This is a genomic window from Stenotrophomonas sp. YJH_SMC_54 (genome assembly GCF_059368435.1).
On record NZ_JCAFRS010000003.1, the window covers coordinates 55,725 to 112,706 of the forward strand.

Annotated in this window: 44 protein-coding genes and 1 pseudogene (2 of these 45 running past the window's edge); 23 read left to right on the forward strand and 22 right to left on the reverse strand. The window is 67.6% G+C overall.

Annotated elements, in window-relative coordinates:
- Nucleotides 1-712, forward strand: partial view of a GGDEF domain-containing protein gene (locus AC5P5S_RS04395; RefSeq protein ID WP_062605655.1) — the 3' portion only. 734 nt of this gene lie to the left of the window's left edge; 712 of the gene's 1,446 nt are visible here — the last part of the coding sequence; the start codon falls outside the window, past its left edge; it ends in the stop codon at nt 710-712.
- A gap of 39 nt (nt 713-751) precedes the next feature.
- On the opposite strand, the gene AC5P5S_RS04400 is transcribed toward AC5P5S_RS04395, so the two are convergent.
- The gene (locus tag AC5P5S_RS04400; RefSeq protein ID WP_062605657.1) at nt 752-1,222 is read right to left on the reverse strand and encodes a hypothetical protein; all 471 of its coding nucleotides are present in this window, start codon (nt 1,220-1,222) and stop codon (nt 752-754) included.
- 5 nt (nt 1,223-1,227) lie between these two features.
- Entirely contained in the window at nt 1,228-1,674 is a 447-nt protein-coding gene (locus tag AC5P5S_RS04405) for a universal stress protein (RefSeq protein WP_062605658.1), read from the reverse strand.
- Nucleotides 1,675-1,815: 141 nt separating this feature from the next.
- Between AC5P5S_RS04405 and AC5P5S_RS04410 the strand changes: the two genes are divergently transcribed.
- From AC5P5S_RS04410 to AC5P5S_RS04425, 4 genes are all read left to right on the forward strand, one after another.
- The gene (locus AC5P5S_RS04410) at nt 1,816-2,733 is read left to right on the forward strand and encodes a LysR family transcriptional regulator (RefSeq protein WP_005411002.1); all 918 of its coding nucleotides are present in this window, start codon (nt 1,816-1,818) and stop codon (nt 2,731-2,733) included.
- 153 nt (nt 2,734-2,886) lie between these two features.
- Nucleotides 2,887-4,416 (forward strand): MFS transporter, encoded by a 1,530-nt coding sequence (locus AC5P5S_RS04415; RefSeq protein WP_012481237.1) that lies wholly within the window; start codon nt 2,887-2,889, stop codon nt 4,414-4,416.
- Between the two features lie 21 nt (nt 4,417-4,437).
- On the forward strand, nt 4,438-5,520 hold the full coding sequence (locus tag AC5P5S_RS04420; protein ID WP_062605660.1) for an HlyD family secretion protein: 1,083 nt from the start codon (nt 4,438-4,440) through the stop codon (nt 5,518-5,520).
- The gene (locus tag AC5P5S_RS04425; RefSeq protein WP_087802449.1) at nt 5,517-6,929 is read left to right on the forward strand and encodes an efflux transporter outer membrane subunit; all 1,413 of its coding nucleotides are present in this window, start codon (nt 5,517-5,519) and stop codon (nt 6,927-6,929) included. Before AC5P5S_RS04420 ends, AC5P5S_RS04425 begins: the two co-directional genes overlap by 4 nt.
- Before the next feature lie 156 nt (nt 6,930-7,085).
- Here the strand turns inward: AC5P5S_RS04425 and AC5P5S_RS04430 are convergent, their stop codons facing one another.
- From AC5P5S_RS04430 to AC5P5S_RS04450, 5 genes are all read right to left on the reverse strand, one after another.
- On the reverse strand, nt 7,086-7,424 hold the full coding sequence (locus AC5P5S_RS04430; RefSeq protein WP_006469105.1) for a hypothetical protein: 339 nt from the start codon (nt 7,422-7,424) through the stop codon (nt 7,086-7,088).
- Nucleotides 7,425-7,501: 77 nt separating this feature from the next.
- Nucleotides 7,502-8,443: a DegV family protein gene (locus AC5P5S_RS04435; RefSeq protein ID WP_012481234.1), complete on the reverse strand. Its 942-nt coding sequence runs from the start codon at nt 8,441-8,443 to the stop codon at nt 7,502-7,504.
- Nucleotides 8,444-8,537: 94 nt separating this feature from the next.
- Nucleotides 8,538-9,170 (reverse strand): 2-hydroxychromene-2-carboxylate isomerase, encoded by a 633-nt coding sequence (locus AC5P5S_RS04440; protein ID WP_005414448.1) that lies wholly within the window; start codon nt 9,168-9,170, stop codon nt 8,538-8,540.
- A gap of 20 nt (nt 9,171-9,190) precedes the next feature.
- Nucleotides 9,191-10,474, reverse strand: coding sequence for an amidohydrolase family protein (locus tag AC5P5S_RS04445; RefSeq protein WP_081113731.1), 1,284 nt, complete (start codon nt 10,472-10,474; stop codon nt 9,191-9,193).
- A complete protein-coding gene (locus AC5P5S_RS04450) occupies nt 10,474-11,883 on the reverse strand; it encodes an amidohydrolase (RefSeq protein ID WP_005410994.1) in 1,410 nt (469 codons plus the stop codon). Before AC5P5S_RS04450 ends, AC5P5S_RS04445 begins: the two co-directional genes overlap by 1 nt.
- 243 nt (nt 11,884-12,126) lie before the next feature.
- Here AC5P5S_RS04450 and AC5P5S_RS04455 point away from each other — a divergent pair, with 243 nt between their 5' ends.
- The 3 genes from AC5P5S_RS04455 to AC5P5S_RS04465 all read left to right on the forward strand — a co-directional run bounded on the left by AC5P5S_RS04455 (nt 12,127) and on the right by AC5P5S_RS04465 (nt 17,209).
- The gene (locus AC5P5S_RS04455) at nt 12,127-15,720 is read left to right on the forward strand and encodes an autotransporter domain-containing protein (RefSeq protein ID WP_062605664.1); all 3,594 of its coding nucleotides are present in this window, start codon (nt 12,127-12,129) and stop codon (nt 15,718-15,720) included.
- 129 nt (nt 15,721-15,849) lie between these two features.
- Nucleotides 15,850-16,626, forward strand: coding sequence for an AMP nucleosidase (locus tag AC5P5S_RS04460; protein ID WP_005414446.1), 777 nt, complete (start codon nt 15,850-15,852; stop codon nt 16,624-16,626).
- Nucleotides 16,627-16,669: 43 nt separating this feature from the next.
- A complete protein-coding gene (locus AC5P5S_RS04465) occupies nt 16,670-17,209 on the forward strand; it encodes a DUF924 family protein (RefSeq protein ID WP_024956045.1) in 540 nt (179 codons plus the stop codon).
- A gap of 119 nt (nt 17,210-17,328) precedes the next feature.
- Here AC5P5S_RS04465 and grxD read toward each other — a convergent pair whose 3' ends face one another.
- Nucleotides 17,329-18,255 carry a Grx4 family monothiol glutaredoxin gene (grxD, locus tag AC5P5S_RS04470; protein ID WP_024956044.1) on the reverse strand — a complete coding sequence of 309 codons (927 nt, stop codon included), beginning with the start codon at nt 18,253-18,255 and terminating at the stop codon, nt 17,329-17,331.
- 59 nt (nt 18,256-18,314) lie between these two features.
- Here grxD and AC5P5S_RS04475 point away from each other — a divergent pair, with 59 nt between their 5' ends.
- A complete protein-coding gene (locus AC5P5S_RS04475; protein WP_062605666.1) occupies nt 18,315-19,094 on the forward strand; it encodes a polysaccharide deacetylase family protein in 780 nt (259 codons plus the stop codon).
- A gap of 75 nt (nt 19,095-19,169) precedes the next feature.
- Here the strand turns inward: AC5P5S_RS04475 and AC5P5S_RS04480 are convergent, their stop codons facing one another.
- The 3 genes from AC5P5S_RS04480 to AC5P5S_RS04490 are packed head-to-tail and all read right to left on the reverse strand — an operon-like array spanning nt 19,170 to nt 21,786.
- Nucleotides 19,170-19,886 (reverse strand): class I SAM-dependent methyltransferase, encoded by a 717-nt coding sequence (locus AC5P5S_RS04480; RefSeq protein WP_024956042.1) that lies wholly within the window; start codon nt 19,884-19,886, stop codon nt 19,170-19,172.
- A 4-nt stretch (nt 19,887-19,890) separates the two neighbouring features.
- A complete protein-coding gene (locus AC5P5S_RS04485) occupies nt 19,891-20,508 on the reverse strand; it encodes an SGNH/GDSL hydrolase family protein (protein WP_024956041.1) in 618 nt (205 codons plus the stop codon).
- 3 nt (nt 20,509-20,511) lie between these two features.
- The gene (locus AC5P5S_RS04490) at nt 20,512-21,786 is read right to left on the reverse strand and encodes a pyridoxal phosphate-dependent aminotransferase (protein ID WP_005414441.1); all 1,275 of its coding nucleotides are present in this window, start codon (nt 21,784-21,786) and stop codon (nt 20,512-20,514) included.
- Between the two features lie 114 nt (nt 21,787-21,900).
- Between AC5P5S_RS04490 and rsgA the strand changes: the two genes are divergently transcribed.
- Both rsgA and AC5P5S_RS04500 read left to right on the forward strand, forming a co-directional pair.
- The gene (rsgA, locus tag AC5P5S_RS04495; protein WP_032965961.1) at nt 21,901-23,010 is read left to right on the forward strand and encodes a ribosome small subunit-dependent GTPase A; all 1,110 of its coding nucleotides are present in this window, start codon (nt 21,901-21,903) and stop codon (nt 23,008-23,010) included.
- 210 nt (nt 23,011-23,220) lie between these two features.
- Nucleotides 23,221-24,474, forward strand: coding sequence for a flavohemoglobin expression-modulating QEGLA motif protein (locus tag AC5P5S_RS04500; protein ID WP_062605667.1), 1,254 nt, complete (start codon nt 23,221-23,223; stop codon nt 24,472-24,474).
- 438 nt (nt 24,475-24,912) lie between these two features.
- On the opposite strand, the gene AC5P5S_RS04505 is transcribed toward AC5P5S_RS04500, so the two are convergent.
- From AC5P5S_RS04505 to AC5P5S_RS04525, 5 genes are all read right to left on the reverse strand, one after another.
- A complete protein-coding gene (locus AC5P5S_RS04505; RefSeq protein ID WP_062605669.1) occupies nt 24,913-27,210 on the reverse strand; it encodes a TonB-dependent receptor in 2,298 nt (765 codons plus the stop codon).
- 160 nt (nt 27,211-27,370) lie between these two features.
- A complete protein-coding gene (locus tag AC5P5S_RS04510; protein ID WP_062605671.1) occupies nt 27,371-27,895 on the reverse strand; it encodes a hypothetical protein in 525 nt (174 codons plus the stop codon).
- Between the two features lie 209 nt (nt 27,896-28,104).
- Nucleotides 28,105-28,845, reverse strand: a complete 741-nt coding sequence (phbB, locus tag AC5P5S_RS04515; protein ID WP_005414435.1) for an acetoacetyl-CoA reductase — start codon at nt 28,843-28,845, stop codon at nt 28,105-28,107.
- A gap of 24 nt (nt 28,846-28,869) precedes the next feature.
- Nucleotides 28,870-30,198 (reverse strand): CitMHS family transporter, encoded by a 1,329-nt coding sequence (locus AC5P5S_RS04520; protein ID WP_012481220.1) that lies wholly within the window; start codon nt 30,196-30,198, stop codon nt 28,870-28,872.
- Between the two features lie 74 nt (nt 30,199-30,272).
- Nucleotides 30,273-31,412, reverse strand: a complete 1,140-nt coding sequence (locus tag AC5P5S_RS04525) for an OprO/OprP family phosphate-selective porin (RefSeq protein ID WP_049448331.1) — start codon at nt 31,410-31,412, stop codon at nt 30,273-30,275.
- A gap of 242 nt (nt 31,413-31,654) precedes the next feature.
- Here AC5P5S_RS04525 and AC5P5S_RS04530 point away from each other — a divergent pair, with 242 nt between their 5' ends.
- From AC5P5S_RS04530 to AC5P5S_RS04545, 4 genes are read left to right on the forward strand one after another with little or no spacing between them, the layout of a single operon-like run.
- Nucleotides 31,655-32,344 carry a response regulator transcription factor gene (locus tag AC5P5S_RS04530; RefSeq protein WP_062605673.1) on the forward strand — a complete coding sequence of 230 codons (690 nt, stop codon included), beginning with the start codon at nt 31,655-31,657 and terminating at the stop codon, nt 32,342-32,344.
- Nucleotides 32,337-33,728 carry a sensor histidine kinase gene (locus AC5P5S_RS04535; RefSeq protein WP_062605674.1) on the forward strand — a complete coding sequence of 464 codons (1,392 nt, stop codon included), beginning with the start codon at nt 32,337-32,339 and terminating at the stop codon, nt 33,726-33,728. Before AC5P5S_RS04530 ends, AC5P5S_RS04535 begins: the two co-directional genes overlap by 8 nt.
- A complete protein-coding gene (locus tag AC5P5S_RS04540; protein WP_043034044.1) occupies nt 33,725-34,780 on the forward strand; it encodes an ABC transporter substrate-binding protein in 1,056 nt (351 codons plus the stop codon). The genes AC5P5S_RS04535 and AC5P5S_RS04540 overlap by 4 nt, the downstream gene beginning before the upstream one ends.
- A gap of 28 nt (nt 34,781-34,808) precedes the next feature.
- Complete coding sequence (locus tag AC5P5S_RS04545; RefSeq protein WP_005414428.1) at nt 34,809-35,459, forward strand: response regulator; 651 nt, start codon at nt 34,809-34,811, stop codon at nt 35,457-35,459.
- A 558-nt stretch (nt 35,460-36,017) separates the two neighbouring features.
- Here AC5P5S_RS04545 and AC5P5S_RS04550 read toward each other — a convergent pair.
- Both AC5P5S_RS04550 and AC5P5S_RS04555 read right to left on the reverse strand, forming a co-directional pair.
- The gene (locus AC5P5S_RS04550) at nt 36,018-38,660 is read right to left on the reverse strand and encodes a hybrid sensor histidine kinase/response regulator (protein ID WP_062605676.1); all 2,643 of its coding nucleotides are present in this window, start codon (nt 38,658-38,660) and stop codon (nt 36,018-36,020) included.
- Nucleotides 38,661-38,726: 66 nt separating this feature from the next.
- On the reverse strand, nt 38,727-39,896 hold the full coding sequence (locus tag AC5P5S_RS04555; RefSeq protein WP_005414426.1) for an OprO/OprP family phosphate-selective porin: 1,170 nt from the start codon (nt 39,894-39,896) through the stop codon (nt 38,727-38,729).
- A 332-nt stretch (nt 39,897-40,228) separates the two neighbouring features.
- Between AC5P5S_RS04555 and AC5P5S_RS04560 the strand changes: the two genes are divergently transcribed.
- The gene (locus AC5P5S_RS04560; protein ID WP_005410972.1) at nt 40,229-41,572 is read left to right on the forward strand and encodes a dicarboxylate/amino acid:cation symporter; all 1,344 of its coding nucleotides are present in this window, start codon (nt 40,229-40,231) and stop codon (nt 41,570-41,572) included.
- Between the two features lie 231 nt (nt 41,573-41,803).
- Entirely contained in the window at nt 41,804-44,095 is a 2,292-nt protein-coding gene (locus tag AC5P5S_RS04565; protein ID WP_005410971.1) for an NADP-dependent malic enzyme, read from the forward strand.
- A 598-nt stretch (nt 44,096-44,693) separates the two neighbouring features.
- Here the strand turns inward: AC5P5S_RS04565 and AC5P5S_RS04570 are convergent.
- Together AC5P5S_RS04570 and AC5P5S_RS04575 are read right to left on the reverse strand one after the other, a co-directional pair.
- The gene (locus AC5P5S_RS04570) at nt 44,694-45,437 is read right to left on the reverse strand and encodes a basic secretory protein-like protein (RefSeq protein WP_032966989.1); all 744 of its coding nucleotides are present in this window, start codon (nt 45,435-45,437) and stop codon (nt 44,694-44,696) included.
- Nucleotides 45,434-48,778: a GH92 family glycosyl hydrolase gene (locus tag AC5P5S_RS04575; protein WP_062605678.1), complete on the reverse strand. Its 3,345-nt coding sequence runs from the start codon at nt 48,776-48,778 to the stop codon at nt 45,434-45,436. The genes AC5P5S_RS04570 and AC5P5S_RS04575 overlap by 4 nt, the downstream gene beginning before the upstream one ends.
- Nucleotides 48,779-49,199: 421 nt before the next feature.
- On the opposite strand from AC5P5S_RS04575, the gene AC5P5S_RS04580 reads away from it, so the two are divergent.
- From AC5P5S_RS04580 to AC5P5S_RS04595, 4 genes and pseudogenes are all read left to right on the forward strand, one after another.
- Nucleotides 49,200-49,397 (forward strand): zinc-finger domain-containing protein, encoded by a 198-nt coding sequence (locus tag AC5P5S_RS04580; protein WP_005410967.1) that lies wholly within the window; start codon nt 49,200-49,202, stop codon nt 49,395-49,397.
- A 15-nt stretch (nt 49,398-49,412) separates the two neighbouring features.
- Entirely contained in the window at nt 49,413-50,528 is a 1,116-nt protein-coding gene (locus tag AC5P5S_RS04585) for a glycosyltransferase (protein WP_049460229.1), read from the forward strand.
- Complete coding sequence (locus AC5P5S_RS04590) at nt 50,509-51,840, forward strand: O-antigen ligase family protein (protein WP_049460230.1); 1,332 nt, start codon at nt 50,509-50,511, stop codon at nt 51,838-51,840. Before AC5P5S_RS04585 ends, AC5P5S_RS04590 begins: the two co-directional genes overlap by 20 nt.
- A 149-nt stretch (nt 51,841-51,989) precedes the next feature.
- Nucleotides 51,990-52,354, forward strand: a pseudogene (locus AC5P5S_RS04595) (transposase).
- A gap of 42 nt (nt 52,355-52,396) precedes the next feature.
- On the opposite strand, the gene AC5P5S_RS04600 reads toward AC5P5S_RS04595, so the two are convergent.
- Entirely contained in the window at nt 52,397-53,314 is a 918-nt protein-coding gene (locus tag AC5P5S_RS04600; protein WP_005410964.1) for an LpxL/LpxP family Kdo(2)-lipid IV(A) lauroyl/palmitoleoyl acyltransferase, read from the reverse strand.
- A 60-nt stretch (nt 53,315-53,374) separates the two neighbouring features.
- Here AC5P5S_RS04600 and waaA point away from each other — a divergent pair, with 60 nt between their 5' ends.
- Together waaA and AC5P5S_RS04610 are read left to right on the forward strand one after the other, a co-directional pair.
- On the forward strand, nt 53,375-54,673 hold the full coding sequence (gene waaA / locus AC5P5S_RS04605; protein ID WP_005414416.1) for a lipid IV(A) 3-deoxy-D-manno-octulosonic acid transferase: 1,299 nt from the start codon (nt 53,375-53,377) through the stop codon (nt 54,671-54,673).
- Nucleotides 54,674-54,889: 216 nt separating this feature from the next.
- Nucleotides 54,890-56,107: a hypothetical protein gene (locus tag AC5P5S_RS04610; RefSeq protein ID WP_012481208.1), complete on the forward strand. Its 1,218-nt coding sequence runs from the start codon at nt 54,890-54,892 to the stop codon at nt 56,105-56,107.
- Between the two features lie 87 nt (nt 56,108-56,194).
- Here the strand turns inward: AC5P5S_RS04610 and AC5P5S_RS04615 are convergent, their stop codons facing one another.
- Nucleotides 56,195-56,982: the 3' portion of a TolC family outer membrane protein gene (locus AC5P5S_RS04615; RefSeq protein WP_033835642.1), read on the reverse strand. The gene runs 571 nt beyond the window's last position; 788 of the gene's 1,359 nt are visible here — the last part of the coding sequence; its start codon lies off the right edge, out of view; the stop codon is at nt 56,195-56,197.

Genomic DNA, 56,982 nt, shown 5'->3' on the forward strand with positions numbered 1-56,982 from the left:
GGTGCAGGCCGCCGGTCCGATCATCCTGCCATTGCTGCTGCTGGTGGTCGGCACGCTGGTGGTCGATCATGCGCGGCCGTTGGCCGTTGCCGGCTTCGTCGTAGCCACCCTTGGCTTCGGCCTGCGCAGCGTCCTGCTGCAGACCGATCTTCTGGAACGCCAGGCAGCACTGGATCAACTGGCGCGGCAGGATGGCCTGACCGGCGTGGCCAACCGCCGCGAGTTCGACGCACGGCTGACGTCCGAGTGGAATCGCGCACGGCGCAGCGGCACCGAGCTGGGCCTGCTGCTGGTGGATATCGACCACTTCAAGGCCTTCAACGACCAGCACGGCCATCCGGCCGGTGATCGTTGCCTGCAGGCGGTGGCCGGGGTGCTGAAGGCCATAGCCGGTCGCGGTGGTGACAGCGTTGCGCGTTATGGCGGTGAAGAGTTCGCCGTCATCGTGCCCGGAAGCCCGTTGTCGGGCGTGCTGGCGCTGGCCGAGCGGCTGCGCGAAGCGGTCGAAGCGCTGCCATTGCCGGAAGGCCCGGTCAGCATCAGCGTCGGCGTGGGTTACCTGCATCCGCCGGCTCTGGCCAGTGCCGATCAGTTGCTGGCAGACGCCGATGCCGGCCTGTATGCCGCCAAGCGGGCTGGCCGCAACCAGGTGATCCTGCATGCGCACGTGCTGGATGACGAGGGCAGCACGCACGGAACGATGGACTGCTGAGCAGCTCTCTGCATGCGATCACACGGGGGGCGCGACGGCTTATCGCTGCCGCAGCCAGCCGGTCGGATCGAGCAGCCTCAGCCCGACCGGTGACAGCGAGCGCTGCCGCAACGGCAGGTTTGCCGCCTGCACGGCCATCGCACAGCGCGCCAGCTGCTGGCGCAACGGTGCCAGCGTGTCGTCTTCGCGGGGCCGGGCATGCCGCCATTGTGCGATGCGCAGCAGGCAGACCAGCAGGTCCAGCTCGCTGGCGGCAATGAAGGGAGAGCCGGCCGGCAGCAGATCGATCGGAGCGGCGGGGGTGGCCAGCAGGGGCAGCAGGCCGATGAAGGCGTCGCATCCCTTCTGGCCAAGCCCGAGTCCGCTCAGCTGGGCAAGGCCATTGGCCTGCAGATCGGGGTCGCGCAACTGCCGTATCGCGCCCAGCAGCGCCTGTTCGCCGCGGCCGAACTGTCGACCGAAGGCGCGGTAGTTGACCCGCGCGGGAAACAACGGGGAACGGGAGGCCATGGTGGCTAGGGCTGTGGGTCGCGGGTTTCCACCAGCACCGGACAGGGCGCGTGGTCGATGGTCCATTGCCCGATCGAGGGTTCGAACAGGCGTTCCAGCCGGGACAGGTGGCGGTGGCCGATGACGATCAGGTCGCACTTCAGGCGCCGGGCCTGCTCGCTGATCACTTCGCCCGGGTCGCCGGAGGGCATCTGCGCGATGGCGTCGACGCCGCGTTCGCGCAGCTCGGCCAGGGCTTCGGCCAGCACCGCTTCGGCCCGCGAGCGTTGGCGGGCGGCTTCCGGGTACTCGATGCGGTCGGCTTCGCTGGCATCGGCCGCCAGCGCGAATTCGGGGTCGAGCACGCACAGCAGGTGCAGGCGGCTGTGGGGGCCGGCGATGGCGGCGGCCAGGTCCAGCACGCGCGCGTGCTGGGGGCCACCATCCAGGGCGACCAGCAGGGTATTGAACATGGATGTCTCCTTGGCAGGCCGGGGATGGTCGCCGATGTCACCGCGCGCACCCATGCCGTGCGCGTCAGTCAATGAATGCGTCGAACGCAATCCACCGTGGTTGCAAGTGCCGTAAAGTCATCTGATTTACTGGAGACTGTCATGCCCCTGCCGGACCTGAACCTGTTGCTGGCACTGGACGTGCTGATTGACGAATGCAGCGTGGCCGCCGCCGCGCGCCGGATGAACCTGAGCGCGCCGGCGATGAGCCGTACCCTGGGCCGGATCCGCACCGCGCTGGGCGACCCGGTGCTGGTGCGTGCCGGCCGCGGTCTGGCGCCCACGCCCCGCGCCCTGCAGCTGCGCGAGCAGGTCCGCGATGTGATCGAGCAGGCCCACCGCGTCTTCAACGCCGGTCGTGAAGTGGACATGCGCGTGCTCGAACGAACCTTCAGCGTGCGTGCCAATGATGTGTTCGTCGGGGGGTTCGGCGGACGCCTGCGCGAGCTGTTCCGCCAGCAGGCGCCGCGCGCAGTGCTGCGCTTCGTGCCCGAAGGCGATACCGACGACGATGCGATGGCGCAGGGCCGGATCGACCTGTACATCAGCACGGCCGGCAAGCATGCGCCCGATACCAAGGTGCAGAACCTGTTCAGTACCTCGTTCATGGGCGCCGCGCGCGAAGATCATCCGTTGTTCGATGAGGAGATCAGCGCCGAGCGTTTTGCCGCCTGCGACCACATCGCGGTGTCGCGCCGCGGCCTGCCGCGAGGTCCGATCGATGATGATCTGGCCGCGCTGGGCCTGCAGCGGCGGGTGGCGCTGATCAGCCCGACCTTCCACGGCGCGATCTTCGCGGCGGCCGAATCGGACCTGATCCTGCCGCAGATGCCGAGCGTGATGCTGGAGCGGATCGTCAGCATGCGCCTGCCGCTGCGCCTGTTCCCGCTGCCGATCCCGGTGCGGACCGCCGCCATCGTGCAGGCCTGGCATCCACGCCTGGACAACGACGCCGCCCACCAGTGGCTGCGGCGCTCGATCAAGACCATGTGCGAAAGCGCAGGGGAGGCCCCGCGCTGACATCTGCATGCGTGCGCCTGGCGCACGCCTGGGATGCGGGTTGCGCCATTTTTCGCAGGGTACCGGCTCCCTAGACTGCGCTCCCCGGAGTTTCACTGAGCGCATTCCAATGACCCCCAACATGCCGTGCACTGCACGGATAGGTGCCCGGCGATGAGTACGCCGGCCGCCGCTGTCCCGGCCGCCGCAGCGCCCCGTCCTGCCGCCGCCCCCGGGCTCGATCGCCGCATTCTGGTCGGCCTGTGTGGCGTGCTGCTGGCGGTGCTGGTGTCGGGCTTCAACGAGAACATCACCAAGGTCGCCCTGGCCGACATCCGTGGGGCGATGGGTTTCAGCGTCGACGACGGCAGCTGGATCGTCGCCCTCTACAGCGCGATGTCGGTCAGCGCGATGGCCTTCGCACCGTGGTGTGCCGCCACCTTCTCGCTGCGCCGCTTCGCATTGGCGATGATCGGTGGCTTCATGGTGCTGGGCGTGCTGTGCCCGCTTGCCCCGAACCTGCAGGTGTTCCTGCTGCTGCGCGCGCTGCAGGGTCTGTGCGGTGGCGCGCTGCCGCCGCTGCTGATGAGCGTGGCGCTGCGCTTCCTGCCCCCGGGCATCAAGCTGTACGGCCTGGCCGGCTACGCACTGACGGCGACGTTCGGCCCGAGCATGGGCACGCCGCTGGCCGCGTTCTGGGTCGAGCAGGTGGGCTGGCACTGGGCGTTCTGGCAGATCGTGCCGTACTGCCTGGCCGCCATGGCGATGGTCGGCTGGGGCCTGCCTCAGGACCCGCTGCGGCTGGAACGCTTCGCCCAGTTCGATGGCGTCGGCCTGCTGCTGGGCCTGCCGGCGCTGGTGCTGCTGGTGCTGGGCCTGGTGCAGGGCCCGCGGCTGAACTGGTTCGACTCGCCGATGATCACGCTGATGATCGGTGGCGGTGCCGGCCTGATGGTGCTGTTCATGATCAATGAATGGTTCCACCCCTTGCCGTTCTTCAAGCTGCAGCTGCTGGCCAACCGCAATCTCAGCTACTCGCTGGTGACGCTGGGCGGCGTGCTGTTCGTGCTGCTGGCAGTGATCTCGATCCCGTCCGGGTTCCTGGCCAGCGTGCAGGGCTACCGGCCGCTGCAGACCGCACCGATGCTGCTGTGGGTGGCGCTGCCGCAGGTGATCGCGCTGCCGCTGGTGGCGGCGCTGCTGAACATCCGCGCGGTGGACTGCCGCTGGGTGCAGGCCACGGGCCTGGCGATGCTGGCGCTGGCCTGCTGGCTGGGCTCGCACCTGGACGTGGCCTGGATCCGCGACAACTTCCTGTGGGTGCAGCTGCTGCAGGTGTTCGCGCAACCGATGGCGGTGCTGCCGCTGCTGATGCTGGCCACCGGCGGCCTGGCGCCGCAGGACGGCCCGTTCGCCTCGGCCTGGTTCAACACGGTCAAGGGCTTCGCTGCCGTGCTCGCCGGTGGCGTGCTGGATGCCGTCGCCCAGGGCCGCCGTCATTTCCATTCCACCGTGCTGGTCGACCGCCTTGGCGAGCAACCGTGGCTGGCCGATGGCCCGCAGCTGGGCGCGCGCCTGCATGCACAGGTGCAGGCGCTGACTTCGGCCGACCTGTACTGGGTGGTCGCACTGGTGGCGCTGGCCTTCATTCCCCTCATTGCCTGGATGCCCACCCGCATCCATCCGCCACGTGCCGTGGCCTGAACCTTTCGCAGGAACCCCCTCATGACGATCAATCGAACCACCCTCAACACCGGCCTGGGCCTGGGCGTGCTGGCCCTGGCCGTCGGCGCGTGGCTGCTGCTGCGCGATGGCGGCCACCAGACCACCAACAATGCGTACGTGGTGGCCGACTACACCCTGGTAGCGCCGAAGATTCCCGGCTTCGTCAGTGCCGTGGAAGTCGAGGACAACCAGTCGGTGAAGGCCGGTGATGTGCTGGCCCGCATCGACGACCGCGACTACCAGGTCGCCCTGCAGGCGGCCCGTGCCGACCTCGCCAATGCCCGTGCACAGCTGGCCAATGCGCAGGCCGCACTGGCCCAGCAGGACTCGTTGATCGCGCAGGCCAGGGCCAGTGTCGATGTCAGCCGTTCCGAACTGACCCTGGCCAGTGCCGACCAGCAGCGTTACCGCGAACTGGCCCGTGACGGCGCCGGTACCGTGCAGAACGCGCAGCAGGCGCAGTCGAAGCAGGCCGTGGCCAGTGCGCATCTGCAGCAGGGCCAGGCCGCGCTGTCGACCGCACGCCAGCGCACCGACATCCTGACGGCCGGTGTGCAGGCCGCGCAGGCTGCCGTGCAACGCGCGGAAGCGGCGCAGGCACGCGCCGAACTGGATCTGTCGCACACCGTGCTGCGCGCACCGATCGATGGCATGGTCGGTCGCCGCGCGGTGCGCGTAGGTGCCTACCTGACGCCAGGTACGCCGGTGGCTGCGGTGGTGCCGCTGAAGCGCGCCTTCGTGGTCGCCAACTTCCAGGAAACGCAGATGACCCGCATGCAGGCCGGCCAGCAGGTCGAACTGAAGGTGGACGTATTCCCGGGCAAGCCGCTGCGCGGGCACATCGACAGCATCGCGCCGGCCACCGGCGTCACCTTCGCCGCCGTCGCACCGGAGAACGCCACCGGCAACTTCACCAAGGTGGTGCAGCGCATTCCGGTGAAGATCGTGCTGGAACCGGGCCAGCCGCTGCTGGACCAGCTGCGTGCCGGCATGTCGGTGGAAGCCCGCGTTGACCTGGGCAGCCGCGCACGCGCGCAGAGCGTGCAGCACAGTCCGGGCCATGCGGCCGGGGAGGGCGCATGAGCGCAGTCATCGTGTTCCGCACCTTCGTTGCGGCCAGCCTGTGCACAGCCCTGGCTGCCTGCACGATGGGGCCGGACTTCGTACGCCCGCAGGCGGAACTGCCCAGCCACTGGCAGGGTGAGGCCGTCGCCGGTAATGCCATCGACCAGGACGCGGCCTGGTGGGCCGGTTTCGACGATCCGCTGCTGGGGCAGCTGGCCAACCAGGTGCTGGCGGCCAACCTGGACCTGCAGCTGGCCGCCAACCGCGTGCAGCAGAGCCGTGCCGCACGCGGCATCACCGCCGCCGATCGCCTGCCCAGCGTCAGCGCGAGCGCCAGTGGCGTGCGTGCACGCAACAGCGAGGTGGGCCTGAATGATCCGTCCGGCAACGGCGGCCGTGATGACTACGAGCTGTTCCAGGCCGGCATCGGCCTGAGCTGGGAGCTGGACCTGTGGGGCCGCGTGCGGCGGCAGGTGGAAGCGGCCGACGCGCGCGTGCAGATGGCCGAGGAGGATGCACATGCAGTGCGCATCGCGCTGCTGGCGGAAACCGCGCGTGATTACCTGCAGCTGCGCGCGACGCGGCAGCTGCTGGCGATCACCGAGGACAACCTCAGCATCGCCCACGACATCAAACGCCTGACCGAAGCACGCCAACGCCAGGGTGTGGCCAGCACGCTGCAGGTGTCCAGCGCGGCCGCGCAGGTGGCATCGCTGCAGGCACGCATCGCGCCGTTGCGGCATCGCGAATCGCAGCTGCGCAATGCGCTGGCGTTCCTGCTGGCGCAGCCGCCGCAGGCGCTGGACGCGCAGCTGCAGGATGCACGCCGTGACTGGCCGGCGTTGCCGGCCGTAGCGGTGGGGCTGCCCAGTGAACTGGCCGAGCGTCGCCCTGACATCCGTCGTGCCGAAGCGGCACTGCATGCGGCAACGGCAGGCATCGGCGTGGCCAAGGCCAGTTTCCTGCCGCGCATCACCTTGAATGGCGACGCCGGCTTCCAGGCCAAGCAGCTCGATGATCTGGATGGCTGGAACGCGCACCGTTTCAGCATCGGTCCGTCGATCAGCCTGCCGATCTTCCAGGGCGGACGGCTGAAGGCCAATCTCGCGCTGAGCAGGCTGCAGCAGCAACAGTCGGCCCTGCAGTTCCGCCGTACCGTGCTGCAGGCATGGCACGAAGTGGATGACGCCATGGATGGCTACAGTGCCGAGCAGCAGCGCACGGTGCAGCTGCACGTGGCAGTGGATGAGAGCGAGACGGCACTGGGGGCGGCGCGCCGGCAGTACCAGGCCGGCGTGGTCGACATGCTGGACGTGCTGACCACCCAGCGCATCGCACTGGACAACCAGGCCGCGCTGGCCAACAGCCAGGCCACCGCCGCGATCGCGCGTGTGGAGCTGTACCGCGCGCTGGGCGGCGGCTGGTAACGATATGGAAACGCCGGGCCATGCCCGGCGCCTCTACCAGCGCACGGCTTTGGCTGGCGGCTGGTAGGGAATCGTCGGGGTAGTGCCGGCCGCTGGCCGGCACCTTCGTGGCTGTTGCGGTTGCCGGCCAGCGGCCGGCACTACCAGATCCAGGCCTCAACGCACGTCGCGCAGTTCCCAGTGGTGGCCGGCCAGCAGGCGCAGGCGCTGCTTGAACACGTCACTATCGATGCGGGTGGTGGCGACCAGGTTGATGCGCAGGTCCTTCTGCTCGCCGGTCACGGTGGCGTCCGGATCGGTCACGCCCCACTGCGGTTCCACCGCGTCCGGGTCGGGCTGCTTGGCCTTCCAGCGCTCGAACAGCGTGCCGCTGCGCAGGGCATCCTGCAGCTCTTCGGCGAAACCGGCGGCGCCCTGCGAATGGAAGGACAGGTCAGGGTCGTTGCCGCGGGCCTTGGACGGGTCGGGCAGGCTGATGTGGTACTGCGCAGGCATGGAGTTCTCCTTGAAGTGCGGCAAGACTGGCACAACCGCAGTGGAATCGATGTGCAGATTCCGGCCGTGGCCAGCGCTCATTCGAACCGATGCGGCCCATCGGCGAAGCCTACGGTGACCGCGCCCTTGCCGACGTTGACCATGCCGGTCAGGCTCATCACCGATTCGTACACGGTCACGCCATGGGTGGCGCAGACCTCTTTCAGCTGTGCGTAGCCGGGCAGGGAACGCAGCTCGTCCAGTTCTCCGCCGTAGCTGACGCACACCGTCGGCGTCATCAGTCCGGCACGTACGCGCTGGCCGACCACCGCGAACAGCTTCTGCACGGCATTGTCGAATCCCTTGATCTTGGCCACCGGCCCGGTCTCGCCGCGGTAGCCATGCAGCACCGGCTTGATGTCCAGCGCGCTGCCCAGTGCGGCGCTGAGCAGGCCGACACTGCGGTCACCCTTGTGCCTTGCGCGCGCACGCATGTAGTACAGGTCACGGGTGACCATGTAGCCGTGCACGTTGCCGGCCAGTTCCTCCAGCCGCTCGCGGATCTGCTGCACGCTGGCGTTGCTCTCGCGCAGGCGCACGGCTTCCACCGCCGTAACCGCCTGCGCGGCGAACAGGTTCTGGGTATCGAGCACGCGCAGCGCGAACGGTGAGTTGTAGCCTGCCGCCTGGCGCACCGGCTTGTAGTCGTTGAGGATGGCGAAGCTGGCCTGCAGCGCGTTGTCATGGATCGGGCTGCGGGTCTTGGTGATGGTCATGCAGAACACGTGGTCGTAATCGATCACCAGCTGCTGCAGGAACAGGTCGCGGATCTGGTTGACACTGAAGGGAATGGTTTCCGCCTCGGCGCCGTGTTCGGCCACGTGCGCGTGCAGGAAGCTCAGGGTGGCCTGCTCATCGCGGTGATCGGCCAGCACGGCTTCGCCGATGCGGACGGTGATCGGCAGCAGCACGATGTTGTGCTCGGCAATGAAGTCCTGCGGCAGGTCGCAGGCCGAGTCGACGACGATTCCGATGCGCATCCGCGGCTCCCCCTCCAGGGCGGTTGTAGGTTCGGAAACGTGAAATCTATCTCAAAACCAGAGCCCGCGCCCGAGGGAAAGGCGCCACCCCTGTTCAGCGATCGCGCTGTACCGCCACCGGCAGGCTGTCCAGGCGTTGCCATTCGGGCTGCTGCAGCAGGGCAGGATCGGCCAGCACGGCCGCCATCAGCGGATGGGCGTCGTTGCCCCAGAACAGTTCCTGGTCGATGGCCAGGGTCGGGACCCCGAACACCCCGGCGCCGATTGCGGCCTCGGTGTTGCGCCGCAACTGTTCCTTGACCGCCGGGGCGGCGATGGCGCTGGCGACATCCTCGATGCCCAGCTGCGCACCCGGTTCGCGCAGGGCTTCGGCGCTGTCACCGGCATGGCCGTCGCGCCAGATCCAGTCGAACAGCACGTCCACCGCCTGTGCGCTGGCTCCGGCGGCCAGGCACAGGCGCAGCGCCGACAACGGATTGAACGGATGGCCGGGCGGGAAGCGCATCGGCGTGCCCTCGGCCTGCGCGGTCCATTGCAGCTGGCGGTACATGAAACGGCGCTTGGCCGGGATCTCGGCCGGCCCGAGATTGCCCAGGTGATGCAGCACCGCGCCGAAGGCGATCGGCACGGTCTGGATCTGCGCGAACTGCGGCAACTGTTTCAGCTTCTGCCAGTGCAGGTAGGAGTAGGGCGAGACGAAGTCGAAGTACCAGCGCAGGGTGGCCATGGTGGTGTCCTTCAATGCGGTCAGGGCTGCGCATTGCGCTGCAGGTAGCGATCACGCAGGTCGGTCTGGCGCGAGCGCATCGGCATCGCACGCCCGCCCAGCCAGACCTGTTCGGCATAGTGCGCCACGTCCAGCGGGTCGCCTTCCCACAGCACCAGGTCGGCGCGCTTGCCGGGCTCGATGCTGCCGATCTGGTCGGCCACGCCGAACGCCTGTGCGGGTACCCGGGTCAGCCCGGCCAGACCGTCAGCCCAGGGCAGGCCGTTGGCCACTGCATTGCCAGCCAGCTGGCGCATCTTGCGCGCATTGTGGGTGGCGTCGCCGCGCTGCACGAACGACACCGGCACGCCTGCACGCTGCAGGCGCGCGGCGTTTTCCAGGGTGGCACCGATCTGGTCGAAGCTGGCTGGCAGGTTGGCCAGCACGTCGACGAATACCGGCACGTGCGCAGCGGCCAGCTCCGGCGCGACCTGCCAGGCTTCGCTGGCACCGGCAATGGCGATCTTCACCTTCTCGCGTGTGGCCCAGCGCAGCAGCTGGCGGATGTCCGAGGCACGATCCACCTCCACCACGATGCGGCCCTGGCCGGCCAGGTAGCGACTGAGTGTGCGGCGCCCGGCCGGGGTCAGCAGCGCGTGCGGCGAGTCTGCAGCCACCTGGCCGCGTGCTTCGTCGACCATCTGTTGCAGCAGCATCCATTGCGCGGCGCGCGAATGCCCGGTCAGTTCGGAGGCGGCCGCGCCGATGCGCAGGAACAGGGCACGCGGGCCGATCGGGTCGGTGCTGCCGTCCAGCCGCATTACGCCGCCCTGGCCGGCCACGAAACCACCACCAGTGGCTGCCCCCAATGCAGTGAAGCCGATGCCTTCCAGGCGCGTGACCGGAATCAGCACCGAGGCCGGGTTGTAGGCGAGGGTGACGTCGAATTCCGGGCGCAGCGGCTGCTCGCCGAGCTTCAACGAACTGTCCACCGTGCTCGATTCACCCGAGACCTCTTCGATGCCGGTTTCGGTGATGCCACCGAACAGGGCCGGGGTCAGCGGTCTGCCACTGGCTTCGACCACGGTCGCCCCGGCCGGCGCGGACAGGCCGGGGCCGACCGCGCGGATGATGCCACCCTGGACCAGCACATCGGCGTTGTGCAGGCTGCCGCGTGCGCTGGCCGTGTGCACCGTTGCGTTGCGCACCAGCAGGTCCTGTGCCTGTGCGGATGCGGAGATGCAGGCCAGCACCATGACAGTAGCGCCGAACCATGCTCGGCTGCCCTTCGCGGCAGACTGCGTCAACTGCTTGAGCACCATCATCAACGCACCTCCTGGCCGAGCTGGAAATCAGAACGCGGCGTCGCTGCCGGTGCACTGCGGTCGTACAACCTGCGGCCATCAATGAAGACCTGCTCGGCCAGCGCATACGAACTGAAGGGGTTGCCGTTCCAGACCACCACGTCGGCCATCTTGCCGGCCTCCAGGGTGCCGGTCTGGCCTTCAATGCCCAGCGCCTTGGCGGCGTTGGCGGTCATCCAGGTGATGGCGTGTTCGGGCGTGATCTCCGGCATGCGCGCGCGGCGCGCGGACGCCATCACCTTGGCTGCTTCCTGGTTCAGGCGCTGGATGCCCTCGGGTGAATCGGAGTGGACGATGGCGCAGCTGTTCTTCGGCCGGTCGACCAGCGCGATGTTCTCCGGAATGCCGTCGAAGGCTTCCATCTTGAAGCCCCACCAGTCGGCCCACAGCGCACCGCAGACGCCGTCGGCGGCCAGCCTGTCGGCCAGCTTGTAGGCCTCCACGCCGTGGTGGAAGGCGGCTACCTTGAAGCCGAATTCCTTGGCCAGATCGAGCATGGTAGCCATCTCGTCGGCGCGGTAGCAGTGGATGTGCACGCGGATGTCGCCTTCGATCGCGCCGGCCAGCGTGTCCAGCTTGAGATCGCGCTTGCCGCCGGCATCACCGGCGCTGTCGCCCTTGTCGCTGCCGAACCAGCTCTTGCGCTTTGCCGGCTTGGGCTTGTTCTTGGCGATGTAGTCGGCGGCATCGATGAAGGCGGCACGATAGCCGGCCACGTTGCCCATGCGCGTGGCCGGGGTCACGCCCTTGCCCTCGCCATAGACCCGCTTGGGGTTCTCGCCGCAGGCCATCTTCAGGCCCCACGGTGCGCCGGGGAACTTCATCGCCTGGTAGGTGATGGCCGGGACGTTCTTCAGGGTCACGCCGCGACCGCCGACCAGGTTGGCCGAGCCGGGCAGCACCTGCATGCTGGTCACGCCGCCGGCCAGCGCCGTGGCGAAGCCCGGGTCCTGCGGCCACACCGAGTGCTCGGCCCAGACATTGGCGGTGACCGGTGCGGTCATCTCGTTGCCGTCGCTGTGCGCACCGACACCGGGGCTGGGGTACACGCCCAGGTGCGAATGCACGTCGATCAGGCCGGGGGTGACCCACTTGCCCTGTGCATCAATGCGGGTGACGCCCGCATCGGCCTGCAGCTGGCGGCCGACGGCAACGATGCGGCCGTCGCGCAGCAGCACGTCGGCGTTGTCCAGGCGCTGGCCGGTACCGGTCAGCACCGTGGCGTTCTGGATCAGCACCGGCGCATCGGGATGCGCCTGGTAGGTGCTGGGGTAGGGATCGGCGACGAAGCGCGAGGCGCCCACCGCCGGAGCCGTGCTCAATGAAAGCAGCGCCAGGGCCACCCCGGCGCGCAACAACGTCGATGCCATGCAGTTCCCCTCGCCTGAAACATGAATCCACCGACGCTAGCCGGGGTCGATGCGGCTTGCCAAGTGACCTTGGACAGGGGAGTAGGGGTAGGAATTTTCTGATGGAGGATTTGTGAAGGAAATATTAACGTTGGATGAAGCGATGGGCTGATTACGTCTTGCGCTGACCTGTAGCACCAGCTCCCACACGTGCTCCAAGGGGGAGTCGGGCCCGCACTCTTCATGGAATCAAGGACGCAACCGATGACTGCTGCAAAGCTCTGCCGTTCGACCGTTTCGCGCCGTTCTTTCCTCCCCTCGCCGCTGGCTTCGGCGATTGTCGGTTCGTTGCTGATGGCCACCGCGCTGCCGGTACTGGCCCAGGACAGTGACGACGCCCTGACCCGTTACCAGTTGCAGCGCAGCCTGCAGTCGGCGTTCGCCGCGCCGGGCAGGGTGTCGGCCTCTGCTCCTGCAATGATCGCCCCCTCGGTAGCGATCCCGGTGGCGGCGCTGGCTCCCAGCGTCGGTTCTTCCGTCGAGCCGGTCATGGGCAAGCCCGGTGATGCTGCGAGCTGGCGTACCAGTGAATTCAACCTCGACTGGGGCCTGGCCGCGATCAATGCCGACGTGGCCTATGCGCGCGGGCTGACCGGCGCCGGCATCCGCCTGGGCGTGTTCGACAGCGGCACGGGCCTGGACCATCCGGAATTCGCCGGCAAGGACAACCGCAGCATCCGCATCGCAGACCTGATGGCCGACGGCACGCGTTGCACCAACACCAGCGCAGTGCGCGGGCCGGCGGCCTGCTTCGCCAGTGATGGTGATGACGTCCAGATCAGCTATGTCGGCTACAACGCCAATGTCCCCGACAACATCCGCAGGATCATCGAGTCGGGTCCCTATGTGCAGCCGGGGATGCAGTTCGAGATCCATGGCACGCACGTTGCCGGCACCATCGCGGCGAACCGGGACGGCAACGGGATGCAGGGCGTGTCCTTCGGCTCGGACCTGACCGTTGGCCGGTTGTTCTCCGACAGCATCAGGGAGTGGCAGCGGACCGCGACGGGCTATTCGGTGGTGACGCTGGGCGCGATCGGTCCGAAAGTCAGCGCCTTCCAGGATCTGTATGCTCAGATGAACGCGCAGGGCGTGCGTGCCATCAACCACAGCTGGGGCCTGGTCACGGAACCGTCGACAGCGACGGACATGGACGCGATCTACAACGACCCGGACGACCGCCAGTACCTGAACACCTTTGCCGACGGATCGCGTGCGCGCGGGATGATCCAGGTGTGGGCGGCCGGCAATACCAGTTCGGTCATTCCGACGCCTGCGCAGAGCCCCATCGCCGGCCTCTACGCCACGCTGCCGCGCGCGTTCGCCGACATCGAGCCGTACTGGTTGAGCGTGGTCAACGTCGGTACCAATCTGACCCTGAGCAATCGCTCCAACAAGTGCGGCCTGAGTGCCAACTGGTGTCTTGCCGCGCCGGGTTCGGACATCGTATCGACCGCCTATGGTGATGATTCCAGCCTGTCCGGCAGCATCGGCATCGACGCCAACGGCAACGTCAGCCTGGACATCCAGCAGCGCGTGCCTACCTATGGCTATGCACTGCTGAGTGGAACGTCGATGGCCGCCCCCCACGTCACCGGCGCGCTGGGCCTGCTGTTTGAACGCTTCCCTTATCTGGACAGCGCTCAGGTGCGCGATGTGCTGCTGACCACGACCACCGATCTGGGCGCGCCCGGCATCGACGACATCTACGGTTGGGGCCTGTTGAACCTGGCCAAGGCCATCGAGGGATACGGTTCGCTGCGCGTGGACACCAACGTGGTGATGAACCAGCGTGCAGGTGGCCTGAAAGTGTGGGAAGGCGATGCCTGGGACAACTGGACCAACGACATCGGCGGCCCCGGCAAGCTGACCAAGAGCGGCATCGGCTGGCTGCGCTTGAGCGGTAACAACAGCTTCAACGGTGCGTTGGTGCGCGAGGGCATGCTGGAACTGGATGGCGTCAATACGCTCACCGGAGCGGTGGACGTGGCCGGCGGTAGCTTCCTGCTCAATGGCACGTTGAAGAACACCGCGCTGAACAGCCTGGGGGGCACCAGCCAAATCAATGCCCGCGGTGTGCTGGATGGCTCGGACCTGACCGTCAACGGCGGCGTGGTGACCTTCGACGGTGCGCAGCGCGGCGCCCACACCTTGGTGGCCGAGCAGGGAACGTTCGAGTTGAACGGAAGGCTGGACAGCAGCACGTTGACCAGCCTGGGCAACAGCCGCGTGAACGCGGGCGGCGTACTTGCGGGTTCCGACCTGACCGTCAACGGCGGCGTGCTGTCGTTCAACGGCACACAGACCGGTGGTCACACCCTCGTTGGCCCGAAGGGCACGCTGAAGGGCATCGGCCAGCTGGGCGATACCACCGTGGCCGGTATCGTTGCACCGGGCAATTCGATCGGTACGCTGACCATCAACGGCAACTACGTGCAGACCGCCACCGGTGTGTACCAGGCCGAGCTGGCTCCGGGCGGGCGCAGCGACCAGTTGCGTGTCACCGGTACCGCGACCCTGGGAGGCACCCTGATCGCGCTACCGGAAGCGGGCACCTATTACCTTGGGGAGCAGTTCAACTTCATCCGTGCCGACGGCGGAATCAGTGGCCAGTTCGCCACCACTGACTTCAGTGCGTTCTCGCCGTTCCTGAAGTTCGGCCTGGCCTACGGCACGGGTGGCGCGCGCATTGAAGTGACCCGTGGCAATCCGCTTGCCAGTGCCGCCAGTACCGACAACCAGCGTGCGGTCGCCACTGTGGCCGACGGCCTGGCGGTCAACCAGGGCCTGCCACGACCGCTGACCCTGCTGTTCCCTCAGCAGGTGGGCGCTGCACTGGATGGCCTCAGCGGCGAGCTGCATGCGGCCACCGCAATGGCCCTGGTCGAGGGCAGCCGCTACGTGCGTGATGCCGCGCTGTCGCGTCGCGTCGGTGCGCGTGCCCCGGGCGCAGACGGCGAAGCCGCCACGGGGGTCTGGGTACAGGCCATCGGTGGCAGCACTACGCTGGACGGCAATGGCAACACCGCACGCACCGAAGCCAACAGCAGCGGCCTGCTGGTAGGCGTGGACCGCGAGATCAACGGTTGGCAGGTGGGCGTGCTGGCCGGTACCGGACGTACCGATGCCAAGCAGCAGGAAGGACGCCGTGCGCGTGCCAAGGTCGACAACACGCACCTGGGGGCCTATGCCAGTCACGACTGGGGCGCCTTCGGCCTGCGTGGTGGCCTGGCCTGGAGCGAGCATGAGGTGAAGAGCACCCGCGAGCTGGGCTTCTCCGGCTACACCGATACGCTGGCGGCCCGCTATGACGGCCGTACCCGGCAGGCGTTCATCGAGGCGAGCTATCGCTTCGGCGACCGCGAGGCGGGGCTGGAACCCTACCTGCAGCTCGCACGTGTGGAAGTGGACATGAAGCGCATCAACGAACGTGGTGGCGCTGCCGCACTGCAGGGCGAGGTGGACGATCTCCGTACCACGGTCGCCACGGCCGGTCTGCGATTCGACAAGGGCCTGAAGGCTTCGTTCCAACAGGACAGCTGGCTGCACCTGCGCGGTGGCGTCGGGTACCGCCAGGCCAGCGGTGATCGCGACCCGGCGGCCCGCTTCGCCTTCGCCACGGGTAGCGACAGCTTCGTGGTCAGCGGCGCCCCGATTGCTGACAGGACGGTGGTTGCCGAACTGGGCCTGTCGGCATGGTTGACCGCGCGCCAGCAGCTGGAGCTGGGCTATAGCGGCCAGTATGGCGACGAAAGCCGCGATCACAGTGCGAACCTGCGCTGGTCGGTACGTTTCTGACCTTTGCTTCCCGGACACCGGGAAGACCCAGGAGGGTGGCCGCAGGGCCGCCCTTCTTCGTTGCCGGCCCAGGTGTGGGATGGCCTGTGCACGCCTACAATGGCGGCCCCACGCCGTACCGGACCGCCCATGAAGAGCAAGCAGGAAATCGTCGACAACTGGCTGCCGCGTTACACCGGCGTGCCACTGGACCAGTTCGGCCAGCACATCCTGCTGACCAACTTCGGTGGCTACCTGCACACCTTTTCCGAGCTGACCGGTGCGCCCGTCATCGGCCTGGACCGGCCGATGGCCAGTGCCACGATCGACGGCATCACCATGATCAACTTCGGCATGGGCAGCCCCAATGCCGCGATCATCATGGACCTGCTGTCGGCGGTGATGCCCAAGGCGGTGCTGTTCCTGGGCAAGTGCGGCGGCCTCAAGCGCAAGAACCAGCTGGGCGACCTGGTGCTGCCGATCGCTGCGATCCGGGGCGAGGGTACCTCGGGTGACTACCTGCCACCGGAAGTGCCGGCGTTGCCGGCGTTCGCGCTGCAGCGTGCGGTCTCGACCATGATCCGCGACCTCGGCCACGACTACTGGACCGGAACCGTCTACACCACCAACCGCCGGGTCTGGGAACACGACGAGGCCTTCAAGGAGCGGCTGCGGGCGATGCGCTGCATGGCCATCGACATGGAAACAGCCACGGTGTTCGCCGCCGGCTTCGCCAACCACATCCCCAGTGGCGCGCTGCTGCTGGTCTCGGACCAGCCGATGATCCCCGATGGGGTCAAGACCGAGGCCTCCGATGCCAAGGTCAGCTCCCAGTTCGTGGAAAACCATATCCAGATCGGTATCGAGGCGCTTAAGCTTATCCGGCGCAACGGCAAGTCGGTCCGCCACCTGCGCTTCGACGAATGATGATGATGGCCTGGCGCGGCGCGCCGGCCCTGGGGAGTAGGTGATGGACGTTGCCGCGCAAGTGGTGGAATTCTGGAAAGAAGCGGGCCCTGCGAAGTGGTTCGCCCGCGACGATGCGTTCGACGCGCAGTTCCGCCAGTTGTTCCTGGATGAGCATTTCGCCGCCGCTTCGCGCGCGCGCGAGCATTGGCTGGGCAGTGCCGAAGGGGCATTGGCGCTGATGCTGCTGCTGGACCAGTTCCCGCGCAACTGCTTCCGTGGGACCGCCCATTCCTACGCCACCGATGGCCTGGCCCGGCACTACGCCATGCGCGCCATCGAGGAAGGCCTGGACCTGCAGCTGGTACCGAAGCTGCGCGCCTTCATCTACCTGCCGTTCGAGCACTCCGAGGATCCGATGGACCAGGACCGTTCGGTGGCGATGTTCGACGTGCTGGGTGACAAGGAGTACCTGCAGTACGCCGAACTGCACCGCGACATCATCCGCCGCTTCGGGCGCTTCCCGCATCGCAATGCCGTGCTCGGTCGCTTGCCCACGGCGGAAGAGCTGGATTACCTGGCCGAAGGCGGCTTCGCCGGGTAGGTCCACGCCATGCGTGGATGCAGAAAACGCCGGCGAATGCCGGCGTTTTCTGTGCTGGGGCCAGAGCCCTTTCCTGCGGAAAGGGATCCGACCCCAAGTCGACCCCATGCCGGGGCCGATCAGTACTTCGGCACGCCGTTGTCCACGTCTTCGGACCAGGCATTGATGCCGCCGGTGACGTTGAACACCTTGGTGAAGCCCAGTGCACGGAACTGCTCGGCAGCCTGTGCGCTGCGGCCGCCGTGGTGGCACATGAAGGCCAGCGCGGTGTCCTTCGGCAGGGCTTCCAGCTCCGCACGGCCGTTGCCGTCGAAGCTCCTGAACGGCACGCCGACGGCTGCGATGGCGCGCTCGTCGGCCGGGCGCACGTCCACCAGGGTGATGTTGCCGGCGCGCACCAGGTCGTCGGCATCACGCACGCTGATTTCCTGTACCGGCTTCGGCGCGTTCGGGTTGTCGATCGCCAGGCCCTTGCCGCGGATGTCGTCCACCCAGTCGATGGTGATGCCGTTGGCGCGACGGGCGCTGGACAGGTCGAACTGCACGCGCAGCCCATTGGACTCGGCAGCGATCGCGCCTTCGTCATGCGGGGCCAGCTGGAAGTTCGGCTGGAAGCCGGCGTCGATGGTCAGCTGCAGGGCAGCGCCCGGGGCGTCGGCCAGCGCGCCCTTGAGCATTTCCACAGCGGCCGGGGTGACGGTGATGCTCGGCGGGGTGCGGTCCGGTGCGGCCAGGCCCAGCACGCTGCTCAGTTCGCCGCTGGCGGCCATCTGCAGCACGATGTCGCTGCCGCCGACCAGTTCGCCGTCGATGTACAGCTGCGGGATGGTCGGCCAGTCGCCGTAGGCCTTGATGCCTTCACGGATTTCCTGGTCGGCCAGCACGTTGACGTGGGCGAACTCGACACCGAGGTCCTGCAGCGCGCCCACGGCCTTGGCCGAGAAGCCACACTGCGGCATCGACGGCTGGCCCTTCATGAACAGCACGACGCGGTTGGCGTTGAGGATGGATTCGATGCGCGAACGCAGGGCGGGATCGAGGGACATGGACGTCGGGGTTCCGGGAATTCGAATCATCAATTCTACCCCCCATGGCATCATGGGGGATGAGCAACGCAGGAACATTGCATCGCATCCCGACCCGGCCCTGGCGCTGGCTGCCCTGGCTGGTGGCGTCGCAGTTGGCCGTGATCCTGGTATGGGTACTGGCAGGCTGGCACTGGGCCCTGCCGCTGATGGTGGCCAGTCACGCGCTGTTCATGGTGCCGATATTCCTGCCCAACAGCCGTTTCTACGCGCCGGTATTGAGCCGGGTGCCGGACGCTGGCAACAGTGTCTGGCTGACGATCGATGACGGACCCGGCCCGGAAACCCGTGCCGTGCTCGACCTCCTGGACCGCCACCAGGCGCGTGCGACCTTCTTCCTGGTGGGGGACCGTGCACTGGCGCAGCCGGAACTGGTGGCCGAGATCCTGCGCCGTGGCCACGATCTCGGCAATCACAGTCTCAGCCACCCGCAGGCCCGCTTCTGGCGCCTGGGCCCAGCGGCGATGCGGGCCGAGATCGAAGGCTGCCAGCATGCGCTGCAGGCGCTGAGCGGGCATCCGGTGCGCTGGTATCGCTCGGTGGTGGGCATGACCAACCCGTTCGTGGCGCCGGTGTTGAAGGCGCTGGGCCTGGTGCGCGTGGGCTGGAGTGCCCGCGGTTACGACGGCGTCAGCTGCACGCCGGAGGGCGTGCTGGCGCGGTTGCTGCCGGACCTGCGCCCAGGGGCCATCGTGCTGCTGCACGAGGGCGCCGCCCACGGCCACAATCTGGCGATCATCGAGCGCGTGCTGCAGGCGCTGGACGAGCGCGGCCTGAAGGCGCGGCTGCCGGTCAGCTGACACGGATGCAGTAGCGCCGGGCGATGCCCGGTGGGTTCCACGGGCGCCGCTGCGCTCGCCGGGCATGGCCCGGCGCTACCGGTTCCGCCGCGCTACCAGCAGCCAGCTGTTGAACGGCGTACGCCCATGCAGTGGCCGGGGGGCGGCCACCTGCAATCCCGCTTCGGTCAGTGTCGCCTGCAGGACCTGCGGGTCAGGATAGTGGCGCGGCCGCGTGCCCATCCAGCCGACCAGCCAGGCCAGCCGATCCGCCACCCGCGTGGTGCGGTCGCGGCCATCGCCGGTGGCCAGCGGCGTGCGCAGCAGCAGGCAGCCGCCGGGGGCCACCCGTGCACTGGCCGCGCGCAGCAGTGCCTGCTGTGGGTCCGCGTCCAGGTACTGCAGCACGTCCAGCAGCAGGACGTGCCCGGCCTGCGCCGGCAGTGGCGCCTGCACGTCCACGCAGTCGAAGCGCACGTCATGCAGCTCGACGGCGGCACGTTGCGCGCGGGCGATCTTGCCCGCATCCACGTCCACGCCCAGGTAGCGCTGGGTGCCGCCGCGCTGGCGCAGTACATGGGCGAACAGGCCCAGCCCGCAGCCGAGGTCCAGCACCGGCTGCCCGTCGTCAGGCAGATGCTGCAGCACGCCGTCGTACAGCGGATCGCTGCCGAGCTTGCCGCGGGTGTAGTAGTAGTCGCGGCGGCTGCCCCAGGCCTGCGCCGGGCGGAACGCTTCGGCGATCAAGCGGGCCTGCGGGGCCGTCAGGGGAGCACAGGGCAGGGGCGGGCCGTTCCGTGGCGTGCCGTCCATCGCCTCAGTCCGTGCCGCCAAGCAGATGCGCGGCAACCGGCAGCGCGCGCGCGCTCCACAGGGCGTACATCCGCGCTGAAGGATGCAGGCCGTCCTCGGCGATCATCGTCGGGTCTTCGCCCTGCGCGCGGCTGATGTCGGTGATGTCGACGAAGGCTGCGCCGTGCCGGGTACTGATCACCTCGGCGGCGGCATTGAATTCGTCGGTCTCGATCTCGATCGCGGCCAGGTCGCGGCCACTGCCGACACCGAACGGGGTGGCGCCCCAATCGGGGAAGGACAGCACCAGCACGCGGCCGGCATCACCGCCGGCGAAGCCGATCGCCCGCTGCAGCAGGGCCTGGAACTGGCTGCGGTACTCGTCCAGCGGACGCCCGCGGTACTGGTTGTTGACGCCGATCAGCAGGCTGACGAAATCGAACGGGCCCTGCGGTGCAGCCGCGTCGATACCCGCATCGAGCTCGTCGGTCGTCCAGCCGGTGGTCGCAATGGTCTGCGGGTCGGCCAGCGCCACGTCCTGCGCGCGCAGCGCGGCGGCCAGCTGGTGTGGCCAACGGCCTTCGACTGCAACCGCTTCACCGATGGTGTACGAATCGCCCAGCGCCAGGTAGGACAGCGCCACGGCTCAGGCCACCGAGCGGCGAGGCTTCAGCGGCACGACCTTGGTCGCATCCTCGGCGCGGCGCGCCAGCACACGGTCGATGCGCGCGAACACATCGCGCATCACCGAGGCCTCCGGCATCAGGGTCACGCGGAAATGATGGCGGTAGGGCACGTTGAAGCTCGAGCCCGGCACCACCAGCACGCCTTCGTTGTTCATCAGGTCCAGCGCGAAGTTGTGGTCGTCGAAGCCCTTCGCAGCGGCGCCGACCACGGCCGGGAACGCGTACAGCGCGCCGGCCGGTGCGACCAGCGACAGATGTTCGCTGGCTTCGCAGGCCTCGATGACCGCGCGGCGGGTTTCATACAGGCGGCCGCCCGGCGTGCACAGCTCGGAAATGGTGTCCGGACCGTTCACCGCGGCCTCGATGGCGTACTGGCCCGGCACGTTGGCGCACAGGCGCAGCGCGCCCAACAGGTCCAGTGCCGCGCGGAAGTCACCCAGGCGGGCATCGTCGCCGCTGAGGTGGGCCCAGCCCACGCGCCAGCCGCAGGCGCGGTGCACCTTGCTCAGGCCGCTGAAGGTCAGGCACGGATGATCACCGGCCAGCGGCGCGACCGGCTGGAACACCGCGTCGTCGTACAGGATCTGGTCGTAGATCTCGTCGACCAGCAGCAACAGGTTGTGGCGGCGTGCGATCTCGACCACGCGCTCCAGCAGTTCGCGCGGGTAGCTGGCGCCGCTGGGGTTGTTCGGATTGATCAGCACGATGGCGCGGGTGCGCGAGGACACCAGCGTCTCGATCTCGCTCGGGTCCGGCTGGAAGCCGTTCTCCGGTGCGCAGCGGTAGTACACCGGACGGCCATCGTTGAGGATGGTCGAGGCCGACCACAGCGGGTAGTCGGGCGAGGGCACCAGCACTTCATCGCCCGGGTTGAGCAGCGCACGCAGCGACAGGTCGATCAGCTCGCTGACGCCGTTGCCGAGGAAGACGCGGTCCGGGTGCGCATCGGGCGCGCCACGGCGGGCGTAGTAGCTGGCGATGGCTTCACGTGCCACCGGCAGGCCCTGCTGGTGCGTGTACGGGTCGGTGCGGCCCATGTCGTCAGCGATCGCACGCTGCAGGTGCTCCGGCGCACGGAAGCCGAAAGCGCCCGGATTGCCGATGTTGAGCTTGATCAGCTTGCGGCCCTGCGCCTCCAGCTCCCGGGCTCGCCGCGCCAGTTCTCCGCGGATTTCGTAGCGCACTTCGGAAAGGCGCTCGCGGATGGCCAGGGGCTTGGGCGAGTTGGTGGACATGGGAGCTGGGCCGTCAAAAGGCATGGGGCTTCCATCCTACCGGAATTGCTGCAATGCATGGCAAGGGCGCCGGGCCCGTCATTGCTGGGCTGGCAGGGCGTCGGCACAGGTAGAATGGCGGCGATGACCCAGACCCCCGATTTCATCGCCCTGCAGACCATTGGCTGGCCCTGGCCGGGCCCGGCGCAGCAGGCCGACTGGCAGGCCGCGATGGCCGCACATCCGCAGGCCCGCCCGGCACGGGTGATCGAACAGCACCGCACCCACTACGTGGTGGCCGATGGCCCGGACGCGTCGATCAAGGCCGAGTCGCTGCCGGAATGGCAGCGTCCGCGCTTCCCCAGCCATGAACGGCCGGCGGTGGGTGACTGGGTGCTGCTCGATGGCATCCGCATCGTCGCCCTGCTGCCACGCCGCACCGCGATCAAGCGAGGCGCCGCCGGCGAGCACTACCACCAGCAGGTGATCGCGGCCAACATCGATACGGTGTTCATCGTCTGCGGCCTGGATGCCGACTTCAATCCGAGGCGCATCGAACGCTACCTGCTGCTGGTCGGCGGTGGTGGTGCCGAACCGGTGGTGGTGCTGACCAAGGCCGACCAGACCGAGTACAGCGAAGACGCGCTGGCGGTGCTGGAAGAGCTGGAGATGCAGGGTATCGCGCTGCATGCGATCAATGGCCTGGATGCCGACAGCGTGGCGGTGCTGCAACCGTGGCTGGGCCCGGGCCGCACGGTGGTGCTGGTGGGCTCGTCCGGTGCCGGCAAATCCACGCTGACCAACACCCTGCTCGGCGAGCAGCGGATGAAGACCAACGCGGTGCGCGCCAACGATTCACGTGGACGCCACACCACCACGCACCGCGCGCTGATGCCGCTGCCGACCGGCGCCTGCCTGATCGACACCCCCGGCATGCGCGAGCTGAAGCCGACCGGTGAAGAGACGCTGTCCGAAGGCGGCTTCGCCGATATCGAAGCGCTGGCCGCACAGTGCCGTTTCAACGACTGCAAGCACCAGCAGGAACCGGGCTGTGCCGTACGCGCAGCGATCGACGCAGGTGAGATCGAAGAGAGCCGGCTGCTCAACTACTTCAAGCTGAAGGAAGAAGTGGCCGCCGCCGCCGCCAAGCTGGCGGTCCGCCAGGCCGAGACCGCGCAGGAGCGTGGCGGCAAGAAGGGCAAGGGCCAGCAGTTCCGCCCGGCCGGCAAGCCGCGTAGGCGCTGATCGGTACCGCGGGGTCGGATCCCATTGCACCGCAATGGGCTCTGATCTGCGCAATGCATCCCGCCTCTGCCCGCGCCTGGCAGGTGCAGGAAACCTGCTTCTGGTAGGTGCCAACCTTGGTTGGCACGGACGTGTCCGAAGCCCGCCTTCGGCGGATGCCAACCAAAATTGGCACCTACCAACGCGCGGGCAGGGCGCTATAGTCCGCGCATGGAACCGACTGCGACGCTGGACCGTGACGTGGCCCACCATGCAGCGCTCGATGCGCGCCTGGTCGAGGCCGTGGGAGGCATCCGCCTGCTGGGCCTGACCAGCTGGCCGGCAACGGTGCAGGCACCGTTCCTGGACAGCGTGGCACGTGGCCAGCCGGTGCTGCCGAAGGTGGATTACCCACGGCTGGACTTCAGCGAAGAACGTCGCGCGCTGGCCGCGATCGCCACCGACTGCGACGACAGCCACCCACTGGGCCACTACGTGCGGCAGTCGGCGCAGAGCTGGGATCTGGCCGCGCAACTGCTGGAAGGGCTGGGCACCGCCGCCGTCGATACCTGTTCGGTGCAGCTGTTTGGCGCACCCGAGCAGCCGCTGCCGGGCAATGGCCCGAGCACGCGCGAAGCGGCGCGCCACTTCATCCAGATTGCCGCCGAACTGGACCACGAACTGCTGGCGCCGGAAGAGCAGGTGCCAGTGTCGGCCATCGCCCTGCAGCTGCAGCTGCAGAACGACCTGGATGCCTTCTTCGAATCGCGCATCATCCAGGTACAGCTCGACCCGGAACTGGTGTCCAAAGCAGCTGCCGGCCCGACCCGCATCCGCCTGCGCACCAGTGCGCGCTTCAGTGCCTACGACCGCGCGCAGCTGTTCCACCACGAAGCGCTGGTGCATTCGCTGACTGCATTGAACGGCCGCGAACAGCCGGTGCTGCCGAGCCTGGCATTGTCTTCGCCGCGGGTGACCGCGACACAGGAAGGCCTGGCCACGTTCGCCGAGCAGATCACTGGCAGCATCGACATCGAGCGCCTGAAGCGCATCAGCCTGCGTACCGAAGCGATTGCGATGGCACGCGAAGGCGCCGATTTCATCGAAGTGTTCCGCTATTTCTGCGACGCCGGACAGAATGCGGAGGAGAGCTTCGCCTCGGCACAGCGCGTGTTCCGCGGCGTGCCGCCGAATGGCGGCCTGGCCTTCACCAAGGACACGGTGTACCTGCGCGGCCTGGTGTCGGTGCACACCTTCTTCCGCCACATGCTGGCCGAGGACCGCCTGCAGGTCTGTCGCTGGTTGTTCGCCGGCAAGATGAGCCTGACCGATGCGATCGCGTTCGCGCCGTTGTTCGAGGCGGGGGTGCTGAAGCCTCCGCGCTGGCTGCCGCACTGGGTGAGCCGGGCGAATGGCCTGGCCGGGATGCTGGCGTTCTCGCTGTTTGCCAACCGGATACGGATGGACCAGCTGGCGCCGGAATGAAAGGCGTTGGCGGGATGATGCACTGGCGCCTCGATGGATATCGCTGGGCGGCGGTGGGGCACCCTGGCCAGGACACGCCGTAAACCCATCCATGGGGGCTCGATCGGCGCATCCATGCGCCTCACGGTCCTGGCCAGGGTGCCCCACCGCCGCCAGACAGTTTCCCGCGCGGGCGGCAGCACATCACCGCGCCGAAGGGATTGCGCTTAAAAAGCAAAGAGCCGGGCAATGCCCGGCTCTTTGCTTCTGCTCTTCTTTGCCTTCCGCACCGTGGCGCGGGAAGCCGTCGAGCAGGGTCGGATGGGCCGGCGCAGGACCGTTGGCGCCATGGATGGCGCCATCGAGCCCCCATGGATGGGTTTACGGCGTGTCCTGCGCCGGCCCATCCGGCTCTGCCCCGCGATGATAATCAAGACGCTGCGGAGCAACGCTTTCGACTTAGAACTCCGCCGCCACCGTCATGAACAACTGACGCGGTGCGCTCGCATGGATCGCATAACGCGTGCCCTTCGGATCAGTCGGTGCGAACGAACTCAGCTGGCCGGCATAGCGCTTGTTGGTCAGGTTGGTCGCGTTCAACGACACCCGCACGTTGCGCAGGCCCAGGCCGGGGCCGAAGTCGTAGCCCGCGCCGGCGTCGAAGGTGGTCACGCCCGGCACCGACTGGTCGTTGGTGTAGGTGTAGTAGCGCTTGCCGGTGTACTTGGCACGCAGGCTGGCGAAGAAGCCATCGCGGTTCCAGCTGATCTCACTGGAGGCCATGCGCTGCGGCGTATCCACCGTGATCTTGCCGGCCACCGGAACGATGGCGCCGCCCGAGGTGTAGTCATCCTCGTAGGTGGTCTTGTTCCAGGACAGCGCGTTGTACCACTGCAGGCCGTCGATCGGCTTGAGGATAAAGGTCAGTTCCGCGCCGTAGCTCTTCACCGAACCGACGTTGATGAAGCGCGTCACGCACTCCGGACGCGTGCCGACTTCGATGCTCGAGCACGGGTTCAGCGACAGCAGGCGGTTGTCGAACTTCACGTTGTAACCCGCGATCGATGCCTGGTACTTCTCGCCGAAGGTACGGAAGCCGGCTTCCAGGCTCTTGGACTTCTCCGGCTCCAGGCCGGCGCTGGCCGCGAACGATTCCGGCGACACCTGCAGCGGGCCGCCGCTGCCACCGCCGACGAAGGCGGCGATGTTCTCGGCGTAGGAGGCGAACAGCTCGTTGTTGGCGTTGAGCTTGAAGCCCAGGCCCACCTGCGGCAGCACCGACTCCTTAGCGGTCAGCGTGCCCGAGGCGATGCTGGTTTCCACGCCCGGCTGGGCGTTGGCACGCATGCGGGTGTTCGGGCTCTTAATGCCCACGTCCACGGTCAGGCGCTGGTCCAGGAAGCGCATGCGGTCCTGCACGTAGAACTGGCGCGTGCGGATGTCGAAGTCCTGGTTGAACAGCAGGCGGTCCGGGTTCTTCAGGTACAGGTCGTCCAGGAACGGGCCACTGATGTAGTAGAAGTTGCGCGAGACGTTGTGGTCGTTCTGCTCGTACCACAGGCCGGCTTCCAGTTCGTGGATGCCCACCGTCCACGACAATGCGGCGGTCAGGCCATCGCGGTTGATCGTGTAGTTGGTGCTGCGGATCGAGATCGGCAGCATCCTGTCGGTGCCCGGGTAGGATGGCTGGCCCGGTGCCCACCAGTGGCCCTGACCACGGTTGTCGTGGTGATAGGCCAGCAGCTTCAGGCGGCCCTGCTCGCCCAGGCGAAGGTCGGCATCGACCGAATAGAGATTGTCGTCGCGCAATGCGCGGCTCTGGTAGTAGGCATCGTCGATGCTGTTGACGCCGCCGCTGAACTTGCAGCGCGCCTTGTTGTAGGTGCCCGGCGCGCAGTACGCAGCGGCCACGGCGCGATCCCAGTCCGGCGCGTAGATGTTCCAATCCCAGCCCAGGCCACGCGCCAGCATGTCCTTGGACAGGTAGGCGTAGTTGGCCTGGCTGGCGCGCGAGGTGGCCACGAACGCCCCGAAACGGTGGTCGCCGACATTCCACACTGCCTTGGCGTTGAACTGGCGGGTGGTCTGGTTCTGGTAGGGCGCGGCCCACATGTCCTGGTCCTGGTGCACGCCGGACACATAGGCCGAGAAGCCGTTGATGTCACCGGTATCCACGCGCAGGTAGCCACGGCGCTGGCTGTTGTCGCCGACGGTGACGCTGGCGCGGCCACCGAATTCGGTGGACGGGTCCATCGAGAAGTACTGGATGGTGCCGCCCAGGTTGCTGGTCGAGGCCACGCCCAGCGAACCGATGCCCTGCGACAGCTCGGCACCGGCCAGGTTCTCGGCGATGATCGCGCGGGCGATGCTCAGGCCGTTGTAGTTGCCGTAGCTGTTGTCGCCCAGCGGGATACCGTCCAGCGTGTAGCCGAGGCGGCTCTTGTCGAAGCCACGCAGGCTGATGGTCTGCGATTCCTCGTTGGCACCGAAGGCGTCGTTGGACTGCACCGACACGCCCGGCAGGCGGTCGAGGATCTTCTGGCCGCTGGTGCCCGGCGGCAGCACCTGCTTGTCGACGGTGGTGATGCGCTGCACCTGGCGGGTCTCGCCCTGGCCGATCACGGAGACGGTATCCAGCGTCTGCGCGCTCAGCGCGGCATCGGTGCTGGCGCCGGTATCGGCGGCGGTGGCGGCATGGGCGCTGGTGGCGGCGGAGAGCGCGATCGCCACGGCGATCGTCAGGTGTCGGGTCTGCATGGTGGTCCGTTGCATTGGGGGTGGTCACCGGCACGCGTGCGCGGTGCATGGCCACTATGCGAACGGAACATGAAACCTTCTTTACGGAAAACCAACGAACGGTGCAGGGCAGTGGTGCGTGTCCTGCAACATGTTCGTCATGGTGGTAGGCCGGTGGGAATCAGAAGCGCTCCCCAGGCCAGCTCAATTTGAGCTGGTCCATGCAGTCGCGGTCATGTTCGGAGAATGAGAACCCGATCTGGATGCCGTTCACTACTGTGCCGAACACCGTCGACTCGTCCAGGCTATGCCCTGACGGCACGGAAAGGACATTGAAGTCGGGGTAGCGACGACCCATCTGCTTTCGCGAGATGCAGGCGCCGCTCAGCCGCAGCGTAATGCCTTTGATGATTCGCCCGGACGCGTCGGTGTAGATCTGGCCAGAGGGCCCCTTGATCCTCCCAGCGACCACGAATGGCGCCAGATCGATGGTGGCGCTGTCGCCCCGGCCCATTCTTGCTTCCGAACGCGAGCCGGCCGGAGCCAGGGGTGATAGCTGCGCGACAAGGTCAGAGCGTGACAGCTGCAAGGACCAGCGCTCCACGAGCCGCCAGGTTGCACCCGCCTCTTCCGCAGTGGCAGCGGGTGGCGTGGCCGCCAGTGGTGAGCTGGCGACCACAAGAAGCGCAATCAGCAATGCACGCATGCCTACCTCCTTGATCCGCGATTCCGGCCGTTCGTCCATCGGGCTCAGCGAGCGTTGGCAGGTATAGCACCGGTTCTGCCGATGTATCGGGCAATGCGTCCCGAATATGCAGAAGCAAAAAAAGGGGCCGCATCCCCCTCGCAAGCGAAGGTTCACCGGCCCCGCGCACTCCGTGGGGGAGGAGGTCCACGCCTTGCGTGGAGACGGGCTCAACCCATGTACAGACCACCGTTGACCGCGTAGTCGGCACCGGTCACATACGAGGCTTCATCCGACGCCAGCCACGCGCACAGGCCGGCCACTTCCTCGGGGCGGCCCAGGCGGCGCACTGGTACCGAGGCAGCCAGCCGGTCCAGCACATCCGGCGGGAAGCTGCTGATCGCCTGGCTGGCGATGTAGCCCGGCGACAGCGTGTTGACGGTGACCCCGCGCGACGCAACTTCGGCAGCCAGCGCACGGCTGAAGCCATGCATCGCGGCCTTGGCGGTGGCGTAGTTCACCTGGCCGATCTGTCCCTTGTGGGCACTGACCGAACCGATGTTGATGATGCGGCCCCAGCCCCGCGTGGCCATGCCGTCCACCACCTGCTTGGTCAGGTTGAACAGCGCGTTGAGGTTGGACGCGATCACCGCGTTCCAGTCCTCCACCGTCATCTGCCGGAACAGCAGGTCGCGGCTGCCGCCGGAATTGTTGACCAGTACATCCACCTCGCCGACTTCGGCGCGGACCTTGGCGAACGCCGCGCTGGTCGAGGCCCAGTCCGTCGCGTTGCCTTCGGAGGCGATGAAGTCGAATCCCTGTTCGCGCTGCTCGCGCAGCCAGTTGGCCTTGCGCGGCGAGTTCGGCGCGCAGCCGGCAACCACGGTGTGGCCGCTGCGGGCCAGGCTCTGGCAGATGGCAGTGCCGACACTGCCCATTCCACTGGTGACGTAAGCGATTCGAAGCGTCATTGCAGAAGGCTCCTTGGCAAAGGGTCAGGCGGCGAGGGGATACAGGCCGAACAGCAGGCTGCCGACCATCAGCAGCATCGAGATGGCGATGGCCCACTTCAGGGTGAACTTCTGGTGGTCGGCGAATTCGACCTTGGCCAGGCCCACCAGCAGGTAGGTGGACGGCACCAGGGGGCTGAGCAGGTGCACCGGCTGGCCGGCCAGCGAGGCGCGTGCCATTTCCACCGGGGTGATGCCGTAGTTGCCAGCGGCCTCGGACAGGATCGGCAGCACGCCGAAGTAGAACGCGTCGTTGGACATGAAGAAGGTGAACGGCATCGACGCCACCGCCGTGATCACCGCCAGGTACGGGCCCCACGATTCCGGAATCACCGCCAGGAAGCTGTGTGACATCGCTTCGACCATGCCGGTGTTGTTGAGGATGCCGGTGAAGATGCCCGCGGCGAAGATCAGCGACACCACCGACAGCACATTGCCGGCATGGTTGACCACGCGGCGGCGCTGCTCGGCCAGGTTCGGGTAGTTGATCACCAGGGCGATGGCGAAGCCGACCATGAACAGCACCGGCATCGGCAGCACGCCGATGATCAGCGCGGTCATCAGTGCCACGGTCAGCGCCAGGTTCACCCACAGCAGCTTCGGGCGCTTGATGTCTTCGGCGTCTTCCACGGTCGGCAGCGGGTTGCTGTCATCGGACACGCTGTTGTCCATCCAGCTGCCGCCCTTGGGCAGGGTGACCACGCCGAGGCGACGGCGTTCCTTCAGGCCCAGGTACCAGGCCAGCAGCAGCACGCCGGCACAGGCGATCACCATCGACGGGATCAGCGGCACGAACACGTCGGCCGGGTCCACGTGCAGCGCGGTGGCCGCGCGTGCGGTCGGGCCGCCCCACGGGGTCAGGTTCATCACGCCGCCGGCGAGGATGGTCACGCACGTCATGTTCAGCGCGTTCATGCCCAACCGCTGGTACAGCGGCAGCATCGCCGAGACGGTGATCATGTAGGTGGTCGAGCCATCGCCATCGAGCGAGATCAGCATCGCCAGCACCGCGGTGCCAAGCACGATCTTCATCGGGTCGCCCTTGACGAAGCGCAGGATCACCCGCACCAGCGGATCGAACAGGCCGGCGTCGATCATCACCCCGAAGTAGAGGATGGCGAACATCAGCATCACGCCGGTCGGCGCGATCTTCTTGATGCCCTCCAGCATCATCTCGTCGATGCCGGCACCGAAGCCACCGATCAGCGCGAACAGGATGGGAATGGTGATCAGGGCGACGAGCGGCGACAGGCGTTTGCTCATGATCAAGTACATGAACGTAATGACCATGCCAAAGCCGAGGATGCTCAGCATCATCTGCGGACTCCTTGCGAAAACAGGACGTGGGGAGTGGAAGGGGCCCGGGCGGAATGCCCGGAATGTCGGGCCTAGAAGTCGTACTGCAGGCGGCCGGTGACCGCGCGCGTGCGGTCCACCGTCACCCCGGCCAGGCGATCACGGTTGCGGCTTTCGATCACGTTGAGCATGAAGCGCAGGTTGTCGCGCAGGTACCAGTTGCCACCCAGTGTCCAGGCTTCGGTACTGCCGCGACGCAGGTCCGGCGCACCGTCGAGATGCTGCGCGCCCCACATCTGGTCGTAGCGCAGCGCCACTTCGAAGGCACCGGCCTTGTGCCGGATGTCCTTCACCCGCGCGAATCGACCGGTCTTGCGGTCGTAGGCACGGCTTTCGCCGGTGACGAACCAGCTGAGCATGCCGTAGGCCGCCATTACATCGCCGCGCTGCGCGCCGTCGTCGAAGGTGGCGCCACTGAACTCGCCCTGCCACGACAGCGGGCCGCGCACCTGCGCGTATTCCAGCGACCACTTGTTGACGTCGGTATCGCGGCCGGCGGAGAAGTCGACCAGGGTCAGGCGGCTCTCGTCCGACAGATGGCCGGCCGGGCGCGGGCGGATGCGCAGGCCGGGCACGCCGTTGGCGCCGGGGTTGTCGTAGGCCTCGCGGGCCAGCGACAGGCCCAGGTGCAGCACGTCGCCATCGCTGGGCGAGGGTGCCCAGGTGACGCGGCCACCGGCGGCGCGACCCTTCACCTGCCAGGCGTCGATGCTCTCCAGGCTGTAGAGGCTGGCCGCCCAGGTGAAGTCACCGGGGTTGGCCTGCCAGGACGCACCCAGGCGGTACAGCGGCGCCAACGTGGTGCCGGCGTTGCCACGTTCCAGGAAGCTGCCGTAGTTGGAGCTGGTGCGGTCATCCAGCGAGAAGTACTGCTTGAACTGGCCCACGGTCAGCTTGCCGGCCTTGCCGAAGCTGCGTGCCAGGTACACGTCCTTGGCCTCGACGCGGTCGCCGGAGAAATCGGCTTCCAGCTTGTAGTCGACCACGAAGAACTTGCCGGACACGTCAACCCACGCACGGCGGATTTCGGTGTCGTCCTTGTTCGGGGTGCCCCGGTTGTCGTTGTCGAAGGTGGCGAAGTCCAGGTGCAGGCGACCACCCAGGGTGGCGGTGACCGGACGGTCGTCTTCGGCGGCGAAGGCCGGCGCCGACAGGGCAGCCAGCGCCATCATGGCGGCAGGGCGCCGCCAGGCAAACGTGAATTCCACAAACCCTCCCAGGTGCGCGCCAGGCGCGCGGCAATCGTGGGCACCGGACGGTGCGCGGCCGCAGTCTGGGTCGGGCAAGCTGTCATCGTCCTGTCAACGGATTGTGCGGTGCAGCGTAAAGCGGCCCGCTGCTGCCTCCGGGCGGGGGCCGGCGAGCGCGACAGCGGCATGCGGTAGCATTCGTTTCCCCTCCCACCCCCGTGCCCATGCGCCTGCTGCTGGTCGAAGACAACCCGGATCTGGCCGATGCGATCATCCGCCGCATGCGCCGCAGTGGGCATGCGGCGGACTGGCAGGCCGATGGCCTGGCGGCGGCCAGCGTGCTGCGCTACCAGAGCTTCGACCTGGTGGTGCTGGATATCGGCCTGCCCAAGCTCGATGGCCTGCGCGTGCTGGCCGGCATGCGCGAGCGCGGCGACAGCACGCCGGTGCTGATGCTGACCGCGCGCGATGGCATCGAAGACCGCGTGCAGGCGCTGGATGTCGGCGCCGATGACTACCTGGGCAAACCGTTCGATTTCCGCGAGTTCGAAGCACGCTGCCGCGTGCTGCTGCGGCGTGCGCGTGGGCAGGCCAGCGAAGTGGTGCAGATCGGCGGCTTCCAGTTCGATAACGCCGCGCACCGGGTCAGCCTCAACGGTGAACCGATCGAGCTGCCCAACCGCGAATACCGGCTGCTGGAGATCCTGGTCGGCCGCCTCGGCCAGGTGGTCGGCAAGGACGAAATCGGCAACGGCCTGTTCGGCTTCGACGACGAAGCCGGTCCGAATGCCATCGAATTGTATGTGGGTCGCCTGAGAAAGAAGCTGGCAGGCGCACCGCTGCGTATCACCACGGTGCGCGGCGTTGGCTACCTGCTGGAAGCCAGTGACGGCAGCGCCGACGCCGATGGCTGACGCGCGTACCGCGAATGCCGCACCGGGCTCGCTGCGGCGCACGTTGCTGCTCTATCTCGGCGCGTTGCTGGCGGTGTTCGCGGTGGCCCTGCTGTTTGCCGCGCGCGGCTATGGCCAGCGCGCCGCCAACCGTTCCTACGATCACCTGCTGGTGTCCTCGGCGTTGTCCATTGCCGATTCGGTGGCCCTGGTCGATGGCCAATGGCAGGTCGATCTTCCCTATGCCGCGCTGGACCTGCTGGCGATGGCTCCGGAAGACCGTGTGTTCTATCGGGTCGCCGACAGTCGCGGCAACCTGATCACCGGCTACGGCGACCTGCCGGCGCCACCGCGCCGGCCCGGCCCGCAACCGCAGCTGTTTGATGCGGCGTACAGCGGCGAGACCGTGCGCTTCGTGGTCGTCGGCCGCAGTTTCGCCGCCGCGTCGGCGCAGGGCGAGGTGCAGGTGCAGGTCGGCCAGACCCGGCGTGCACGTGAAGCGGTTGCGCAGGACATGGTCAACCGTGCATTGCTGGCGATCGGTGTGCTGTCCGGGCTGCTGCTGGCGCTGGTGGCCTTTGGCGTGCATCGCGCGTTCCGGCCATTGGTGCGGGTGGAACGCGAGCTGTCGCGCCGCAAGCCGTCCGATCTGAAACCGCTGGATGCGCGCGTGCCGCGCGAGATGGACCAGATGGTGGCGGCGTTGAACCGCTTCATGGAACGACTGTCCAGCAGCAACGAGACCTTGCGCGCGTTCATGGCCGAGGCCGCGCACCAGATGCGTACGCCGTTGGCTGCCCTGCGCGCGCAGGCACAGCTGGCGCTGGATGACGACGACCCCGAGGACATGCGGCGCAGCCTGCAGGCGATCGAACGCAATGCCACCCACATGAGCCGGTTGCTGAACCAGCTGCTCAGCGATGCCAGCGTGATCCATCGCTCGCATCTGCAGCGCTTTGCAGCGGTGGACCTGGCCGAGGCCGTGCACCAGGCCCTGCATGAGGCGCTGCCGCAGGCAGGGCCGGCACCGCGCGTACAACTGGCGATGACCGCCGAACCCGTGCAGGTGCACGGTGATGCGCTGCTGCTGCGCGAGGCGATCAAGAACCTGGTCGACAACGCCCTCAAGTACGGCGGTGACGGCCCGTTGCAGATCGCGTTGACCGTGGAAGGCGGGCAGGCCGTGCTGACCATCGCCGACCACGGTGCCGGCATTGCCGCCGCCGATGCCGAACGCGTGTTCGAGCGCTTCGCCCGTGGCGAAGGCGCGCCGTCCGGCGGCGCCGGGCTTGGCCTGGCCATCGTCAAGCGCGTGGTCGACAGCCATGGCGGTCGCATCGACCTCAGCAACCGTCCGCAGGGCGGGCTGGTCGCCACCATCCGCCTGCCCCGGAGCAGTCCATGATCCGCCTGTTCGCTGCTGCCGTTGCCTTGCTGCTGGCCCTGCCGGTGCTTGCAGCACCGGGCGACGTGCGCCGCTTCCCGGCCCAGGCAAAGGCCACTGCGCAGCTGCGCATCCACGGCACTACCGACATCGAAGTGTTCGCGGTAGTGATTGCCGACTACCAGCGGCTGCACCCCGGCACTGAGGTGGTGTACGAGGACATCATCACCCAGGACCTGTACGCGCGGTACCTGCACGACCGCGGCGGACCGGCATCGCCGGACCTGCTGATCTCCAGCGGCATGGACCTGCAGACCAAGCTGGTCAACGACGGCCACGCGCTGCCGCATCGTTCGGCGCAGACCGCTGCGCTACCGGCCTGGGCGCAGTGGCGCAACGAGGCCTTCGGCATCAGCTACGAGCCGGTGGTGATGGTCTACAACACCCGCGCACTGCCGGCTGCGAAGGTGCCGCACACGCGTCGGCAACTGCTGGACCGGTTGCGCGCGGAGGGGGCACCACTGCGCGGCAGGGTCGGTACCTATGACATCGAGCGCAGCAGCGTCGGCTACCTGTTGTCTACCCAGGATGCACAGCGTGGCAGCATCGCCGGCGCGTTGCTGGGCGCGCTGGGCGACAACGACGTGGTGCGCGAGGAGCGCACCGGCGTGCTGCTGGACCAGGTGGCCAACGGCCAATTGTCGCTGGTCTACAACGTGCTCGGCTCCTACGCGCAGGCGCGCATCGACGCGGGTGCGCCGCTGGCGATCGTGGAGCCCGAGGACTACACGCTGGTGGTGCTGCGTACCGCGGTGATTCCACGTACCGGCCCACACCCGGAAGAAGCCCGGCGCTTCCTCGACTACCTGTTGTCACCGCGTGGCCAGCAGGTGCTGTCGCGCGAGGCACGGCTGATGCCGATCGTGACCGGCAACGCACGTGGCGACGATGCGCCCGGCCGCAGCCGCCGTCCGATCCAGCTCGGCCCAGGCCTGCTGGTGTACCTGGACGCGCTCAAGCGCCGCCAGTTCCTGGATGCCTGGCGCAGCAGCGTGGAGCCGGCAGGGCGCTGAGGCTCCGGCCTGCCCGTACAATGGCGGCATGAGCGAATACACCATCCTGATCGCCGATGACCACCCGCTGCTGCGTTCGGCGGTGGTGCAGTCATTGCGGCAGAGCCTGCCGCTGGCGCAGGTGCGCGAGGTCGCCAGCGCCGAGGCATTGGCCGAAGCGCTGGATGCCCACCCGGATGTGGACCTGGTGCTGCTGGACCTGACCATGCCCGGCGCGCACGGTTTTTCCGCGCTGCTGCACGTGCGCGGCTCGCATCCGGACATTCCGGTGGTGATCCTCTCGTCCAACGACCATCCGCGGGTGATCCGTCGTGCTCAGCAGTTTGGCGCCGCTGGCTTCATCCCGAAGTCCGCCCCGGCCGAGACCATCGGCGAGGCGGTGCAGGCGGTGCTCGATGGTGGCCTGTGGTTCCCGGCGATGGCCGCCGAACGCTCCGAGGCCGACGCACTGCTGGCCAGCCGCCTGGCCCAGCTGACCCCGCAGCAGTTCCGGGTACTGCTGTGCCTGGCCGATGGCCTGCTCAACAAGCAGATCGCCTACACGCTGGGGTTGGCCGAGAACACGGTGAAGGTACATGTCACTGCGATCCTGAAGAAGCTCGAATGCCACAGCCGCACACAGGCGGCGGTACTGGTGAAGGCGCTGGAGCCTGAGGGCGACGCCGGCATCGGGTTGTAGTTTCCAGCCAACGGCGCAGCCCCTCGTGGGTGGGTTTGGGTTGGTCGCTGAAAGCAGAAGCTGCGAGCGGGCCGGTCGAGTTGGGTGCGCGGGGGACGCCGTGAATCCGTCCCTGGAGGCTTGGCAGCCGCATCCATGCGGCTGACACCCCCGCGCACCCAACCCGACCGGCCTCTGACAGATTTCGGTGGCCTGTCACCCACGGAAGAGAAAAGAAGATCAAAAGCAAAGGCAGCCTGGCAGGCCATTTTTCGTAGAGCCGAGCCCACGCTCGGCTGCTTTCCGGCCCGTCCGTGAGGCCGAGCATGGGCTTGGCTCTACACGAGCAAGCGCAGCGCGCGACCCGCTTTTGATCTTTTTTCTTCTCCGAGGGTGGACGCGCACGGAACGTGTCCGTGGCCGGGCAGATGGGCTGCACAGGGGCGTGAGCCGCATGGATGCGGCGACCGAGCTTACAGGGACGTACTTGCAGCGGCCCCTGTGCAGCCCATCTGCCCGGCCCCACCGATGAACTGCTTTGTGCGACCACCCACGAGGGGCTGCGCCGTTGGCTGGAAACTACCCGCGATGGCGGATCAACAACTGGCTCATCAACGCCCGCAGCGCCGGCGGCTTCACCGGCTTGGCCATCATTCCCCAGCCGCGCTCGGCGGCCATCTCACGCAATCCCGCATCGCGCTCGGCGGTGACCAGCACCACCGGCGGACGGGCCTGCCACAACTCGGCCAGCGTCTCGTACAGCACCGGCCCGTGGTGATCGCCCATGCGCACATCCAGCAGCACCAGCTCCGGCACCGCGCCTGTTGCCGCCAGCTGCAGCGCCGCCTGCGGGCCGTCGGCCAGCGCCACCTCGCAGCCCCAGCGCTCCAGCAGCGCGCGGCTGGCGGCGCAGACGTGCGGATCGTCGTCGATCACCCACACCCGGCGACCGCGCAGCGGATTGTCCGCGGCCGGTTCCTGCACCAGCACCGGCACAGGAGCAGTAGCGGGAATCGCGCTGGCTTCGCCGAACGGCACGCCCACCGCGAACACGCTGCCCTGGCCCAGCTGCGAGCGCAGGCGGATCGGGTGGCCGAGCAGCCGACCGATGCGGTCGACGATCGCCAGGCCAAGGCCGGCGCCGCGCTGCTGGCCGTCGTGCAGGCGGCGGAACTCCTCGAAGATCTCGCCCTGCAGCGCATCGGGAATGCCGGGGCCCTGGTCGTGAACTTCGATCCACAGCAGGCCTTCGCGGCGACGGCAGCCGAGCAGCACGCGGCCACGTTCGCTGTAGCGCAGTGCGTTGGACAGGAAGTTCTGCAGGATGCGGCGCAGCAGCGCTTCATCGCTGACCACCACCGCAGCGGTATCGACCCAGTCGACCACCAGCCCACGTGACTGCGCGGCGATGCCGAACTCGCGTGCCAGCGTCTGCAGCAAAGGCCCGAGCCGGAACGCCTGTACGCGCGTGGGCAGGCTGCCCGATTCCAGGCGCGCGATATCCAGCAGGCTGTTGAGGATCGCATCCTGCGCGGCCAATGCAGCATCGATGTGGTCGCTGGTCTGTTGCTGCGCCGGGTCACTCAGCTTGCCGCGCAGCACCGAGACGAACATGCGCGCCGCGTTGAGGGGCTGCAGCAGGTCGTGCACGGCCGAGGCAACGAAACGGGTCTTGTAGCGGTTGGCCTGCTCGGCTTCGCGGCGTGCTTCTTCCAGATCATGGGTGCGCTCGGCGATGCGGTGCTCCAGCGCATCGGCCAGCGAGCGCAGTTCGCGCGCGGCGTTCTTGTAGCTGGTGATGTCGGCATAGCTGGTGACGAAGCCGCCGTCAGGCAGCGGATTGCCACGGATCTCCAGCACCGTGCCGTCGTCCTTCTCGCTCTCGCGCATGTGCGGGCGGCCGCTGCGCAGGTGGTTCAGGCGGCGCTCGATTGCTTCATCGACCGGGCCCGGACCAAGCAGGCCACGGCGTGCGTTGAAGCGGAACAGTTCCTCGATCGGCCGGCCGACGCGAACCAGGTCCTGTGGGAAACGGAACAGTTCCAGGTAGCGCGAGTTCCACGCGACCAGGCGCAGTTCGCGGTCGATCACCACCACGCCCTGCGGCAGGTGTTCGAGGCTGCGGCTGAGTCCGCTGTCGGCGTCGGTGGCCGCCTGCAGCAGGCCATCCTGTGCGGTGCGCAGTTCCTGTGCGTGCTGCTTGAGCAGGGTTTCCAGTTCGCGGCGGCTGCGCAGGCGATGCTTGGCCAGGCGTCGGCGCTGCTGCACGAACAGCACCAGGAAGCCCAGCGCCAGCCACGCGGCACCGCCGGTGAGGGCGGCTGCGCGACCGGCGGCGGTGGCGGCGCTGGCGTCGTGCAGCAGATGCAGGTTCCAGCCTTCGGCGGGCAGCGGCAGGCTTTGCCACAGCATCGGCTGCGGCAGTGCGGGATCGAGCAGGCGCACCATGCGGCCACCATCGGCAAGCACGTCTTCAGTACGCGCGCGCAATGGCTGCAACGCGCGGTCGGCGTATTGGCGGGCGTCCAGCATTTCGCGGCGCTCATCGGCGCCCAGCGGGCGCAGCAGTCGGTAGCGCCAGCTGTCACGGTTGGCCAGGAACACCACGTCATGGTCGTCGCTGGCCAGCACCACGTCCGGGCTGCTCAACCATTCCTGTTCCAGCGCCGACAGCTCGACCTTGATCACCACCACGCCGAGCCGCTTGCCGTCTTCCTCGATGGCCTGCGACAGGTAGTAGCCGGGTACGCCGGTGGTCATGCCGATGCCGTAGAAGCGGCCGCGGCCCTGCGCCAGTGCCTGCCGGTAGTAGGGGCGGTAGCTGTAGTTCTCGCCGACGTTGCTGGTCGGCTGGTCCCAGTTGCTGGCCGCCACTGCCACGCCGTCGTGGCCGACCAGGGTCAGGGTCGAGGCACGGGTGACTTCATTGGCGCGTTGCAGCTTGAGGTTCAGCCGCTGCTGTTCGGTGGGCGAGGGCGGCACACGCAGGGCGTGCAGCAGATCCGGATCCAGCGCCAGTACCTGCGGCAACGTGCCGAAGCGGTCGATGCGCTGCTGCAGGCCCTGGCCGTACAGCTGCAGCTGGCGTTGCACCTGGCTGCTTTCCTCGCCGAGGGCGCGCCGCCAGGCGTAGTGGCCGGCGGCGACCGCACAAAGCACGGTGCCTCCGACCATCACCAGGATGGTCAGCAACAGCATCCGGTGGCGGCTGAGCCAGTACATGGCGGCAGTCTACGCAGGGCCGGCGGGCGTGACGTGCACGCCCGCCGGGATCTGACGTGGAAGGGGTCAGAAGTGCATCTGCGCGCGCAGCTCGAAGATCTCCGGCGTGCTGTGCACACCACGACGGCTGGCGTCGACCTTCACGTAGTTGGCCTGGAACTTGAAGTGGCTGGTCAGGTACCAGTTCGCGCCCAGGGTCAGGTCGTGCTGGCGGCCACCAAGGATGCTGCCATCGTCCAGGTCCATGCGGCTGTAACGGGCCACCAGTTCCACCGCGCCGTAGTCGTGCGCCGGCTTGATGTTGGCCACGGCACCTGCGTTGTACGGGCGCGACTCGCCGGTCAGCACCCAGCTGGCCATCGCGTACTGGCCGCTGCCGGTGTAGTCGGGCTTGCCGTCATGGCGGGTGACCGTAGCGCGCAGGGCTTCGGCCTGCAGCGAGAACGGGCCGCGGATCCAGATGCCTTCCAGGCCGGTGCGGCGGATCTGGTCGGCGGTGACCAGGGCGCCGGAATCGACGTAGCGGATGTCGGTCAGGCCGGCTTCCGGGCGTGCGCGAAGGCGCGCGCTGGCCTCGTGGTGCACGTCACGGCCATCGCTGTAACCGCGCGGATTTTCCTGCGAGTAGGCCAGCCCCAGGTGGATCACGTCACCCGGCGCCTTCACCGGGGTCCACACCGCACGTACTGCCTGGGTGGTGCCGGGGTTGTCACCCTGCAGGTCCTTGCCGCCATAGGCGCCGGCCTGCAGCAGGTACTGCGGACGCTCCAGCACCCATTCCACGCCGGTGCGGCGGCCTTCGTAGAAGGCCTGCACGGGCAGCGCGGTTTCCAGGAAGCTGCCGGCGCGCGAAGAGGTGTTCGCATCCAGGCCGACCGGGGTCTTCATATAGCCGAAGCGGAAGCGGCCGATGTCGCGGCCGAAGAAGGCCTTGCTCTCGAAGCGCACGAACACGTCCAGCCAGGTATCGGACTGGAAGTCGTAGTAGACCATCGCGTCGTAGACGCCCTTCTTCTTCAGCGTCGCACCGAACTCCTTGCGGCGCACGGCGTCGTCGTCCTCCAGGCCGCTGCCCGAGGAGAAATCGTTGTAGTCGTAGGCGATGTTGGCGGTAGCGGCCAACTCGGTGCCGTCGCCGAAGGCGTACTTGGTCGGCCAGTTGTCGAAATCGGCAGCCGAAGCGAAGGCGGGAAGCGCGGCCAGCGACAGGGCCAGCAAGGTGGGAATCGGGCGCATGTTGGGTGCGGCTCTCTCAGATTGCGTGTGGACAGGACAACAACGGCCGCAGGGGCCGAAACTTTCGCAATGACGCGCCCGGCCGTTCAGCACGGGCCACCGGCCTCGCCAGGATCGGGCGGTGCGGCGCCAGTGTAGGCATCGCCGCCACCTGAACCGGGGGGCTAGTACCAATAGGTTATCTGCGCCGGCGTGCCCGGCGCGTACAAAGGCGTCCATTGGTCGCACCTCCTGCGCATGCAGCACAGGGCCTGCGATCAGTTTCCACGGTAACGGTTCCCGTGCTGTCCCGGGGCCGTACGTGCCTGAAAACGCCCCTTCCGGAGTCCGCCATGCACATCCCGACCGCAGCCCCGGCGCCTGCAAAGCCGTTGCCGATCTATCGCCAGCTGTATTTCCAGGTGATCGTGGCGATCGTCCTGGGCGCCATCCTCGGCCACTACGAGCCGCTGATCGGCGAGAAGATGAAGCCGCTCGGCGATGCCTTCATCAACCTGGTGAAGATGATCATCGCGCCGGTGATCTTCCTCACCATCGTCACCGGCATCGCCAGCATGACCCACCTGCGCACGGTGGGCCGGGTGTTCGCCAAGGCGATGGCGTACTTCCTGTTCTTCTCCACGCTGGCACTGATCGTGGGCATGATCGTGGCGCACGTGGTACAGCCCGGCGCCGGCATGAACATCAACCCGGCCGAGCTGGACCAGACCGCGGTGCACAGCTACGTCGAGAAGTCGCACGACCTGACCCTGGTCGGTTTCCTGATGGACATCATTCCGAAGACGCTGGTGAGCGCCTTCGTCGACGGCAACATCCTGCAGGTGCTGTTCATCGCGGTGCTGTTCGGCATCGCGCTGGCCTCGGTGGGCGAGAAGGGCAAGCCGATCCTGAACTTCCTGGAGGCGCTGGTCGCCCCGGTGTTCAAGCTGGTGCACATCCTGATGAAGGCCGCCCCGATCGGTGCCTTCGGCGCCATCGCCTTCACCATCGGCAAGTACGGCGTCGGTTCGCTGGTCAACCTGGCGTGGCTGGTGGGCTCGTTCTACCTCACCGCGTTCCTGTTCGTGGCGGTGATCCTCGGTGTGGTCTGCCGACTGTGCGGCTTCTCGGTGTTCAAGCTGGCGCGCTACCTGAAGGCTGAACTGCTGCTGGTGCTGGGCACTTCCTCGTCGGAGTCGGCGCTGCCGTCGCTGATGGAGAAGATGGAACGCGCCGGTTGCAGCAAGTCGGTGGTGGGCCTGGTGGTCCCGACCGGCTACTCGTTCAACTTGGACGGCACCAACATCTACATGACCCTGGCGGCACTGTTCATTGCCCAGGCCACCAACACCGAACTGACCCTGGGCCACCAGATCGCCCTGCTGCTGGTTGCCATGCTCAGCTCCAAGGGTGCGGCCGGCGTCACCGGTGCCGGCTTCATCACCCTGGCCGCCACCCTTGCCGTGGTGCCGGAGGTACCGGTGGCCGGCATGGCGCTGATCCTGGGCGTGGACCGTTTCATGAGCGAATGCCGCTCGCTGACCAACTTCATCGGCAATGCGGTGGCCACCGTGGTGGTTTCGCGCTGGGAAGGCGCGCTGGACCGCAACCGCCTGCAGCTGGCGCTGGATGGCCGCGAAAGCGAGCTGCCGCCGCCGGTGGACGCACTGCCCGAGGCGCTGCCGGCCAAGGGCTGACCCAGGTGTGTGGTACCGCGGGGCCGATCACGACAGTGGTACGGCCCCGCGGCGTTTCAGGGCGTCCCATGGCTGTCATCGGGGGCGCCGATGCTTGGCATCCCGGTACCGTCGCATACGGCACGGAATTGTGCAGTCGCAGCATGCCTGCGACAGGATAGCGACAGGTCCAGACGCTCCAACGGGGGTATCATCCCCTGTCCCTTCTGCCCATTCATGTAACCCACATCGATGTCCAACGAAGATTTCAAACAGGCCGCCCTCGATTACCACCGGATGTCCCCGCCGGGAAAGATCAAGGTTTCCGCTACCAAGCCCATGCTGACCCAGCGCGACCTGTCGCTGGCGTATTCGCCGGGCGTGGCGTACGCCTGTGAAGCGATCAAGGCCGACCCGCAGCAGGCCAGCGAGCTGACCGCCCGCGGCAACCTGGTGGCGGTGATCTCCAATGGCACCGCGGTGCTGGGCCTGGGCAACATCGGCGCGCTGGCCGGCAAGCCGGTGATGGAAGGCAAGGGCGTGCTGTTCCAGAAGTTCGCCGGCATCGATGTGTTCGACATCGAAGTGGATGAAACCGACCCGGACAAGCTGGTCGACATCATCGCCTCGCTGGAGCCGACCTTCGGCGGCATCAACCTGGAAGACATCAAGGCGCCGGAGTGCTTCGTGGTCGAGCGCAAGCTGCGCGAGCGCATGAAGATTCCGGTGTTCCATGACGACCAGCACGGCACGGCGATCATCGTCGGTGCGGCCGTGCTCAACGCCATGGCGATCACCGGCAAGAAGATCGAGGACGTGAAGCTGGCGACCACGGGCATGGGCGCAGCCGGCATTTCCTGCGTGAACATGCTGGTGCAGCTGGGCCTGAAGCCGGAAAACATCCTGGCCTTCGACCGCGAGGGCGTGATCCACACCGGTCGTACCGACCTGGATCCGGAAAAGCAGCGCTATGCGCGCGACACCGACAAGCGCACCCTGGCCGAGATCGTCGACGGCGCGGACATCTTCCTGGGCCTGTCGGCACCGGGCATCCTGACCGCCGACATGGTCAAGACCATGGCGCCGGACCCGGTGATCTTCGCGCTGGCCAACCCGACCCCGGAAATCATGCCGGAGGTGGCGCGCGCCGCGCGTCCGGACGCGATCATCGGCACTGGCCGTTCGGATTACCCGAACCAGGTCAACAACGTGCTGTGCTTCCCGTACCTGTTCCGTGGCGCGCTGGACGTGGGCGCCACTGCGATCAACGAGGAAATGAAGATCGCCTGCGTGCGTGCCATCGCCGCGCTGGCCCGTCGTGCCGCCACCGACATGGGCTCGGCCTACGGTGGCGAGACGCCGAGCTTCGGCCGTGAATACCTGATCCCGCGCCCGTTCGACCGCCGCCTGCTGGTGGAGTTGTCGGCCGCCGTGGCCCAGGCCGCGATGGACTCGGGCGTGGCCTCGCGCCCGATCGAGGACATGGGCGCCTACCGTGACAAGCTGGCCCAGTTCGTCTACCGCACCAGCCTGATGATGAAGCCGGTCTACGACCGCGCGCGCAGCGACAAGCAGCGCGTGGTGTACGCCGAAGGCGAAGAGGAAGTGGTGCTGCAGGCGGTGCAGAACGTGGTCGACGACGGCCTGGCGCACCCGATCCTGATCGGCCGCCCGGAAGTGATCGAATCGCGCATCGAGCGCCTCGGCCTGCGCCTGAAGATCGGCGAGAACGTTGAAGTCACCAACATCAACGACGACCCGCGCTTCAACGAATACTGGCAGTACTACCACGGCCTGACCGGCCGTCGTGGCGTGACCGTGGCCGCGGCGAAGAACCTGATGCGTTCGCGCCCGACCCTGATCGCGGCGGTGATGGTGGCCCGTGGCGAAGCCGATGCGATGCTGACCGGCATCGTCGGGCGCTTCCACAAGAAGCTGGGCTACGTGCGCAGCGTGCTGCCGCTGGAGCCGAAGGTCACCTCGACCTCTGCGATGACCGGCGTGATCAACCAGCAGGGCGTGTTCTTCTTCGTCGATACCCACGTGCAGGAAGACCCGACCGCCGAGCAGCTATGCGAAGCGACCCTGCAGGCGGCCTACCGCATGAAGCTGTTCGGCATCGAGCCGAAGGTGGCGCTGCTGTCGCACTCCAACTTCGGCAGCCACGATTCCAAGGACGCGCTGAAGATGCGCCAGGTGCGCGAGCTGCTGCTCAAGCGCAACCCGCGTCTGAACGTGGACGGCGAAATGCAGGGCGACACCGCATGGGATGAAGCGCTGCGCCAGAAGCTGCTGCCGGGCTCGACCCTGCAGGGTCGCGCCAACCTGTTCGTGCTGCCGAACCTGGAAGCGGCCAACATCGCCTACAACCTGGTGCGTGTGTTCACCGACGGCGTGGCGATCGGCCCGATCCTGATGGGCGTGAACAAGCCGGTGCACATCCTGACCACCAGCGCGACCTCGCGCAGGATCCTGAACATGACCGCCATTGCAGCGGTGGATGCGCAGATCCGCAAGCAGCTGGAAGCGGAAAAGAAGGCGTAAGCCTTCTTTTCAGCGACAGCTGCAGAAACGCGCCCCACGGGGCGCGTTTCTGTTTCCGCAAAGCGGAAACGGGTAGAGTCGACTGTTAGTCGACTGCTCTTGATTCGGACGCCGAAAATCCCGCGCGATCGCGCGATAGTCGACTCTACCGGTCCCGATACCGGTCCCGATACCGGTCCCGATACCGGTCCCGATACCGGTCCCGATGCCGGTCCCAACGCCGGTCCCACCGCTGCCACACGCGCTACGCAACCCGGTCATGTCCCTGCAACGCCGTTGCGGCCCAATACGCCCACGCGGCCCGGCCGTGGGAAGGGACCGGACCGGCCTTCCCACCCTGGGCCCGACCAACTTTCCACGGGTGAGGGTGTCATGCGCAATCGAGTGACGCGGCGGTACTTCCAGCAGCTGTTCGCGCTGTACGCCGGCTTCGTGCAGTCGCGCTGAGGCGTAGACGCCAGCGAGGTAGAGTCGACCGTTGGTCGACTATCGCGCGAAGCGCGGGGTTTTCGGGGGCTGTACGAAAGGCAGTCGACTAACAGTCGACTCTACCCAGTCGACTCTACCCAGTCGCCGCAATACCCAGTTGATCGCCCAGTCAGCGCCGCTTGCCGCGGCGCGCTGGTGCCGGCGGCGGTGCATCCGAACGCGGCTTGGCATACTGCGTCCACAGCGCCGGCAGTGCCTTGCCGGTGTGCTTCTGCCACAGCGCCGGCGTATAGCGGCCGTCGCGCAGGGCCTTGTCCAGCGCCAGCACCAGGCCGGGATACTCGGCCTCGGCCCATTTCAGGAACGCACCGGTCACCCGGTATCCGCTGTCGAAATTCTGCCCCTTCTCGACCTTGCCCGGCAGTACCCAGCCTGCGGCGGCATTGTCCATGCCGTAGCGGTCGCGTGCGTAGTCGGCGATGCCTTCCACCAGCCAGCCCGGCACCCGTGCATCGCCGTAACCTGGATAGCCCTGCACGATGTGCATCGCCTCATGGGTGACCAGGTCGATGTCGTTCGGGTGCTGCGCCAACCAGCCTGGGTTGATGGTGATCGTCGCTGCCTGGTCCTTGTCGCCGACGAAGGCGATGCCGGTGTAGGCCGGATCGATCACGATGCGCACCATCGCCGGCGCGGCCGGGTGAAAGTCCGCGCGTTCGCGCAGGTAGGCGAAGAAGAACGTATCGATCACCCGCTTGCGCTGCGGCGCGGCCAAGGCGCCACGGGCGTCCTGGTAGTTCAGCGTCACGCCGTCGCGGGTCAGCTGCGTATCGAACGCCTGGGTCTGGCCGAAACTTGAGAAGGACAGGGCAACAAGGGCCAGAGGCAGAAGACGGTAGCGCATGCGGCTCATTGTACGGTGCCGGCCGCCAGCAGTTCGATCTCCGCCAGTGGCAGCCGTGCCGGTGCCGCCAGGCGCAGGCGGTATTCGCTGTAGCGGCCGGGTCTGGCGATGCGGAACGGACGGGTCTGGCGGGCGGATTCGAAGTCTTCGCCGCTGCGCTGGTCGAGCACGGTCCAGCTGCCGCCGCCGTTGCGCGCCTCCAGCGTCCACTCACCGCCCTGGATGCGGCCGTCGCCGCTGGTGAGCGTGTACATCGTCGGCGTGCCGTCGCTCAGTCCGGTCAGCGCGATGGTTGCGCCGCCGCCCAGGCCCACGGTGGTACTCGCATCGTCATCGACCAGTGCGGGCAGGGCGCGGCCATCGGCCAGCGTCGCCTTCGCGCCGCTGCCGAGCAGGTCGTGCAGCAGCTGCGGGCGCTGGCCGCGCGCGGTCAACGAGCGCGGCACATCGTCCACGCCGCTGCCCCAGCGCGACGGACGGGGTCCCATCACGAAGTCGAGGGTCGCGCCCTTGGCGATCAGGTCGTGTGGCACCCAGGTCTTCGTCCACGGCTTGCCGTTGATCTTCAGCGACTGCACGTAGACGTTCTCGCGCGAGTTGTTGGCCGCGTTCACGGTCAGCACCGCGCCACCCTGCAGCTCCACGCGTGCATGTTCGAAGGCCGGCGAGCCGATCACGTACTCCGGGGCGCCCATGCGCAGCGGGTACAGGCCCAGCGAGGCCAGCACGTACCATGCCGAGGTTTCGCCGTTGTCCTCATCGCCCGGATAGCCCTGGCCGATCTCGCTGCCGACGTAAAGCCGCGACAGGATCTCGCGCACGTGCTGCTGGGTCTTCCACGGCTGTCCGGCATACAGGTACATCCACGGGATGTGGTGCGCCGGCTGGTTGCTGTGCGCGTACATGCCCATGCGTACGTCGCGCGCTTCGGTCATCTCGTGGATGGTGCCGCCGTAGGAGCCGGCCAGTGCCGGGTCTGCGGTTTCCGGCGTGGCGAAGAAGGTATCCAGCTTCGCCGCCAGCTTGTCGCGGCCACCGTACAGCGCGGCCAGGCCTTCGCCGTCATGGGCGGCAGTGAAGGCGAAGGTCCAGCCGTTGGATTCGGTGTAATCGTGGCCCCACACGCGCGGGTCGTAGTCCTTGGCGTCCACGCGCCAGCGGCCATCCGCCTTGCGGCCCTGGAAGAAGCCGGCGGCAGGGTCGAACATCGTCGCGTAGCTGGCAGCGCGGTGGCGGAAGTAGTCGGCTTCGGTGCTGTAGCGCTCGCGTGCGGCGGGTGCGGTCGCGCGCTTGGCCAGCGCATCGGCCATGTTGGCGATGCCGAAGTCATTGAGTGCGCCTTCCATCGTCCACGACATGCCCTCATGCACGTCGGCGCTGGCGTAGCCCCGGAAGGTCGAACGGTCCATGCCCTTGCGGCCGACATGGCGGTCGGGTGGTACCACGGTCGCGTTCTTCAGCGCGGCGGCGTAGGCCTCGCCCGGATCGAAGCCGCCGACGCCCTTCAGCCACGCATCGGCGAAGGCCACGTCCGAGCTGGTGCCGACCATCAGGTCCGCGTAGCCCGGCGACGACCAGCGTGCGATCCAGCCGCCAGCGCGGTACTGCTCGATGAAACCCTGCACCATCTGCCCGGCATCGTCGGGCGTGAACAGCGCGTAGGCCGGCCAGGTGGTGCGGAAGGTGTCCCAGAAGCCGTTGTTGACGAACACCTTGCCATCGCGCACGGCGGCAAAGGTGCGGGTCGCGCTGCCCTCGGTGTTGTCATCGCTGGCGCTGGCCTGGTTGGCGTAGCGCCACTCCGGTGCGGCGGCGCTGCCCACGTTTTCATGGCCGGAATTCGGGTACAGGAACAGCCGGTACAGGCTGGAATACAGCGTGGTCTTCTGGTCGTCGCTGGCATCGCCGATGTCGAAGCGGGCCAGGCGTGCGTCCCATGCATCCTGCGCACGGCCGGCCACGCTCTCCAGCGTATCGGTGGCGGCGATTTCCAGCGCCAGGTTGTGTCGTGCCTGCTCCACCGAGATCAGCGAAGTGGCGATGCGCATGGTCACCCGTCGTTCGCTGCCGGCATCGAACTTGATGTAGCCGGTCGGTCGGCCGGTGTCGAGGCGCCCACTGCTGCGCCACGGCTTGTCGAAGCGGGCCACCACGTACATGCGGCTGGCGCCGTTGGACAGGCCGCTGCGCGTGTCGGTGTAGCCGGACAGCGTCTGCGTGGCGGCGTCCAGAGTCAGGCCACCGCGTGCATCGACATTGTCGAACAGCAGGTTGGCGTCGCCGTCCTCCGGGAAGTCAAAGCGGAACAGCGCGGCATGGTCGGTCGGCGCGATCGATGCCGCGACGCCGTTGTCGAAGCGCACGTCGTAGCGGTAAGGGCGGGCGCTTTCATGGCTGCGGTCGAACGACAGGGCACGCTTGCGGCGGTCAGCCTCCGGCACGCCACGACTGGCCGATGGCATCACCTGGAAGGTCTGGCGGTCGCCCATCCACGGGCTGGGTTGGTGGCTCAGCGCAAGCGCCTGCAGCTGAGGACGGTTCTGCGCGTCGTTCTGCTCGTTCCAGCGGTACAGCCAGTTCAGCGCACCGGCATCGGTGACCGGGGTCCAGAAGTTGAACCCGTGCGGCACCGCCGTGGCCGGGAAATTGTTGCCACGCGAGAAGGTGCCGTTGGCCTGGGTACCGCGGGTGGTCAGTACCCAGTCGGAGACGCGCGCTGGCTGCTGCCGTGGCACGGTGTCCAGGCGAACGTCATCAATCCAGCCGGAGACCGGTGCGCCGTCGGCACTGGCCACCTCCAGTTCGATCGCCACCACGCGGCGGCCCTTCAGCGCGGGCACATCGCCCAGCCGCACCGCCTTGCGCGCCCATTGCTGCGGGTACAGCGTCTTCGAGTCGCCCTGCGCGCGTGCGCCGATCGCTACGCCGTGCTGGTCGCGTGCAGTGCCGGCCGAAACCCGACTGCCATCGTCCAGCAGCAGGTCCAGTGACACATAGGTCGAAGCCACGGTGTCCTTGCCGACGATCTCCGGCAGCACCAACCACGACAGGGTGGTATCGGCCTCGATGGTCACGTCCGCCTTGAACAGTTCGCGCCGCGCATTGCCACCTTCGCTGCTGTAGCGCAGTGCGTGCAGGCCGCTGTAGCCGGCATTGCGCTTGGCGGCGTAGGGCGCAGCGGGGCCGTTGCCGATCGTGACCTGCAATGCGCCTGCGGCCGGTTCCGGAGCCGGCTGGCCCGGCTCGAACGAGCTCTGCAGTCCCTGTGCCAGCACCGGCATCGCGGTAGTCGCACAGGCCAGGGCCAGGGCGAGCGGAAGCAGGGCGCGGCGTGGATCGGACAGGGTCATGCAAGGGTCTCCCGGAAGGGCTGGCGGCGGGCAGAACCCGCATCGGCGGACACCACGGACAGCATCGCTCCGCCCGCCGCGATGGCAGTGGAAGAGGCGATGCCGGTCCGGTGGGGGCGGGCCATGCGATCGGGTCGGATTGGGGTGGGCCGGTTCACGACCTGGCCCGATCCTGCAACAGCCGTGGCAACCTGACAAGTGCCATTTAGTTCGATCCAAATGCGGTAAATATCGTTGTCGGTGGTTTCCCGGGGTGAATCTGCAGGATCGGTCGGGAATTCCCACCGGCACCTCATCCCGAAGTGGCATGCAAGGTCGCAGGGAATCGGCCCGGTACGCCCAAACACCCGTTGCGGCGCAATGTCGGGGCGGCCTGGATGCTAGAATCACAGGCCTCGCAACCCGTTCATCGACATCCGCCATGAGCCATACCGCCACTGCGCCCGCCAACGCCGAGAAGCGCTACACCGTGCACCGCAGCGATCTGCCGCTGAGCTGCCCGACCCCGGAAATGGCGCTGTGGAACTCGCATCCGCGCGTGTACCTGCCGATCGAAGACGAGCCCAATGGCGAAGCGCAGTGCCCGTACTGCGGTTCCGTGTTCGTGCTGGCCGACTAAGCGGCCGCCCCTTCGATGCGCCGATTGACCGTGGTGCAGTTGCTGCCGGCGCTGCACTCCGGCGGCGTCGAGCGCTCGACCCTGGAAATCGCTGCGGCCCTGGTCGCCGCCGGCCATCGCGCGCTGGTGGTTTCCGCCGGTGGCCGCCTGGTGCAGCCGCTGCTCGACAGCGGTGCCGAGCACCTCAGCCTGGACATCGGCCGCAAGTCGCTGCTGACCCTGCGCCACTTGCCGACCCTGCGCCGCTTGTTTGCCGAGGTTGGTGCGGACATCGTGCATGCCCGCTCGCGGCTGCCGGCCTGGCTGGGCCTGTACGCAATCCGTGCCCTGCCTGCCGCGCAACGCCCGCACTGGGTGACCACCGTGCATGGGCTGAATTCGCCCAGCCGCTACAGCGCGGTGATGACCAGCGGCGAACGCGTGATCTGCGTGTCCAACACCGTGCGCGATTACGTGCAGCGGCACTACCCGACCGTGCCCGAACAGGCATTGCAGGTGATTCCGCGTGGCGTCGATGTGGCCCAGTTCCCGCGCGTGGCGCGTGCCGATCGCCGTCCGCGGATGGCGCTTGCGGCAGAGTACCCATGGCTGGCGCAGGTTGAAGGCCCCTTGCTGCTGTTGCCGGGGCGTGGCACCCGCCTGAAGGGCCACGCACACGCATTGCAGCTGCTGGCGGATGTGCGCGCCGCCGGCGTGCCGGCACAGTTGTGGATGCTGGGCACCGATGAACCCGGCCGTGAAGCCTACGTGGCCGACCTGCGCCGGCAGGCGGCCGCGCTCGGCGTGGCCGAGGCCGTGCACATCAGCACGCCGACCGCACGCATCGCCCAGGCCTACACGGCCAGCGACCTGGTACTGCAGCTGTCGGACAAGCCCGAAGCGTTCGGCCGCACCGTGGTCGAGGCGCTGTCGGTGGGCCGGCCGGTGCTGGGTTGGGACCATGGTGGCGTCGGTGAGCTGCTTCGGCAGCTGCAACCCGCAGGTGCCGTGCCGCTCGGCGATGCGCGGGCATTGGGTGAACGTGCGCTGGCCCTGCTGGCCCAGCCCCCGTCCTTGCCGACCCGCATCCCGTTTACCCTGCAGGCCATGCAGCGCGATACCCTCCGCCTCTATGCCGACCTCGCCGGCTGACCCCGCCGTCATCGTGCGCGACGACCGCGCCGGGCGCTGGACGCCCTGGTGGGTGCTGGCGTACGTGGCGATGTGGCCGTTGCCAGGCATCGCCGAAACCGTGTTGGGCCTCGGCGCGCTGTACGCGGCGGTGCGCATGGTGACGCGCCGCCTGCAGCGCCGCCCGCATCTGTTGAGCACGGCGGCCTGGGCACTGACTTCGATCCTGTTCCTTGGTTACTGGCTGCCGCAGGCATTCTCCGCATTCGATGCGATCGATCCGGCGGCCTCGTGGACCAAGGCTGCTGCGGGCCTGCGCTATCTGCCCTTCATGTGGCTGGTGGCGATCGCGGTGGCTACGCCGGAGCGGCGGCGGCTGACCTTCGCGGGGCTGGCACTGATCACCGGCGCATGGACGCTGGATGCACTGGTGCAGGCGGTGGCCGGCACCAGCCCATGGTTCTGGTCGCTGGAACACCTGAAGCTGGCGGTCAGTGGCCACGCACTGTGCCCGGCCGACGAGGCCGCACTGGCAGATCGCCTCAGTGGCGCACTGGGACCGTGCAACCTGAAGTTCGGCCAGGTGCTGGCCAGCCTGTCGCCGTTCCTGCTGCTGCCCGCCGCGCGGCGCTTTGGCAATACGGGCTGGCTGCTGGCTGCGGCAGCGCTGGGCAGCGTGCTGCTGTTGGCCGGTTCGCGCGCCTCGTGGATCACCTTCGCGCTGGTGCTGGCCTACAGCGGCGTGCGCCAGTTCGGCTGGAAACGGCTGGCGGCGCTGGCGCTGGTGGCGGTGCTCGGCGCCGGTGCGCTGACCGCCAGCGTGCCGCAGCTGCGCGAGCGCTTCGCGCGAACGGCCATGGCCCTGGATGGGGGTGAGCGTGGTGTCGACGAGGCCCTGTCAGGGCGCGCGCGGATCTGGGAAGCCGCCGCCTGCATGATTGAAGAGCACCCGATCAATGGCGTGGGTGCACGTGGTTTCCGCGATGCCTATCCCGCTTGCGTGGCGGAGGACGGGCCGGCCGTGTGGGGCAATGCCCCGGCGCTTCATGCCCATCAGATCGTGCTGGAAATCCTCGCAGAGACTGGAGTGATTGGTCTGTTGCTGTGGCTGGCGGCCGTGGCCCAGGCCTGGCGCGCATGGCGCTACGCGCCGGCAATGGCCCGCGAACGCGCGCGTCCGGCGATGCTGGCGCTGGCGGTGACCGTGTTCCCGCTGAACACCCATCTGGCGTTCTATTCGGCCTTCTGGGGTGGCCTGACCGTATTGCTGGCCGCGCTGTTCGCCGGCAGCCTGCTGGCGCGCGACGCGGACGACACGCCGACGGCGGTGTGATCGTCCATCCAGCATGGCGTGGCTCTACTGCGCGTACCGAACGGAGATTGCTGTGGTGGATCCACGCCATGCGTGGATGGAGCTTTCCCGACGCAAACACAGGTAACCCACCCCCACCGGTGTTTCCATGCGTATCGTACGCTCGAGGCATGGCCAGCCCAAGACTCCGCTACGGTCGATATTCCCGATCCGGCAACGTGTACTCATTGACCACGGCAACCCTTGGCCGTGAACCGTTGTTCGCCGATGCGGCGAACATGGCGATCCTGATCGACACCCTGCGCTTCGTCGAGCGTAGGGGCTTCCGCCACAATCTCGCCTGGGTGGTGATGCCCGACCATCTGCACTGGCTGATGGAACTGCGCAGTGGCAGCGCGCCTATCACGACCATGCAGTGCGGACCGACGAATCACTTCACGAGAAGGCGATGTACATCCTGGCCAATCCGGTCCGTGCGGGCTTGGCGTGCGTGGTGGGGGAGTACCCGTACGCCTGGTGCCGCTGGCCGTTGTGAATCCCGGCACGGAATCGAAGAGCATCCACGCATGGCGTGGATCTACTTGTAGAAATCGCTCCGCCCGCCTGGCTGGCGCTTGAAGCGGCGGTGGATCCACAGGTACTGGTCGGGCGCCTCGCGCACCATCTCTTCGATGGCCTGGTTGACCCGCGTGGTATCGGCTTCCACGTCGTCGCTGGGGAAATTCTCCAGTGGCGCGCCGATCTTCAGGAAGTACTTCCCGCCTTCGCGGCGATGGAAATACGGGATCACCGCACAGCCGGTCATCCGCGCCAGCTGGTGGGTGGCGGTGATGGTCGAAGCGGTGTGGCCGAAGAACGGCACGAACACGGTGTCCTTGCCGCGCATGTCCTGGTCGGGCGCGTACCAGAGGAAGCCGCCCTTCTTCAGGTGGCGCACGGTGGCGCGGATGTCCTCATTGGCGAACATTGCCTTGGCGTAGCGCAGGCGGCCGAACTTCACCGCCCACTCGTACACCGGGTTCTTGTGCTTGCGGTACATGCCTGAAAGATCAACGTAGTCGCACAGCAGTCGCCCGCACATTTCCAGGGTCATGAAATGGCCGGACACCAGCAGCACGCCACGACCTTCCGCCTGCATCTGCCGCAGATGTTCCAGTCCTTCGATCTGCACCTGCGGGCGGATGCTGTCGATGCTGCCCCACCAGGCGCGGATGCACTCGAACACGCCCACACCCAGGGCATCGAAGCTGTCGCGCACCAGGCGCTGGCGCCAGGCCTCGTCCTTCTCGGGGAAGCACAGCTGCAGGTTGACCTCGGCGGCGCGGCGACGGCTGCCCAGCAGGCGCCAGGTGATCCAGCCGACGCCCCGGCCCAGCGCACGCTGCAGCATCCACGGCAGGCGGGCGATGGCGAAGGCGCCCAGCATGGCGGCGAACATCGGCCAGTTGCGGGGATCGCGCAGCGACGGGCGGACGGCGGTGGTGGCATCGGACATTGGCCCATTCTACCAAGGCGGCCGCGTGTCTTTCCCGGGGGGCTCCCGTATCCTTGCCGCATGCGTAAAGACCCTGTCGAATGGATCCTGCGCGGCCTGTATTCGGTCGTGCTCTACATCCTGCTGCCGATCACCGTGTACCACCTGGTCTGGCGCGGCTTCCGGGTCCGTGAATACTTCCGGCGCTGGGATGAGCGCTATGCCTCCTATCCCCAGCCCACCGGCCAACCGCGGGTCTGGCTGCACGCGGTCTCGGTGGGCGAAGTCAATGCCGCTGCGCCGCTGGTGAACGCGCTGCGCAAGGAGCGCCCGGACATCCGCTGGGTCATCACCACCATCACCCCGACCGGCTCCGAGCGCGTGCGTGCGCTGTGGGGCGACGCCCTGGACCACGTCTACCTGCCGTATGACGTGCCCGGCAGCGTCAACCGCTTCCTCGGCCACTTCCAGCCCAGCCTGGCGCTGATCCTGGAAACCGAACTGTGGCCGAACATGCTGTTCGGCTGCCGTGACCGTGGCATTCCGGTCTACATCCTCAACGCGCGCCTCTCGGCACGTTCGCTGCGGGGCTACCGGCTGCTGGCGGCGTTGATCCGCCGCGCGCTCCGCACGGTCACCTGCGTGGCCGCGCAGTCGCAGGACGATGCCGAGCGTTTCGTGCAGCTGGGTGCCGCGCCGGAGCAGGTGCAGGCGCTGGGCAACCTGAAGTTCGACATCACTACGCCGGACGTGCAGGGCTTCGTCGAGCAGTTCCATGCCCGCGTGCCGGCCCGGCGGCCGGTGTGGATCGCCGCCAGTACCCATGATGGTGAAGAACAGGCGGTGATCGATCTGCATCGGCGCCTGCGCCGGCAGCACCCCGACCTGTTGCTGCTGTGGGCGCCCCGGCATCCCGAGCGCTTCCCGAAGGTGGAGGCGCTGGCGCGGGAGCAGGGCTGGAACGTGGCAACCCGGCGCGCGAAGCAGTGGCCGGAGGTTGGAACCGATGTGTTCGTCATCGATACCCTGGGCGAGCTGATGCCGTTCTATGCCTGCGCGCAGGTGGCGTTTGTCGGTGGAAGCCTGCAGCCGATCGGTGGCCACAACCTGCTGGAGCCGGCGGCGATGGGCACCGCTGCGGTGACGGGCCCGCACCTGCACAACTTCTCGGAAATTTCCCGCCGCATGCGCGAGGCGGGCGCGCTGTTGATCGGCGAAGACGTGCAGGCGGTCGGCGAACTGCTGCAGCACCTGCTCGAAGATCCGCAGGCACGCGAGGACATGGCGCGGGCAGGCTGCACGCTGATCAGCAACGGACGCGGTGCCCTGCAGCGTACGCTGGCGCTGGTCGGACCGCATCTGCCGCCACCTTGCCGCTGAGTCCGAAGGGCCGGCGCACGCGACGTGACTGTCGTGAAAGACCGCGTCAATTCTGCTTAGCGACCTGGAATCTGTCGTAGCGGGACCGTGAGCTTCCTTGCCAACGTGCCTGCCGTCACATCGTGATGCGCATGGCGCGTATTCCGATACCGCCTCCCGGCACAGGCTGTCAGTCTGCTGTCGACCGCGCTTGGGCGGATATCAAGGGAACTTGCGATGGACAGCGACAGCAGCCCCGGCATCGATGAGCCCGGGTACGGCGATCGCCTTGTGGTGGTGGCACTGACCTTGCTGCTGGGAGGCGGCGTGGTCGCGCTGGTCGGCCAGCACACCGCAGCCCAGGCAGGCCCGGCCATCGTCCTGAGCCTGCTGCTGGCCGCGCTGGGCACAGGGCCGCTGCTGTACTGCCTGCACGTTCTGAACCAGCAAAGGCCCGCTGCCGATGGCCTGCATGGCGTGGTGCGGGACTGCTGGGGAGGCGTGCCGGCCGTTCTGCTCGGTGGCGCGCTGCTGCTGGAACTGGTGGTGACTGCCGCTGGCGTTGCGCAGTCCGTCGCCAACCATCTGCATGTACTGCTGGCTGGTTGTGGAATCGAGGCCAGCAACGGGATGCCGGGTCAACTGATGGCTGCTGCCAGCCTGCTGTTGCTTGCAGTGGTCGGATTGCTGCGGCCACACCGTGTGGTGCTGGTTGCCTGCGTGCTGCTGACGGTGAAGGTCGGCGCCGGCCTGCTGTTGCTGGTGCTGGCAGCCCGCCATGTGCACTACGCGTACTGGATTCCATGGCTGCCGCCAGCAACGGCACCCTATCGCTTCGGGATCGGCGGTGTACTGGCGGCGAGCGTGCCGCTGTACGGTGTGTTCGCCACCGTTGGCCTGGCGCTGGGATTTCCTGGCATCGGCAGGCAGGCGAGGGCACGGCCGCCGCTGCTGCCGGCGTGCGTGCTGCTGGCCATGGTGCTGCTGATCGTACTGGCCGCGTTGCAGGCGGGCCTGGTCGAATTTCCGGCTCTGGCCAGCACGCGGCCTTTGTCGGTCGCCCTGCAGCATCACCCGCAGTTGTACTGGGTGATGCCCTTGCTGCCGCTGGCGGGAGTGGCAGGGTTGGTGGCGCTCATCCTGGTACTGCTGATGTTGGCTGCGCGGGTGGCGATGCAGCTGTGGCCGACGGCAGGTGACCGATCCCTGGAGTTCCGGGAGAGACTGGTGCCGGTTGCCGTCGTCCTGTCGGCGGCATTGCTGGCGTTGTGGGCGCCCATGGGCAGCCTGCCGGTACTGCCTGGTCCGGCAACCCTGTTGGTGATGGGGGCCGTGTGCGTGGCCGTGCTGCGCGGACGGGCACCGCGATCACGCGCCCTGCCGGTGCTGGCTCCCGTCGCCATCGCACTGTGTCTGCTGGCCGCAGTCGAACGGATGCGGGTCTGGCCCGGCTGACGGTCGGTGGGTGCATGCTTCCGTCCGCGCGACCAACAAAAAAGCCACCCTCGCGGGTGGCTTCTTCGTGACCGGCAGGCTGACGACTTAGTGCGTGGTGGTTGCCGGGTTGCCCGCGTCCTGGGTCAGCAGGCGGTTGACGTCCTGCAGCTCGGCCACGTCCAGCGCACCCAGCGACTGGCTCAGCAGCAGGCGGTTCTGCAGGAAGGTGTAACGGGCCTGGGCGTAGTCCAGCTGCGCCGAGAACAGGATGCGCTGGTTCTGGATCACGTCCAGCACGGTACGGGTACCGACTTCCAGGCCGACCTGCGAGGCGTCATAGGCGCTCTGTGCCGAGACCACCGCCAGGCGGCGGGCTTCCACTTCGCTGATGCCCTGTACCAGGGTCTGGTAGGCATTGCGGGTGTTGCGGTCCAGGGCACGCTTCTGCTGCTCGTAGCCGTCCTGGGCAATGTCACGCTGGGCCAGCGCCTGGCGCACGCCGGACTGGGTAGCGCCGCCGGCGAAGATCGGCACGTTCAGGGTCAGGCCGATGCTGTTGGTGCGGGCGTCGGGGGACAGCGAGCCGGAGCCGGTGCTGTCGCCCCAGGTCGCGGTCTTGCCCCAGCTGCCGCCCAGCGACAGGGTCGGGTAGTGGCCACCACGCGCGGCCTGCACGCCGGCTTCGGCGGCGCTCACCTTCAGTTCCTGCGCCTTCAGCGCCGGATTCTGGGTGGTGGCCTGGTGCACCAGCTCATCGATGTTGCCACGGTTGGCCGGCACTTCCGGACGGAAGTCGGCCGGCAGCCCACGCAGGTTGGTCACCGGCTGGCCGGTCAGTTCGGTCAGGGCCTGGTAGTTATCGGCCAGGGTGTTCTGCGCAACGATGGTGTTGG

What these genes read in the sequence shown, in the direction of transcription:
- AC5P5S_RS04415 (WP_012481237.1), top strand. Translation starts at nt 2,887, where the DNA reads ATGAGTACGCCGGCCGCCGCTGTCCCGGCCGCCGCAGCGCCCCGTCCT.
- AC5P5S_RS04520 (WP_012481220.1), bottom strand. Translation starts at nt 30,198, where the DNA reads ATGCTGAGCATCCTCGGCTTTGGCATGGTCATTACGTTCATGTACTTG.
- AC5P5S_RS04480 (WP_024956042.1), bottom strand. Translation starts at nt 19,886, where the DNA reads ATGGACGGCACGCCACGGAACGGCCCGCCCCTGCCCTGTGCTCCCCTG.
- AC5P5S_RS04575 (WP_062605678.1), bottom strand. Translation starts at nt 48,778, where the DNA reads ATGACCCTGTCCGATCCACGCCGCGCCCTGCTTCCGCTCGCCCTGGCC.
- AC5P5S_RS04550 (WP_062605676.1), bottom strand. Translation starts at nt 38,660, where the DNA reads ATGTACTGGCTCAGCCGCCACCGGATGCTGTTGCTGACCATCCTGGTG.
- AC5P5S_RS04560 (WP_005410972.1), top strand. Translation starts at nt 40,229, where the DNA reads ATGCACATCCCGACCGCAGCCCCGGCGCCTGCAAAGCCGTTGCCGATC.
- rsgA (WP_032965961.1), top strand. Translation starts at nt 21,901, where the DNA reads ATGGCGGCGATGACCCAGACCCCCGATTTCATCGCCCTGCAGACCATT.
- AC5P5S_RS04585 (WP_049460229.1), top strand. Translation starts at nt 49,413, where the DNA reads ATGCGCCGATTGACCGTGGTGCAGTTGCTGCCGGCGCTGCACTCCGGC.
- AC5P5S_RS04500 (WP_062605667.1), top strand. Translation starts at nt 23,221, where the DNA reads ATGGAACCGACTGCGACGCTGGACCGTGACGTGGCCCACCATGCAGCG.
- AC5P5S_RS04460 (WP_005414446.1), top strand. Translation starts at nt 15,850, where the DNA reads ATGAAGAGCAAGCAGGAAATCGTCGACAACTGGCTGCCGCGTTACACC.
- AC5P5S_RS04430 (WP_006469105.1), bottom strand. Translation starts at nt 7,424, where the DNA reads ATGCCTGCGCAGTACCACATCAGCCTGCCCGACCCGTCCAAGGCCCGC.
- AC5P5S_RS04555 (WP_005414426.1), bottom strand. Translation starts at nt 39,896, where the DNA reads ATGCGCCCGATTCCCACCTTGCTGGCCCTGTCGCTGGCCGCGCTTCCC.
- AC5P5S_RS04610 (WP_012481208.1), top strand. Translation starts at nt 54,890, where the DNA reads ATGGACAGCGACAGCAGCCCCGGCATCGATGAGCCCGGGTACGGCGAT.
- AC5P5S_RS04505 (WP_062605669.1), bottom strand. Translation starts at nt 27,210, where the DNA reads ATGCAGACCCGACACCTGACGATCGCCGTGGCGATCGCGCTCTCCGCC.
- AC5P5S_RS04405 (WP_062605658.1), bottom strand. Translation starts at nt 1,674, where the DNA reads ATGTTCAATACCCTGCTGGTCGCCCTGGATGGTGGCCCCCAGCACGCG.
- AC5P5S_RS04425 (WP_087802449.1), top strand. Translation starts at nt 5,517, where the DNA reads ATGAGCGCAGTCATCGTGTTCCGCACCTTCGTTGCGGCCAGCCTGTGC.
- AC5P5S_RS04420 (WP_062605660.1), top strand. Translation starts at nt 4,438, where the DNA reads ATGACGATCAATCGAACCACCCTCAACACCGGCCTGGGCCTGGGCGTG.
- AC5P5S_RS04435 (WP_012481234.1), bottom strand. Translation starts at nt 8,443, where the DNA reads ATGCGCATCGGAATCGTCGTCGACTCGGCCTGCGACCTGCCGCAGGAC.
- phbB (WP_005414435.1), bottom strand. Translation starts at nt 28,845, where the DNA reads ATGACGCTTCGAATCGCTTACGTCACCAGTGGAATGGGCAGTGTCGGC.
- AC5P5S_RS04400 (WP_062605657.1), bottom strand. Translation starts at nt 1,222, where the DNA reads ATGGCCTCCCGTTCCCCGTTGTTTCCCGCGCGGGTCAACTACCGCGCC.
- AC5P5S_RS04455 (WP_062605664.1), top strand. Translation starts at nt 12,127, where the DNA reads ATGACTGCTGCAAAGCTCTGCCGTTCGACCGTTTCGCGCCGTTCTTTC.
- AC5P5S_RS04540 (WP_043034044.1), top strand. Translation starts at nt 33,725, where the DNA reads ATGATCCGCCTGTTCGCTGCTGCCGTTGCCTTGCTGCTGGCCCTGCCG.
- AC5P5S_RS04590 (WP_049460230.1), top strand. Translation starts at nt 50,509, where the DNA reads ATGCCGACCTCGCCGGCTGACCCCGCCGTCATCGTGCGCGACGACCGC.
- waaA (WP_005414416.1), top strand. Translation starts at nt 53,375, where the DNA reads ATGCGTAAAGACCCTGTCGAATGGATCCTGCGCGGCCTGTATTCGGTC.
- AC5P5S_RS04600 (WP_005410964.1), bottom strand. Translation starts at nt 53,314, where the DNA reads ATGTCCGATGCCACCACCGCCGTCCGCCCGTCGCTGCGCGATCCCCGC.
- grxD (WP_024956044.1), bottom strand. Translation starts at nt 18,255, where the DNA reads ATGTCCCTCGATCCCGCCCTGCGTTCGCGCATCGAATCCATCCTCAAC.
- AC5P5S_RS04450 (WP_005410994.1), bottom strand. Translation starts at nt 11,883, where the DNA reads ATGGCATCGACGTTGTTGCGCGCCGGGGTGGCCCTGGCGCTGCTTTCA.
- AC5P5S_RS04535 (WP_062605674.1), top strand. Translation starts at nt 32,337, where the DNA reads ATGGCTGACGCGCGTACCGCGAATGCCGCACCGGGCTCGCTGCGGCGC.
- AC5P5S_RS04580 (WP_005410967.1), top strand. Translation starts at nt 49,200, where the DNA reads ATGAGCCATACCGCCACTGCGCCCGCCAACGCCGAGAAGCGCTACACC.
- AC5P5S_RS04510 (WP_062605671.1), bottom strand. Translation starts at nt 27,895, where the DNA reads ATGCGTGCATTGCTGATTGCGCTTCTTGTGGTCGCCAGCTCACCACTG.
- AC5P5S_RS04545 (WP_005414428.1), top strand. Translation starts at nt 34,809, where the DNA reads ATGAGCGAATACACCATCCTGATCGCCGATGACCACCCGCTGCTGCGT.
- AC5P5S_RS04530 (WP_062605673.1), top strand. Translation starts at nt 31,655, where the DNA reads ATGCGCCTGCTGCTGGTCGAAGACAACCCGGATCTGGCCGATGCGATC.
- AC5P5S_RS04565 (WP_005410971.1), top strand. Translation starts at nt 41,804, where the DNA reads ATGTCCAACGAAGATTTCAAACAGGCCGCCCTCGATTACCACCGGATG.
- AC5P5S_RS04490 (WP_005414441.1), bottom strand. Translation starts at nt 21,786, where the DNA reads ATGTCCACCAACTCGCCCAAGCCCCTGGCCATCCGCGAGCGCCTTTCC.
- AC5P5S_RS04445 (WP_081113731.1), bottom strand. Translation starts at nt 10,474, where the DNA reads ATGATGGTGCTCAAGCAGTTGACGCAGTCTGCCGCGAAGGGCAGCCGA.
- AC5P5S_RS04570 (WP_032966989.1), bottom strand. Translation starts at nt 45,437, where the DNA reads ATGAGCCGCATGCGCTACCGTCTTCTGCCTCTGGCCCTTGTTGCCCTG.
- AC5P5S_RS04440 (WP_005414448.1), bottom strand. Translation starts at nt 9,170, where the DNA reads ATGGCCACCCTGCGCTGGTACTTCGACTTCGTCTCGCCCTACTCCTAC.
- AC5P5S_RS04465 (WP_024956045.1), top strand. Translation starts at nt 16,670, where the DNA reads ATGGACGTTGCCGCGCAAGTGGTGGAATTCTGGAAAGAAGCGGGCCCT.
- AC5P5S_RS04410 (WP_005411002.1), top strand. Translation starts at nt 1,816, where the DNA reads ATGCCCCTGCCGGACCTGAACCTGTTGCTGGCACTGGACGTGCTGATT.
- AC5P5S_RS04475 (WP_062605666.1), top strand. Translation starts at nt 18,315, where the DNA reads ATGAGCAACGCAGGAACATTGCATCGCATCCCGACCCGGCCCTGGCGC.
- AC5P5S_RS04525 (WP_049448331.1), bottom strand. Translation starts at nt 31,412, where the DNA reads ATGATGGCGCTGGCTGCCCTGTCGGCGCCGGCCTTCGCCGCCGAAGAC.